We start from the raw sequence: 55406 nt of genomic DNA on the forward strand, positions 1-55406 counted from the left end.
CTCCTGGACGTCGGTTGGACACCGCTGACCCTCTATGTCGCTACTGGTGCAATGTTCGCGGCAGCGGGACTGCTTCTGTTCGCGATGCGCGCGCGGCAGCCGGCTGAGAGACACACGGTCGCTGCAGGGCCCAAATCTTCTGCCCTTTGAGTTCACGAGGACCTGTCCACACCCGTCGGCCGCCCGCCTGTGCCGACGTCTGCGGCTGACTGCAGCCCCGGCCCCGGCTGCTTGGCTGCTGGCAGCCGCACCGTGCCCGGTGGGGCCTGCTCCGCGCTGGAGGAGCAGGACTCCACCGAGGGCACGGCGGGCTGCGGCGCTGTGATCTCCGGCCACGTGGTTGAGCGTCATGCGGCGAGGTCGAGGTTGAGGATCTTGGCGGCCTTGCTGATGGAGCCGGGCATGAGGTGGCGGTAGATCTTGAAGGTGATCTCGATGGTCTTGTGACCCATCCACTCTGCGACGTCGGTGATGGGGATGTTGTGGGTGAGGCAGTTGGAGGCGAAGAAGTGGCGCAGGCCGTAGACGACCATCCCGTCGGGGATGTCGATCTCGCCGGCCTTCTTGATCCGCTGCCACTGATTGGCGATGTGGTAGTGCGGGAACGTGCGGGACGGGTCGCTCGGGTGACGCAGCAGGTAGCCGTCGACGGTGCCGTGCTTGCCGGCGTACCACTCGATCGTCTGCCGCACCCGGGCGGGCAGAGGCACGTCCCGGTACTCGCCCGGCTTGCGGTGCTTGAGGCGTTCGTACTGGCAGGTGGTGCGGTTGACCTGCTCGGTGATGCGGTAGACGTCGTCGGCGACGATGTTGTTGAGGTTGACCGCGAACGCCTCACCGTTGCGCATGCCGCAGCCGCTCATCAGGTCGGCGACCAGCAGGAAGCTGTCGTCCCCGGCGGTGCGTATCTGGTGCAGCTGCGCGGGCGAGGGGATCACCACCCGCCTGGGGTCGTACTGCGGCGGCTTGATGCCGGCGACCGGGTTGTCGTCGAACGGTCCCAGCCGGTTGGCGTCCAGCAGGATCGCCTTGAGCTTGTCGAACGCATTCGCCTGCGCGGCCAGGCCCACCCCGTTGCGTTCCATGGACCGGATGAAGCCCTCGACCACCTTGTGGTCGAAGGTGTTCATGTGGGACCCCTTCGGCTGTTACGAGACAACCAGCAGACGAAGAAGCGACGGGTAGCCCCGGCACAGCGTCGCCCTCCAAGTGGCTGCGCGCCAAGAGAGCTCACCGCTTCGACCGTGCATCTGTCAGATTCCGACAGGACGACAGGGGGGAGCACCGAGTTTGGCTATCCGGGTGGGTTCAGTCACCCATCAAGCCCGTGCTCGCCCGGTGGCTGTCCAATGTGCATCGCCCTCCGTCCCACCGGCCGCCTCGACACGAACCCCTGCCAACTATCTGAGCACGCGTCAGTAGAGTGACCAAAGGGTTAGCAAGTGTCCTGCCACAGCCACCCACACACTGACACATCGTGGAAAGGCGCAGCGCAGCGCAGCGGGCTAGCAGCATGCCAAGCTTCCTTCGCAGACGCGGTGGGACACAAGGAGCCGGCGCACAACGACGGGGCGTCCACCGTCATCCACCCAACCACCATTTGTGGAGGTCAACGCGCCCTTCCCCGCAGCTTCAGCGGAGTCGCCGGTAGCTCGGGAGCAGGCAGAGGATCCCCGTTGTACCCCCTCACCTCTCCGAATCGTGACCCTTCCGTCCAGTCCCGCCGCGCCTGCGCGATCTCCTCCTGCGACCGGCCGATCCAGTTCCAGAACATGATCAGTTCCTCCTCGAACGGCTCGCCGCCCAGCAGCATCAGGCCGGCGTCCGACTCGGCGCGCAGCGGGAGTTCGGTGCGGCCGCAGCCGAGGTAGAGCATGGAGCCGGGGAGGACGGGGACGCCGTCGACGTGGGCCTCGCCGGACATGGAGAGGACCGCGTACTCGAAGTCCGGCTCCAGCGGCAGGCGTACGTCCGTGCCGCGGGTGAGGGTGAGGTCGGCGCCGACGATCGGGGTGTACGCGGTGCCGGGCGAGGTCGCGCCGTCGAGGTCGCCGAGGATCAGGGTGGCCGTCAGGCCGGGTGCCGTGACCACCGGAAGGTCCGCGTGGTGTTCGAAGTGCGGGTCCGTGTGGCGGTGGGCGTCCGGGAGGGCGACCCAGAGCTGGGCTCCGTGCAGGAAGCGGGCGTGTGAGCGGGGGCTCTCCTCGGAGTGGCTGATGGCGCGGCCGGAGGTCATCAGGCCCAGTTCGCGCGGCCGGATCGTCTGCAGGCTGCCGGTCGAGTCGCGGTGCAGGACCTCGCCCTGGTGCAGCCAGCTGACGGTCTGCAGCCCCATGTGCGGGTGGGGCGGCACCTGCATGCCGGGCTCGTCGGCGATGTCGTCGGGTCCGTAGTGATCGACGAAGCACCACGCGCCGACCATCCGGCGGCCCAGGTTGGGCAGCAGCCGGCGGACCTCGGTCGACTCGCCGAGCCGGACGCGGCGCGGGCTGAGGAGTTCGCGTACGGGTTCCGCCACCACGAATCCGCGGCCGCCGCAGACGGCGGGGACGGCTTCCCGATCGAGATTGCTCATGGCGGACAAACTAGCCCTGCGGGCGTCGTCCCGGCAGTCCCTTGTCCCTCCTGTCAGCCCCTCGTGCGCGGCCGGGGTGCCCGTGCACCCAGTCCGGCACCCAGTCCAGAAAATAGTAGCCATGACTATAGTCGCCATGTACTGTATTCGTCATGAGTACGGCATCCGAGGGCCCCACGCCCGGTTTCCTGGTCTGGCGGCTGTCCATGAAGTGGCGCGTGGCGGTCGACCGCGCGGTGGCGCCGCTGGGGCTGACACACGCGCAGTACTCGCTGGTGGCCTCGCTGCACGGCATGCAGCGCGCCGGCGAGCGCCCCAGTCAGCGCCGGCTGGCCGACCGCACCGGACTGGAACCGCTCTACGTCTCGAAGCTGGCGCGCGCCCTGGAGTCCGCCGGACTCATCGAACGCACCCGGGACCCGCGCGACCCGCGTGCCGTGCAACTGGCGCTCACCGACGAAGGGCGGGACGTCACCCGCAAGGCGATCGACGTCGTCCAGGGGCTGCTGCGTCAGCTGCTGGAACCCCTCGGCGGCATCGACAGCGCACGCGCCCGGGAGTTCACCCGCGATCTCACCACCCTGCTCGACGCACCGCTTGATCCATCCACCGACCACGCCGAGAACAAGCAGGAGCAGTCATGACCACCACCGCAGCACCCCTCGCCGACAGCCGCTCCCTCGCCCTGGCGCACTACGCCGCCCGCGCGGTCCTGGAAACCGTCCTGGCCAGGCACGACCTCGACTTCCAGGAGTCGGTGACACTGCGGGCGGTCGCCGTCGCCGACGGCTTGGTCGACCGCGAGACCGTCGTCGGCTACGTCACCGGAAGCCTGAAGGCCGACCCGGCGGACGCCGAGCGCACCCTGGACGGGCTGGCCGCGAAGGCACTGGTCGAGCCCGAGGGGTCCGCCGTGCGCGTCACGGAGGCCGGTCGCGCGCTGTACGCCACGGTCTCCGCCGAGACCGGGGAGATCTCCGCCCGGGTCTACGCCGGCATCCCCACGGAGGACCTGGCCGCCGCCGGGCGGGTGCTCAGCCTGATCACGGAGCGGGCGAACACGGAACTGGCCCGGATGAAGTAGTGGAATGTTTAACCATCTGGCGTGGTTGTAGCGCGCGAAGGAGGTCACCAGTGGAGACCACGTACTACGACCACGGAACGCAGGCGGAGCGCTGGGAGCGCGCGCGAATGTTCTTCGACGCCAAGGACTACGCCGCCGCCGCGCGCGTCCTGGACGGGCTCGTCGAGGAGGAGCCGGAGCAGACCGCTCCGCGTCTGCTGCTGGCCCGCGCCTACTACCACTCGGCCCAGCTGCGCCGCGCCGAGGCCGAGCTGCGGGTCATCGTGGAGCGCGACCCTGTCGAGCACTACGCCCGGCTGATGCTGGGCCGCACCCTCCAGCGCCAGGGGCGTCAGGAGGAGGCCGAGCCGCATCTGCGGATCGCCTCCGCGCTGGCGGGTGACTTCGACCAGATCTGAGCACCCCCGAAGTTGCGCGTACGGGCCCGGCTCCCCCCTGCGGAGCCGGGCCCGTCCTTCTCACTGGGGTACCGCGCGGCTACTTCGCCGCGTACGTCCGCCGTCCCCGCCGGTGCGCCACCTCCCCCAGGACGATGTCCACGGCCAGGAACGCGGCCAGCGGGATGCCGAGGAGCGGGACGAAGTAGCCGACGACGGCGACGACGGCCAGCAGCGGGACGAGGATCTGCGGGGGCACCTGCGCCCAGGCGCCGCGCGGGATGGGGCGGCCGAAGGCGGAGCCGCGGCCGCGCTGCCACCACATGCGGTAACCCCACAGGATCAGGACGATCAGGGACAGCGCGAGCAGCATCAGGGCGATCTGGTTGACCAGTCCGAACAGGGAGCCGGAGTGCAGGTCGATCCCCCAGCGGGTCAGCTTGGCCAGGACCGGATAGTCGGCGAAGCGCAGCACGTCCAGGACCTCCCCGGTGGCCGGGTCGATCGCCACGGAGTCCTGCTTCGTGGGCCAGCCGCGCTGCACCTGCTTGACGACGTACGCGGACGAGGCGTCGGCGGGCGGCTGGATCTCCACGGGGTCGGTCAGCCCCTTGGAACGCGCAGCGGCGAGCACCTTGTCGAGCCCGACGCCGGCCGCGGCCGGGTCGGTGCCGGAGGAGGCCGCGCCGCCGTGCTCACCGTGGTCGCCGCCGGCCGCCGCCGAGACGGACGGGGTGGCGCCGCCGAGCGAGGTGCGCAGTTCGTCGATGTTGGCCCCGGCGTACGCCGACCAGGTCAGGCCGGTCGCGGAGAGGAAGATGAAGCCGGCCGCGGCCCAGGCGCCGACGGTGCCGTGCAGTCCGAGGGTGCGGCGGCGCCCGCTGGTGCCGCGCAGCTTGCGCTGGGTGCGGCGGCGGGAGAACCAGAGTGCCAGGCCGCCGGCCGCGATCACCCACAGCCAGCTCGCGGCCAGTTCGCTGTAGAGGCGGCCGGTCTCGCCGAGGTGCAGATCGCGGTGGAGTTCGTCGATCCACGTGCGCAGCGGGAGCGCGCCGGTCGAGCCGTACTGTTCGAGCGCGCCCTCCACCTTCGCGGTGTACGGGTCGACGAAGACGGCCAGCGTGTGGTCGGGGTCGACGCCGGGGACGTCGGAGAGCAGCACCCTGGTGGTGGCGTCGTCCTCCAGGGAGGGCCGTACGGCGGTGACCGTGCCCTCGGGGTGGGCCTCGCGGGCGGCGGCGACCTGCTCGGAGATCGGCAGCTTGGCGTCGCCGACGGGGACGGTCAGCTCGTCGGCGTACACGATCTTCTCGGCCTGGAAGGACCCGGCGTACAGCAGCCCGGTGACGGCGGCGACGAGCAGGAACGGGGCGACGAGCAGGCCGGCGTAGAAGTGCAGGCGCAGGATCAGCGGGCGCAGCGGCGCCCAGCCTCTGGACGGCGCGGCCGGCGGGGCCGACCGGGACGCCTCGTCCTTGGGGGGCGAGGGAGCGGTGGTCATCGGTGGTGTTCTCCGAAGGGTGGTGTTTCGGCCGTGGTGGTCCAGTAGTCGGTGGGCGACGGCCTCGAGTTCCCCGGCAGTCGAGTGACCTGGGTCACAGTGTCGGTGGGGCGTGGCATGCTGGCGGGATGTCTACTCCCGCTCATCGCCCGCCGCTTGCCGAGCAGGTCGAGGAACTTCTGGCCACGGACGGCCCGTTGCCCATCGTCGCGGCCGGGGATCCGGTGCTGCGCCGGCCGGCCGAGCCGTTCGACGGGCAGCTGGATCCCGCGCTGCTGGCCCGTTTCGTGGCGGCGTTGCGCCGCACCATGCACGCGGCGCCGGGTGTCGGGCTCGCCGCGCCGCAGGTCGGGGTGGCGCTGCGGATCGCGGTCGTCGAGGATCCGGCGCCGGTGCCGGAGGAGGTGCGGCGGGCGCGGGAGCGGACGCCGCAGCCGTTCCGGGTGCTGGTGAACCCCGGGTACGAGCCGGTCGGCGAGGCGCGGGCCGCGTTCTTCGAGGGCTGTCTGAGCGTGCCAGGCTGGCAGGCGGTGGTGGCGCGGCCCGCGCGGGTGCGGCTGACGGGTTCCGACGAGCACGGCCGCGCGGTGGACGAGGTGTTCTCGGGCTGGCCCGCGCGGATCGTGCAGCACGAGACCGACCACCTCGACGGCGTGCTCTACGTCGACCGCGCCGAGCCGCGCTCCCTGGCGTCGAACCAGGCGGTGGTCGAGCGCTGGAACCAGCCGACGCCCGAGGAGGCCGCGCGGGCGCTGGGATTCCGCTTGCCGAAGTAAGTCCCCGGTCGTAGAAGCCAGATGACGGCTGATCAGCTGTCCCGGTACGCCTCCAGCAGGCGCAGCCACACCTCGCTGACCGTCGGATACGACGGGACCGCGTGCCACAGCCGGCTGACCGGGACCTGGCCGGCGACGGCGATCGTGGCCGAGTGGATCAGTTCGCCGACGCCGGGGCCGACGAAGGTGACCCCGCGCAGGATCTCGTCCTCCACGTCGACGACCATGCGGGCCCGGCCGCGGTAGCCGTCGGCGTACAGTCCGGCTCCGGCGACCGAGGAGAGGTCGACGTCGACCGCGCGGACGCGGTGTCCGGCCTGTTCCGCCTCGGCGAGGGAGAGCCCGACGGCGGCGGCCTCCGGGTCGGTGAAGACGACCTGGGGGACGGCGGCGTGGTCAGCGGTGGCGGCGTGCGCGCCCCACGCGTCGGATTCCAGCGGGGAGGCTCCGGAGGCGCGCGCGGCGATGGCGGCGCCCGCGATCCGGGCCTGGTACTTGCCCTGGTGGGTGAGGAGCGCGCGGTGGTTGACGTCGCCGACGGCGTACAGCCAGTCCGTGCCGGTGACGCGCAGGCTGTCGTCGACGGGCAGCCAGGAGCCGGGCTCCAGGCCGACCGTGTCGAGGCCGAGGTCGTCGGTGCGCGGGGCGCGGCCGGTGGCGAACAGGATCTCGTCGGCCTCGATCCGGTCGCCGCCGTCGGTCACCGCCACCACGGTGCCGTTCTCGCGGCTCACCGACTCCACCGAGGTGCCGGTGCGCACGTCGGTGCCGGCCTCGGCCAGCGCCTCGGCGACCAGTTCCCCGGCGAACGGCTCCATGCGGGAGAGCAGGCCCTTGCCGCGCACCAGCATGGTCACCCGGGAGCCGAGGGCCTGCCAGGCGGTGGCCATCTCGGTGGCGACCACGCCGCCGCCCACCACGATCAGCCGTCCGGGAACGGCCTTCGCGCTGGTGGCCTCGCGGCTGGTCCAGGGCCGTACGTCGGCGAGCCCGGGGAGTCCGGGCAGCTGGGCGCGGCTGCCGGTGCAGACGGCGACGGCGTGCCGGGCGGTCAGGGTGTGCCGGGTGCCGTCGGGTCCGGTGACCGTCACCGTGCGGGGTCCGGCGAGCCGGCCGTGGCCGCGGTAGAGGTCGGCGCCGATGCCGTCCAGCCAGCCGACCTGGCCGTCGTCCTGCCAGTGGGAGGTGTAGTAGTCGCGGTGGGCGAGGACCGCGGGCGCGTCGAGGGGGCCCTGCACCAGCTGGCGCAGACCGGGGACGCGGCGGGCGTCCGCGCGGGCGATGACCGGCCGCAGCAGGGCCTTGCTGGGCATGCACGCCCAGTAGGAACACTCGCCGCCGACCAGCTCGCTCTCCACGACCGCGGTGGTGAGGCCGGCCGCGCGGGTGCGGTCGGCGACGTTCTCCCCCACGGGCCCGGCACCGAGGACCACGACGTCGTACGCGATGGAATCCGTTTCCGTCATGGGGTCAGTCTGGTGGCTGGTGTGCGGCGGGGCCACAGGGGTACGCGCGCGGATACGTGACTGTGCGCGCACGGAATACCTGTCTGTCCGGCGGTGTTGTGCGAACGGCTCGCCCCTGCACCAGGATCGCCCCCCATACCAGGAAGAGGGATACGCCATGAGCGGCACTGTGGAGCTGACCAAGGACAACTTCGACCAGACGGTCACGGACAACGAGTTCGTCCTGATCGACTTCTGGGCGGCCTGGTGCGGTCCGTGCCGGCAGTTCGCGCCGGTCTACGAGAAGGCGGCTCAGGAGAACCCGGACCTGGTGTTCGGCAAGGTGGACACCGAGGCGCAGCCGGAGCTGGCCGCGGCCTTCGGCATCCAGTCGATTCCCACGCTGATGATCGTCCGCGACCAGGTGGCCGTGTTCGCCCAGCCCGGCGCGCTGCCCGAGGCGGCCCTGGCGGATGTCATCGGGCAGGCCCGCAAGCTCGACATGGACGCGGTCCGCAAGGCGGTCGCCGAGCAGCAGGCCCGGTCGGAGCAGGACGGGCAGTGACGCCCCGCCCTGCGCCCGGCTCTTCTCAACCGATCCCGATCCCGGTCCCGGTCCCGGTCCCGATCGCGTTTCCGATATCGATGTGACGCCTGATCAGCTGGAGTCGCGGTGCACCACCGCGGCTCCCAGCACCTCCCGGCTCTCCAGTTCCGCACCCGGGTCGCGTACCGCGCGGTCGACCAGTTCCGCGAGGTCGCGGCCCGAGGGCAGTTCGATGTGGACGGTGCTGAGCCGGGGCCGCAGCAACCGCCCGATCATCAGGTCGTCGGCGCCGATCACGGCCGTGTCGTCCGGGAGCGCGACACCCTCGTCCTGAAGCGCGCGCATGAGCAGCATGGCGTACTCGTCGTTGTACGCGAACACCCCGTCGAGGCCGAGGTCCCGCCAGCGTGCGGCGAGCCGGGCCGCGGCCTCCTCCTCGTAGGCGAGGGGCAGCTCGGTCACGGTCGCGTCGGTGCCGCGAACGGACTGGCGTACGCCGTCGAGCCGGGGCCGGGAGAAGACCTCCAGGCCGGATTCCCCGGGGACGACGACCCCGATCCGGCGCCGGCCGCGCGCGTACAGATGGGCGCCGGCCGCCCGGCCGACCGCCGCGTGGTCCATGAGCAGGGCGTGGGCGCCCTCGACGGCCTCCGCCCCCAGCGTCACCACGGCGCGGGCGCCGGAGCGCTTGAGCAGGTCCACGCCCTGGGCGCCCAGCTCGGAGCCCGGTACGAGGACGGCGACCGGCCGCAGCTCGGCCCAGGCGCGGGCGGCCTCGTCACCCGTCAGGCCGAGGCTGCCGTACTGCACGACCGTGTAGTCGAGGCGGCCGAGGGCCCACTGCAGTTCGTTGACGAACTGGCTGTAGAGCGGTCCGACCGGGAAGGCCGGTGCGGGCATCAGGACCATCCGGCTGTGCCCGGCCCGCAGGCTGCGCGCCGCCGCGTGCGGTACGTACCCGAGTTCCTTCGCGGCCGCGTGCACCCGCCGCCGGGTGGGCTCGCTGATCCGTACGGCGCTGGTGTTGTTCAGGACATAGGAGACGGTCGCCCGGGAGACGCCGGCCAGCCGGGCCACATCGGCGCTCGTGGGCGCGGGGCGCCGCACGGGCGCGGGCGTTTTCGGTATCTGCACCATGACGACGGCATCTTGGCAGAAGCCCGGCGCGGCGGGAGCGGCACCCCCGCGGGGGTGCCGCGGGGGTGCCGCTCCCGCCGAGCACGCCCCGCGCACGCCCCGCGCTTCGTGCGTGCGTCAGTGGCCGTCGGTCGCGGCCGGCTCGACGCCCGTGACCCGGACTAGCAGGTCGGTCCAGCCGTCCTCCAGGCGCTTCAGGGGCATCCCGCACTGCTTGGTGAGGTGGTGGACCGCGACCGGGTCGAGATAGCCCATCAGCGTCAGTGCGAGCAGTTCGCAGTCCGCGTGGGGGACGATCTGCCGCAGCAGCATCTGGACGTGCCCGCGCAGCAGGCGCCGCGCGGGGGCGGTGAAGCGGCGGTCATGGGCGGGCTCGGCCGCGAGCTGGAGTTCGAGTGCCTCGACCGAGCGGCGCAGCGTCGCGTGGCCGAACGCGTTCAGGCGGTCGATGGGCGGGGCGCCGGGGCCGAGCGGCGGGGGGCCGCTGAGGAAGGCGGCCTGGAACTTGCGCTCGGAGTGGTCGAGCAGCGCGGTCAGCAGGCCGACGCGGTCGCCGAAGCGCCGGAAGACGGTCCCCTTGCCCACCTGTGCGGCCGCGGCCACCGCCTCCATGGTGACGCCGGCCGCGCCGTGCTCCGCGATCAGCCGGCCCGCGGCCTCCAGCAGCCGGGCCCGGTTGCGCGCGGCGTCGGCGCGCAGGCAGGGGTCCTGCCCGGGACCGCCGAGTTCCAGCAACTCGGGCGCTGCGACGGGCTCCTGGGGCGGCGGGAAGGGCGGCAGGGAGGCGGACATGAAGACAGCGTAAAGCATCGGGAATGAAACTGGACCACGGTCCGGTTAACTGCTACAAAATAAACGGACCCCGGTCCGGATGGACCCCGGCCCGCCCGCCCAACCGCTTTTCACTGAGTCATCGGGAGTACCCCATGTCCGTTCGCATCCTCGCGCTCGTCGGCAGCCTCCGCGCCGGTTCGCACAACCGCCAGCTCGCCGAGGCGGCCGTGAAGCACGCTCCCGAGGGCGCCGACGTCCAGATCTTCGAGGGCCTGGCCGAGATCCCGTTCTACAACGAGGACATCGACGTCGAGGGCTCGGTGCCGGCCGCCGCGGTGGCACTGCGGGAGGCCGTGGCCGCCGCCGACGCGCTGCTGCTCGTCACCCCCGAGTACAACGGCACCATGCCGGCCGTGCTGAAGAACGCCATCGACTGGCTGTCCCGCCCGTACGGCGCCGGGGCGATCGTCGGCAAGGCCGTCGCCGTGGCCGGTACCGCGCTCGGCCAGTACGGCGGTGTCTGGGCGCACGACGACACCCGCAAGTCCGTGGGCGTCGCGGGCGGCACGGTGCTGGAGGACGTCAAGCTCTCCATCCCCGGCTCCGCGCAGCGCTTCGCCGACACCCACCCGGCCGACGACGCCGAGGTCGCCGCGCAGCTCACCGAGGTCGTCGCCCGGCTGCACGGCCACACGACCGCCGCTGCCTGACGGCCCACGGCGCCACACCGAGGGGGCCGGAGCGTTCGCTCCGGCCCCCTCGGCCGTACCCGCGACCGGCCACAGCCGCGATCGCCCGGTACCCGCAATCGTTGAAAATCGTTCAATCCGGGGACGTGTTCGCGCCATCTCTGCGAGGGTGGCCCAATGCAGACCCTCTACAGAAGACTGCTCACCCTGCTGCCCCGGCTCGGTCTGAAGGTGATCGACCTCGGCCCCGGGACCGCGGTGGTCTCCCGGCGCGGCGGGCGCACCCGGATCCCCCTGCGACCGGGGGCGGACCTGGTGGCCCGGGACAACGGCCAGTACGCGGTGACGGACGCCGGCAAGGACACCTGGGTCGTCGTGCGGGACCGCTCCGCGCCGGCGGACCGGCAGGCCCGGAAGTGGACCGGCGTGCGGCTCGGCGACACCGGCGCACGGCTGCTGCTGGACCGGCGGGCGATGGCGGACGAACGCCGGGTGCAGCTGGCCGCCGCCGAGTACCTGTGCACCCAGCACGTGGCCGCGATGCTCGATCTGTACCGGGTGAACTGCGTCTTCGACGTCGGCGCCAACGCCGGACAGTACGCCCGGCGGCTGCGCCGGCTCGGCTACACCGGCCGGATCGTCTCCTTCGAACCCACCGCCGACGCCTTCGCCCGGCTGAAGGACGCCGCCCGCGACGACCCCAACTGGCACGTCCACCACTGCGGACTCGGCCGCGAGGACACGGTCAGCACCATCCACACCGGCTGGAACACCATGAACTCGCTGCTGCCGCCCAGCGACTACGGCCGCGACCGCTACCGCCGGTTCGCCACGACCCGCACCGAGCAGATCGAGATCCGGCGGCTGGACGGGGTGATGGAGAAGGCGCTCGACGGCATCGAGGAGCCGCGCCCCTATCTGAAGATGGACACCCAGGGCTACGACCTGGAGGTGTTCGCCGGCGCCGGGGAGCGCGTCGCGGACTTCGTGGGGCTCCAGTCGGAGGTCGCCGTGCTGCGGCTGTACGAGGGCAGCCCGCGGATGAGCGAGGCGATCGCCGTCTACGAGGCCGGCGGCTTCGAGGTGACCGGCATGTACCCGGTGACCCGGGAGGCGGCCACGGGCCGGGTGGTCGAGTTCGACTGCGTGATGATGCGCGCCCAGGCGGCCCCCGAACCGCCCGCTACCTGACCTGGCCGTCCTTCCCCTCCGCCTCCTGCCGTCTGGTCGCGCGCAGGCTGGTGACGGTCGTGACCGCGAGCACGAGCACGATGAAGCCCAGGGAGAAGGGGATGCCGATCTCGGGGACGTGGAACCCGGACTCGTGCAGGGCGTGCAGCACCAGTTTGACGCCGATGAAGCCGAGGATGACCGACAGGCCGTACGTCAGGTGGACCAGCTTCTTCAGCAGGCCGCCGATGAGGAAGTACAGCTGCCGCAGCCCCATGAGGGCGAAGGCGTTGGCGGTGAACACGATGTACGAGTCCTGGGTGAGACCGTAGATCGCCGGGATCGAGTCCAGGGCGAACAGCACGTCGGTGGAGCCGATGGCGAGCATCACGACCAGCATCGGCGTCATGACGCGCTTGCCGTCCTGCCGGATCCACAGCTTGGTGCCGTGGTACCGGTCGGCCACGCCGAAGCGCCGCTCGGCGAACTTGAGCAGCTTGTTCTCCTGGTACTCCTCCTCGTGCTCCTCCTTTCGGGCGTCCTGGATCAGCTTCCAGGCGGTCCAGATCAGGAAGGCGCCGAAGAGGTAGAACACCCACGAGAAGGCGGAGATGAGCGCGGCGCCGACGGCGATGAAGACGGCCCGCAGCACCAGCGCCACCAGTACGCCGACCATCAGCACCCGCTGCTGGTACTGCGGCGGCACCGCGAACTTCGCCATGATCAGGACGAAGACGAAGAGGTTGTCGACACTGAGCGCCTTCTCGGTGACGTAGCCGGCGAAGAACTCCCCCGCCGGTTGCGCGCCGCCGAAGACGCCCAGCCCGATCCCGAAGGCACAGGCCAGCACGACCCACACCACCGTCCAGGTGCCGGCCTCCCGCAGCGACACCTCATGGGGCTTGCGGCCGATGAAGAAGTCGACGGCGATGAGGACGCAGAGGGCCGCGACGGTCAGCAGCCAGACGGTGAGGGAGACGTTCACGGTGGCGCTCCTGGTGCTTGTGGGGCCTGCGTGTGCGGCCTCACAGCATCGTCACAGAGGCCCCGTCCTCCCGCGAGAAACGGGCCGCCCACTCGGATGTCGCCCGCAGCCCGCCGAACGTGTAGAAGTGCACCTTCAGGTCACCGTGGACCGCCGGGTCGTAGCCCTCGCCGAGGGCGCGCAGAAAGCGGTCAGGGCCCGCCGTGCCCATCAGGTTGGTCAGGGAGAACCCGTACTTGCGGGCGATGGAGGCGCTGGTCCCGACGCCGAAGCGGGTGGCGTACGACATCAGCCGCCGGACTCCGGCCGGGCCGGGCACCCCGACCCGGATCGGCAGGTCCACCCCGCGGGCGCGGGTCTCGGCCACCCAGGCGAGCACCGGGTCGGCGTCGAAGCCGAACTGGGTGATCACATGGCCGCCCAGCCGCCGTTCCGCGAGCGCGGCGTGCTTGTCGGTCAGGGCCGACCACAGCACGCCGTCGGCGATGGCGGGGTGGCCCTCGGGGTAGCCGCTGACGCCGACGTGGCGGACGCCGTAGCGCTCCAGCAGTCCGGTGCGGATCACGGAGAGCGCGTCCTCGTACGGGCCCTCCGGGCGGGCCGGGTCACCCCCCACGACGAACAGGTGCTCCCCGACACCGTCCGCCCGCAGTGCCTCCAGGAACTCCTCGAGCGCCGCCCGGGACGGGATACGGCGGGCCGACAGATGCGGGACGGGCAGGAAGCCGAGCCGCTTCACGGCGCGCGCGGCGTCCAGCCGCATCCCCAGGTCCTCGTTGCCGAGGAACGTGACGTTGATCCGGGTGCCCCGCGGGATGAGGTGCCGGGCCTCCTCCAGATGCGGCACGTCCTTGCCGGTCATCTCCAGGGAGAAGTCCTCCAGCAGCGTGGTGCGCACGGCGCGGGCGGCGGTGGGGCCGGGGTTCATCGAGCTCCTTCGGCGTCGGGTACGACGGCTCGCCGCGCCGGGCGTCGCCTTGTGGGCGGTGCTCGGGCCGTGCGGCGCTCCAGGGTACGTCCCGCCCCTTCCGCCACGGCGAGCCGGTGTCGGTGCCCCGCGCTACTCTGCGCCTGTCCGGTCATTCACCCCATACCGGGAGGATTCATGCCCTCGCGTCTCAACCCGTACATCAGCTTCGGCGGCGACGCCCGGCAGGCCATGGAGTTCTACAAGGAGGTGTTCGGCGGCGACCTCAAACTCAACACCTACGGCGACTTCGGCCGCCCGGACGCCCCGGAGGCCGACAAGATCATGCACGCCATGCTGGAGACCCCCAGCGGCTTCACCCTGATGGGCGCCGACGCCCCGCCCGGCACGGAGCACTCGACCGGCAACAACTTCGCGGTGAGCCTGAGCGGCGACGACGAGGACGAGCTGCGCGGCTACTGGGAGAAGCTGTCCGCCGACGGCACCGTGTCCGTGCCGATGGAGAAGCAGATGTGGGGCGACGTGTTCGGCATGTGCACGGACCGGTTCGGCGTCATGTGGATGGTCGACATCACCGGGCCGGCGGCGAACGGCTGACCCGGAGATCTTCAGGTCGCCGACCGGTGGGCGCCGCCGACCGCCGAGGACACCTGCCTGGACGGACTCCGGGCCCTGGTCGACGGCCTCCCCGCCCACCGCTGAAGCGGCTCGCCGCGGGCGCCGGACGGGGTTCGCCTTCGCGTGGCCTTCTGGTGCGGTGGACGGGAAAACCGCCCCGGTCGGGTCATCGATGGTTTGCGCTCGGCCGCGGACGCCTACCAGAACATTCATGACCTTCGGCGAACCACCCCGCCCGGCACGGACGTTCCCAGCGGGGCCGCCAGAGGTTACCGTTCGGTAGACAACGCGCTCCCGGAGGTGCCCCGCATGACGCACGCCCCTTCCGCAGGACTGGCCGAGACCGCCCGCGCCCTCGCCGCCGGCGAGGTGACCTCGCGGGCTCTCGTCACCGAGGCCCTGGCCCGGATCGAGGCGACCCAGGGCTCCCTCAACGCCTTCCGGATCGTCCGCGCCGAGGCGGCGCTCGCCGAGGCCGACGCGGCGGACCGGGAGCTGGCGGCCGGGGTCCGCCGGCCGCTGCTCGGGGTGCCCGTGGCCGTCAAGGACGACATGGACGTGGCGGGCGAGCCGACCGCGTTCGGCTGCCAGGGCGTCTTCCCGCCGGTCGCCGAGGACGGCGAGGCGGTACGGCGGCTGCGCGCGGCCGGCGCCGTGATCGTCGGCAAGACCAACACCTGCGAGCTGGGCCAGTGGCCGTTCACCGAGGGGCCCGCGTTCGGTGCCACCCGCAACCCGTGGCACCCCGACCACACGCCGGGCGGCTCCTCCGGCGGCAGCGCGGCCGCGGTCGCGGCGGGCCTGGTGCCGGCCGCGCTCGGCTCCGACGGGGCCGGATCGGTCCGCATCCCCGCGTCCTGGACCCATCTGATCGGCATCAAACCGCAGCGCGGACGCATCTCGACCTGGCCGCGCGGCGAGTCCTTCCAGGGCATCACCGTCAACGGCACACTGGCCCGCACGGTCGCCGACGCGGCCCTGCTGCTGGACACGGCGAGCGGCAACCACGACCGGGATCCACACCGGCCGCCGACGCTGAAGACGTTCGAGGCGGCCGGCCGCGACCCCGGCCGGCTGCGTATCGCCCTGTCCCTGAAGCCGCCGTTCACCGCGCTGCCGGCCCGGCTGGACCCCGAGATCCGCGCCCGGGTCACCGAACTCGCCGAGCGGCTGGCCGGGCTGGGGCATGTCGTCGAGGAGGCCGACCCGCCCTACGGGCAGATCGGGCTGACCTTCGTGCCCCGGGCCACCGCCGGGATCGCCGAGTGGGCGCGCGACGCCCCCGACCCCGCGCTGCTCGACCCGCGTACCCGGGGCGCCGCCCGGCTGGGCCGGCTGCTCGGCGGGGCACCGCTGAAGGCGGCACGGCGGGCGGAGGCGGTCCTGCACCGCCGTATCGGCGGGTTCTTCACGTCGTACGACGTGGTCCTCGCGCCCACGACGGCCACTCCCCCGCCCCGGATCGGCGCCCTGCTCGGGCTCGGCCCGCTGGCCACCGACCGGGCGATGATCGCCGCGTGCCCGTACGCCTGGCCGTGGAACGTGCTGGGGTGGCCCGGCGTCAACGTGCCCGCCGGGTTCGTCGGCGGCCTGCCCGTCGGCGCGCAACTGCTCGGCCCCGCGCACAGCGAACCCCTGCTGGTGTCGCTGGCCGCCCAGTTGGAGGCGGAGCTGCGCTGGCACGGGCAGCGGCCGCCGCTCAAGGCGCCTGCGGAGTCTCCTGCGGCGTAAGGGCGTTCGTAGCCGGTCGCATCCGGTCGCATCCGGTCGCCGTCGGTTCGCACCCGTTCGCAACTCCCCTGCGCGCTTCCCGCTACCGTGACCCCGTGACCGCGCTGACCGATGACACCACGCCCGGCCGCCGAGGCCCGTTCGCGACCACCGAGGCCGACCCGCGTGAGGTCGGCCGGGTGCGGACCGAGTACTCGCCCGCGTGCGACGGCGACCCCGATCCCGGGGAGATCGTGTGGACGTGGGTGCCGTTCGAGGAGAACGACGGGCGGGGCAAGGACCGTCCGGTGCTGGTGGTGGCCAGGGAGGCGGCGGGCACGTTCCTCGCCGTGCAGTTGTCCAGCAGACGGCACGACGGCGACCGGGAGTGGGTGCCGATCGGGCACGGTCCGTGGGACCGGTCGGGGCGGGACTCGTGGGTGGACGTGGACCGGGTGCTGCGGCTCCACGAGCGGGGCATGCGGCGGGAGGCCTGCGCGCTGGACCGCATGCGGTTCAACCTGGTGCGGCACCGGCTGAGTCAGCGTTACGGCTGGAGCTGACGCGAGGGGCGGTCTCACCGGGCAGGGTTGACCGTGCCCTGCCAGGGCGCTACTTTCCCCTCGCCGTAAGGAAACTTTCCTGACAGTCCGGCCGCCCCCACCGGAGGACGTCATGCGCAGACCCCTGTCGACTCTCCTCACCGGGACCGCCATCGCCGGTCTCGGCCTGTTCCACAGCCCGGTCCAGGCAGCCCCCGGCCCCACGGTCCCCTCCGTATCCGCATCCGCCTCGGCCTCCGCCTCCGCTCCCGCGAACACCCCCGCCGCGATCAACGGCCGGCTGAAGGTGTGCGGCGTCAAGCTCTGCAACCAGTACGGCAAACCCGTACAGCTGCGCGGCATGAGCAGTCACGGCCTGCAGTGGTACAGCCAGTGCCTGACCGACGGCTCCCTGGACGCGCTCGCCGGCGACTGGAAGGCCGACGTACTGCGCATCTCGCTCTACGTCCAGGAGGGCGGCTACGAGACGAACCCGCGCAAGTTCACCGACCGGGTGCACCAGCTCATCGAGATGGCCACGGCCCGCGGCATGTACGCCCTCGTCGACTGGCACCAGCTCACCCCGGGCGACCCGAACCACAACCTGCAGCGGGCCAAGACGTTCTTCACCGAGATCGCCCAGCGCCACCGCGGGAAGACCAACCTGCTGTACGACATCGCCAACGAGCCCAACGGGGTGAGCTGGTCACGGATCAAGTCCTACGCGGAGCAGCTCATCCCCGTGATCCGCGCCCAGGACCCGCACACGCCGATCCTTATCGGCACCCACGGCTGGTCCTCCCTCGGCGTCTCGGACGGCCGCGACGAGACGGACGTCGTCGGCGATCCGGTCCGGGCGAGCAACATCATGTACACGTTCCACTTCTACGCCGCCTCGCACGGCCGGGAGTATCTGGACGCGCTCGACCGGGCCTCGGACCGGATCCCGGTCTTCGTCACCGAGTTCGGCACCCAGGAGGCCAGCGGCGACGGACCGAACGACTTCGGCCGCACCCAGCAGTACCTCGATCTGATGGCCCGCAAGAAGATCAGCTGGGTCAACTGGAACTTCTCCGACGACCACCGCTCGGGAGCGGTGTTCGAGCCGGGCACCTGCGACCCCGGCGGCCCCTGGACGGGCACCGCCTCCCTGAAGCCGGCCGGGGCCTGGATCCGTGACCGGATCCGGACTCCCGACGCCTTCCCTACGAGCTGAGCCGACGCTCCGGGAAGGTCCGTGCGAACGCCGCCCGGACCACCGCGCCGGGCGTGCGGTCCAGCACTCCGAACACCACGTGCTCGAAGACGCCCGCGAACCGGCCGCCGGGACGCAGCAGGCCCTGGAAGGCGCCCGCCACCTGGGCCGGGTCGTTCTGGAAGACGCCGCAGCCCCAGGCGCCGAGCACCAGGCGCCGGTGGCCGTGGAAGGCGGCCGTCTCCAGGACGCGTTCGGCGCGGGTGGCGAGGGTGCGGGGCAGTTCGACGGCGCGGTGCGGGGCGGTGCGGCGGACGACGCCCGCGTTGGGGGCGGCCGCCGTCAGGAAGCCGACCGTGAACGGCTCGTCGAGCAGCCCGCCCCGGTCGTCACGGAAGACGGGGACGTCCGGGGTGTGGATGACGCGGTCCGTGTAGAACGGGTCGCGGTGGGCGCGGTGGTGGTCGTAGAACTCCGGGGCCCGCAGCAGGCAGGTGTACAGCGCCGAGGCGCGGCACAGGGCCTCCTCCTGGGCCTGGGCGCCGTTCAGATAGCCGCCTCCCGGGTTGCGGGCCGAGGCGAAGTTCAGCACCGCCGTACCGGCGCCGAGGCGGCGGGCGGCCTCCAGGCTGCTCTCCCCGGTGACCTCCACCAGGGTGTCCGCCGTCGGCGTGTCCGCTGTCGGCGCGGGCACCGCCGGCAGCGCCACCGGCTCCGGGCCGTGCATCCGGGTTCCGGCCCGGGCCGCCTCGATGGCCTCCACGAGGGGCACCGCGCGGCCGTCCGGCGCTCGGTAGGCCCCCGCGGCCACGATCTGTTCCGTCTCGCGTGCGATGCCGCGCAGGCGCGCGCTCACGGCGCCACCCCCGTAGCCGCCGTGGCCGCGCGCCGCGCGGCCTCCCCCGTCGTGCTCATGAACGAATCCTGAGCGATCCTGGTCGTGCGGTGCAACAGAGTTTCGCGGCCCCGCGCGGACCCGGCATGCCGTCCGGAAGGCCTCGATTTGCACCCTTGTCCGAACGGGCGAGAGGGTCTTGGGTGGGACGAGTGTGCCGGTCCGGAGCTCCCGGGCCCCGGGCCGGTGGCATGGAGGAACCTCAGAAGGGACCCGACATGTCCGATGCCGTGAGCGACTGTACGGATGCCCGCACCGCCGTCACCGAGGCCGAGGTGGAGGCGCTGGTGCGGGGCATCTGCTTCAAGACCGGACCACCCCGTTCCCTCGGCGTCGAGGTGGAATGGCTGGTCCACGAGCTGCGCGGGCCGCAGCTCCCCGTGACACCCGAACGGCTCGAAGCGGCCTACGCCGCCCTGCGCGCCACGCCCCTGGCGTCCGCGCTCACCGTGGAACCCGGCGGCCAGCTGGAGCTGAGCTCGCCGCCCGCCGCCTCCCTGATGGAGTGCGTGCGCACCGTCTCCGCCGACCTGGACGCCGTCCGCGCGGTCCTGCGTGAGCGGAGCCTGGCTCTCGTCGGCGTCGGCCACGACCCGTGGCACGCGCCGCGCCGGTTCCTGCGCCAGCCGCGCTACGACGCCATGGAGACCTGCCTCGACCGCACCGGCCCGGCCGGCCGCGCCATGATGTGCGCCTCGGCCTCGGTGCAGGTGTGTCTCGACGCCGGGTACGAGGAGCCCGGCCCGCTGGGGCATGTGCGGCGCTGGTGGCTGGCGCATCAGCTGGGGGCGGTCCTGGTGGCCGCGTTCGCCAACTCCCCGCTGGCGGGGCGTACGCCGACGGGCTGGGTGTCCACCCGGCAGCTGCGGTGGGCGCAGATCGGCGCGGGCCGGGCGGGCGCGCCGGCGCTGGACGCCGATCCGCGCGGTGCCTGGGCCCGGCGGGTGCTGGACGCGCCGGTGATGTGCGTGCGGCGGGACGGCGGCCCGTGGGAGGTGCCCGACGGGCTGACCTTCCGTGAGTGGACCCGGTCGCGGACACCGCGCCCGCCGACCTCCGACGACCTCGACTACCACCTGACCACCCTGTTCCCGCCGGTCCGGCCTCGGGGCCACCTGGAGCTGCGGATGATCGACGCGCAGCCCGGCGACGACGGCTGGATCGTGCCGCTCGCCGTGGTCGCGGCGCTCTTCGACGATCCGGAGGCCGCCGAGACCGCCTACCGCGCGGTGAAGCCGCTGGCCGAGCGTTCCCTCGGGCTGCCCGCGCCGCACAATCCGCTGTGGTTCGACGCGGCCCGTGACGGGCTCGCCGATCCGGAGCTGTGCGAGGTGGCCCGGGTCTGCTTCGCGGCGGCGCTGGACGCGCTGCCCCGGCTGGGTGCCACGACCGAGGTGACGGACGCCGTCGCCGCGTACCGCGACCGCCATGTCGTCCGCGGCCGCTGCCCCGCCGACGACCTGCTCGACCGGCTGCTCGGGGCGGACCGCCGCCCGCCGCACGGGAAGGACCTCAGTTCATGACCGAAACCGCTCCTGAAACCGCTGCCGACACCCCCGCCGGCACCGCTCCCGGCATCGCCCCCGAGACCGTCCGGGACCTCGACGCCGAGGCCTTCCGCGCCCGCGCCCTGGCCTCGCTGAACACCGCCCGCGACCGCACCACGCTGCTCACGACGTGTGTCGACGAGCCCGATCTCACCGCCCAGCACTCGCCGCTGATGTCGCCGCTGGTGTGGGACCTGGCGCACATCGGCAACCAGGAGGAGCAGTGGCTGCTGCGGGCGGTCGCCGGGCAGGAGGCGATCCGGCCTGAGATCGACAGCCTGTACGACGCCTTCGAGCATCCGCGCGCGGAGCGGCCGTCACTGCCGCTGCTGCCGCCCGCCGAGGCCCGCACGTACGCCGCCGACGTGCGCGGCCGGGTGCTGGACGTGCTGGAGGGCGCCGCCTTCCACGGCACCCGGCTCACCGAGGCGGGGTTCGCCTTCGGGATGATCGCGCAGCACGAACAGCAGCACGACGAGACCATGCTGATCACCCATCAGCTGCGCAAGGGGCCGCAGGCGCTCACCGCGCCGGACCCCGAGCCGGTCCCCCTGTTCACCGGACCGGCCGAAGTCCTCGTGCCCGGCGGCCCGTTCACCATGGGCACGTCCGCCGAGCCGTGGGCGCTGGACAACGAGCGCCCCGCGCACCGCCGTGACATACCGCCCTTCCACATCGACACCACGCCGGTGACGAACGCCGCCTACCAGGCGTTCATCGAGGACGGCGGGTACACCGAGCCCCGCTGGTGGACGGCCGAGGGCTGGGCGCACATCCGGCGCCACTCCATCAGCGCCCCGCTGTTCTGGCGCCGGGACGGCGGGCAGTGGCTGCGGCGCCGGTTCGGGGTGACCGAGGTGGTGCCACCGGACGAGCCGGTGCTGCACGTGTGCTGGTACGAGGCGGACGCGTACGCCCGCTGGGCCGGGCGGCGGCTGCCCACCGAGGCCGAGTGGGAGAAGGCGGCCCGCCACGACCCGGCGACCGGCCGCTCGAGGCGCTACCCGTGGGGCGACGCCGACCCCGGGCCCGAGCACGCCAATCTCGGCCAGCGGCATCTGCGGCCCGCCCCCGCCGGGAGCTACCCGGCCGGTGAGTCCCCGCTGGGCGTACGGCAGTTGATCGGCGACGTGTGGGAGTGGACGGCGAGCGACTTCCTGCCGTACCCGGGATTCCAGGCGTTCCCGTACAAGGAGTACTCGGAGGTGTTCTTCGGCCCCGACCACAAGGTGCTGCGCGGCGGTTCCTTCGCGGTGGACCCGGTGGCCTGCCGGGGCACGTTCCGCAACTGGGACTATCCGATCCGGCGGCAGATCTTCGCCGGCTTCCGCACGGCCCGCTCGCGGGACGTCTGATGTGCCGTCATATCGCCTACGTGGGGCCGGAGCAGCCGCTGGGCGCGCTGCTGGCCGAGCCTCCGCACGCGCTGTACCGGCAGTCGTGGGCGCCCCGGCGGCAGCGGTACGGGACGGTCAACGCCGACGGGTTCGGGGTGGGCTGGTACGCCGACGAGGACCCGGTGCCGGCCCGTTACCGGCGCGCCGGGCCCATCTGGGCGGACCAGTCCTTCGCCGATCTGGCGCGGGTCGTCCGCACCCGGGCACTGCTGGCGGCCGTCAGGGACGCGACCCTCGCCGGCGCGGACGCCGAGGCCGCGGCGGCGCCGTACGCCTCGGGCCGGTGGCTGTTCAGCCACAACGGCGCGGTGAAGGGCTGGCCGGGATCGCTGGCCGCGCTGTCCCGGAGCCTGCCGCCCGAGGATCTGCTGTCCCTGGAGGCCCGCAACGACTCCGCGCTGGTCTGGGCGCTGGTCCTGGCCCGGCTGCGGGCCGGGGACGATCCGGGGCGGGCGCTCGCCGACACCGTGCCGGAGGTCGCCGCGGCGGCCCCCGGCTCCCGGCTCAACCTGCTGCTGAGCGACGGCGCCGCCGTCACCGCCACCACCTGGGGCGACACCCTGTGGTACCTGGTCCGGCCGGGTGGCGGCACGGTCGTGGCGTCCGAGCCCTACGACGACGACCCCCGCTGGACCGAGGTGCCGGACCGCACGCTGGTCACGGCGAGCCCCACCGAAGTGCGCCTCGCCCCGCTCAAGGAGCCGAGCCAGGCCCCCGCACCACCGAAGGAGCCCCATACGTGAGCCCGTTCCTCGTCACCCGCACCCTGCCCGAGGACGCGACGAGCGCGGCCCTGCGCGCGGACGTCCTGCACGGCCTCACCGGCAACCCCAAGACGCTGCCGCCGAAGTGGTTCTACGACGCCCGCGGCAGCGAGCTGTTCGAGCGCATCACCGAACTGACCGAGTACTACCCGACGCGCGCCGAGCGGGAGATCCTGATCGAACGCGCCGCCGAAATCGCCTCCGCGACCGGCGCCCGCACCCTGGTCGAGCTGGGTTCCGGCTCCTCCGAGAAGACCCGGCATCTGATCGACGCGTTCCCCGGGCTGCGGGTCTACGTGCCGGTCGACGTCAGCGAGAGCGCGCTCACCCAGGCCGGGCAGGCGCTCGTCGCGGAGCGGCCCGGCCTCGCCGTGCACGCGCTGATCGCCGACTTCACCGCCCGGCTGGAGCTGCCGGACACGCCGGGGCCGCGGCTGGTGGCGTTCCTCGGCGGCACGATCGGCAATCTGCTGCCCGCCGAGCGGGCGGAGTTCCTGGCCTCGGTGCGGGCGCTGCTCTCGCCGGGCGACGCCCTGCTGCTGGGCACCGACCTGGTCAAGGACGAGGGGGTGCTGGTCCGGGCGTACGACGACGCGGCCGGGGTGACGGCCGCGTTCAACCGGAACGTGCTGTCCGTCGTCAACCGTGAGCTGGGCGCCGACTTCGAGCCCGACGCCTTCGACCACGTGGCGTTGTGGGACGCCGAGCGGGAGTGGATCGAGATGCGGCTGCGCTCCCGCGACGCGCAGACCGTGAAGATCCCGGCGCTCGACCTCGCCGTGGAGTTCACGGCGGGCGAGGAACTGCGCACCGAGGTGTCGGCGAAGTTCCGCCAGGACGGCGTACGCGGTGAACTGGCCGCCGCCGGACTGGAGCTGACGCATTGGTGGACCGACAGCGGGGGCCGCTTCGCGCTGTCGCTGAGCGTGGTGCCATAGCCCGGGAGCCCGGCCGGCCCGGTCCCGTACGGGGGCCGGGCCGGGAGGTCAGCCGGCGGGGGCCGTCAGCGCCTCGGTGATGCGGCGCGAGGCGCGGCGGGCCTCCGTCGCCGGGTCGGCGCCGGTGAGCACCTTCGTCATGTACTCCTTGATCGGGTTGTCGGCCTCGACCTTCGCCCAGTCGGGCGTGCTGGGCGTCGCCCGCCCCTGTGCCGCGCCGGCGGCCATGGCGGCGACGCCCTCCTCGCCCGCCACCTTGCCGGCCAGGGTGGTCTTGTTGGGGACGTAGTTCATGGTGCGGGCCAGGTCGGTGTTCCACTCGGCGCCGGCCAGCGCCTCGACGACGGCGATCGCGCCGTCGCGCACGTCGGTGTTCTCCGGTACGACGAGATCGGAGCCGCCGGTGAAGACGGCGCCGGGCTTGTCGGCGGTCTTGCCGGGGACCGGGAAGAAGCCCAGCTTGCCCTCCAGGTCGGGGTTCTGCTGCACCACGGCCCGGGCGAGTCCCGGTACCGCGACGATCTGCGCCACCCGGCCCTGGGCGAACACCCCGGCCTGGGGCGGGTGTTCCTCGTCGGCGTCGACGGGGCCGTCACCGAGGGCCTGGAGGCGCCGGTAGAAGTCCATGCCGCGCAGGGCGGCCGGGGTGTCCAGGCTGCCCCGCCAGCTGCCGCCGTTCTCCTCGGCGAGGTCGCCGCCCTCGTCCCAGACGAACCCGGCGAGGGTGTACCAGTCCTGTCCGGCGAGGTAGATGCCCTGGTCGCCGCCGGAGTCGAGTTTCGCGGTGATCTCAAGCCACTCCTCGCGGGTCTTCGGCGGGGCGGTGACACCGGCCTGTTCGAAGAGGTCCGTGCGGTAGATGACGACGCGGTTGGCGGCGTACCAGGGGATGCCGTACTGGGCGGACATCTGCTGGCCGGGCTCGGCGAGGCCGGGCAGCCAGTCGTCCATGCCCCAGTCCCGCATGGACTCCAGGGTCAGGTCGAGCAGTCCGCCGCCCTCGATGTACTGCGGGACCTGGGTGTTGCCGACCTCGATGACGTCGGGCGCGTCCGCGTCCTCCGAGTCCAGCGCGGCCTGCACCTTCTCGCCGATGCCGGTCCATTCCTGGATGCGGATGTCGAGGTCGAGGTCGCCGTGGGTGCGCTCGAACTGCTCGGTGAAGCGGTCCAGGAACTCCCGGGAGGCGCTGTCCTTCATCAGCCAGACGACGACGGTGCGCCGTTCGGGGGCGGTGTTGCCGGGCACCAGACCGCAGCCGGTGACGAGGGATGCGGTGAGGGCGCAGGTGACGGCGAGCAGACGGCGACGTCTCACGAGGGGTCCTGTTCTGTCTGTGGACAGGGGTGCGGAAGCCCGACGTGGGGGGTGAGCGGAAAACTCGTACGGGTGTGCTCGGATTTTGGTATGGACCAATGCGGAGGTCAAGCGATTCCGGCCGACGGCTCGGCGCCGGCCCGACGCCTCGCGGTCCGACGCGGCTTGGGGCACGGTGGAGTGACGCGTGACACAGCCGTCACGGCGGAGAGGAGCACCCCATGTCGAACCACACCTACCGGGTCACCGAGATCGTCGGCACCTCCCCCGAGGGCGTCGACCAGGCCGTCCGCAACGGCATCTCCCGCGCCTCGCAGACCCTGCGCTACCTGGACTGGTTCGAGGTCACCCAGGTGCGCGGCCAGATCGAGAACGGGCAGATCGCCCACTGGCAGGTGGGCCTGAAGGTGGGCTTCCGGCTGGAGGACGCGGACTGAGCCCGTCAGGTCCGGCCCTCGCGCTCCTGCGCGACCTTCAGGTCTGCCGACGGGGTGGCCCAGCGCGCCCGTACGACGGTGAAGCCGGCCCGCTCGGCGTCCTCGCACACCAGTTCGTCGTCGTCCACGAGGACGTGGATCTCCCGGGTCCGGGCGAGCCGGCGCAGGATGGCCAGCTTGGTGTGCCGGGCGGGCCTGCGGTCGTCGTTGCGCCGCATGTAGACGCGTCCCTCGGGCAGCCCGTGCGCGGCCAGCCAGTCCAGCGTGTCGCGCCGGCATCGCTCGGGCCGCCCGGTCAGGTAGACCACCTCGCACTCCTCGGCGCTCTCCCGCGCCAGCGCGACCCCCTCCGGGAGCGGCGGGTCCTGCGGCGCGGCCGCGAAGAACGCGTCCCAGTCCCGCGGCCTGCGCTCCAGGTACTTCTGCCGGTGCGCGGTGTCGGAGAGGGTGTTGTCCAGGTCGAACACGGCCAGCGGCGGCTTCGCGGTGTCGGTCACACCGCCCACCCTAGGGGGTGTCTCGTCGATCAGGCCGGATCAGGGAGCGACGTCTGGTGCCGTGCATCGCAAGGCGGAGGAGGGAGCCGATGCGGCGCATCGGCGAGTGACGACAACGCGGCGAGGCGCGGCACCAGGCGCCGCGAGCCCGGCATGATCGGCGAGACGCCCCCTAGGGGGTGCGGAGAGAAGTGTGCGGCGCCCGAGGTCAGTGTGGTTACGCGCTGCCCCCAGAAGGGCGGCAGGCCCAGGGGTGGGCCTGTATGGAGTCGAACCACGAAGAACGCGTGACCGGCGCACCGGGCGCCTGGACTCACCGTAGATCGCCTCGACGCGCACCCGCCAGCGGATTACGGCCGTGCCCGGCGGCGGGAATGCCGGCCGGTCGCAGGTGTTGAACCCGGTGTGAGTTCCGTGATCGCCGCGACCCGATTCTCCGTGCTCGACCGTTCCCGCACCCGTGAGGGGCGCCCGGTCGGTGAGGCGCTGCGCGACACCGTGCGCTTCGCGCGGGACGTGGAGCGCCTCGGCTACCACCGCCTCTGGGTGTCGGAGCACCACGGCGTGCCCGGCGTCGCCGGTTCCGCGCCGACCGTGCTGGCGGCCGCGGTGGCCGCCGCGACCCGCACGATCCGGGTGGGCACCGGCGGCGTGATGCTGCCGAACCACCAACCGCTGGTCGTGGCCGAGCAGTTCGGGGTGCTGGAGTCGCTGTTCCCGGGCCGGATCGACATGGGGCTGGGCCGTTCGGTCGGCTTCACCGACGGGGTGCGCAGGGCGCTGGGCCGGGACAAGGGCGACGCCGAGGACTTCGCGGCCCAGCTGGAGGAGTTGCTGGGCTGGTTCCGGGGCACCTCGCCGACGGGGGTGCGCGCCCGGCCGTCCGAGGGTCTGACCGTGCCGCCGTTCGTGCTGGCCATGGGTGAGGGCGCGACGATCGCGGCCCGCGCGGGCCTGCCGATGGTCATCGGCGACCTGCGCGACCGGGAGAAGATGCTGCGCGGCGTCGACCTCTACCGCGAACGCTTCCGTCCGTCCCCGTGGGCGAGCGAGCCGTACGTGGTGATCTCCGGCACGATCGCGGTCGCCGCGACGCCCGAGGAGGCCCGCCGGCTGCTGATCCCGGAGGCCTGGTCCATGGCGTACTCCCGCACCCGCGGCACGTTCCCGCCGCTGCCGCCCGCCGAGCGGGTGGAGGCGTCGGCGATGACCGCGAAGGAGCGGGGCCTGTACGAGTCGGGGCTCGCCGGGCAGCTCGCGGGCACCGAGGAGGAGGTCGCCCACGGGCTGGAGACCGTGCTGAAGGAGACGGGCGCGCAGGAGGTGCTGGTCACCACCAGTACGTACGACCGTGCGGCGCTGCTGGACTCCTACCGGCGGCTCGCGCGGATCGCCGGGCTGTCCCCGGCGTAGAATCGCGGGGTTTGTCCCGCCTGCCCCCGGTTCGGAGTTCCCCCGCATGACCAGCCCGCACGACCCGAACGACCCGTACGTCCGCGTCCGCGGTGCCCGCGAGCACAACCTGAAGGGCGTCGACGTCGACATCCCACGGGACGTGGTGGCGGTGTTCACGGGCGTGTCGGGGTCCGGGAAGTCGTCGCTGGCGTTCGGCACGATCTACGCCGAGGCGCAGCGCCGCTACTTCGAGTCGGTCGCCCCGTACGCCCGTCGGCTGATCCACCAGGTCGGCGCGCCGAAGGTCGGTGAGATCACCGGCCTGCCGCCGGCCGTGTCGCTGGAGCAGCGCCGCTCGGCGCCGACGTCCCGCTCCTCGGTCGGCACGGTCACCAACCTCTCCAACTCGCTGCGGATGCTGTTCTCCCGGGCGGGCGAGTACCCGCCGGGCGCCGAACGGCTCGACTCCGACGCCTTCTCCCCCAACACGGCCGCCGGGGCGTGCCCGGAGTGCCACGGACTGGGCCGGGTGCACCGTACGACGGAGGAGCTGCTGGTCCCCGACCCCTCGCTGTCGATCCGGGAGGGCGCGATCGCCGCCTGGCCGGGCGCCTGGCAGGGCAAGAACCTGCGGGACATCCTCGACACCCTCGGCCACGACGTGGACCGGCCGTGGCGCGAGCTGCCCGCCGAGCAGCGGGAGTGGATCCTGTTCACCGACGAGCAGCCGGTGGTCACGGTGCACCCGGTGCGGGACGCGGACCGCATCCAACGGCCGTACCAGGGGACGTACATGAGCGCCCGCCGGTACGTCATGAAGACCTTCGCCGACTCCAAGAGCCCCACGCTGCGGGCCAAGGCGGAGCGGTTCCTGACCAGTGCGCCCTGCCCCGGGTGCGGGGGCAGCCGGCTGCGGCCGGAGGCGCTGGCGGTGACGTTCGGCGGCCGCACCATCGCCGAGCTGGCCGCGCTGCCGCTGGGCGAGCTGGCGGGCCTGCCGGAGGGCAGCTCGGAGACGGCGCGGGTGCTCACCGCCGACCTCAGGTCACGGATCGCGCCCGTCGTCGAACTGGGCCTCGGCTACCTGAGCCTGGACCGGGCCACCCCCACCCTCTCGGCGGGCGAACTCCAGCGGCTGCGGCTCGCCACCCAGCTGCGTTCGGGGCTGTTCGGCGTGGTGTACGTCCTCGACGAGCCGTCCGCGGGACTGCACCCGGCGGACACGGAGGCCCTGCTCACGGTGCTGGAGCGGCTGAAGGCGGCGGGCAACTCGGTGTTCGTGGTCGAGCACCACCTGGACGTGGTGCGGGACGCCGACTGGATCGTGGACGTGGGCCCGCGGGCGGGCGAGCACGGCGGGCGGGTGCTGTACAGCGGCCCGGTGGACGGGCTGGCGTCGGTCACCGGGTCGGCGACGGCCCGCTTCCTGTTCGACGGCTCCCCCGCCCCGGCACGCCGGGTGCGGGAGCCCCGCGGCGAGGTGCGGCTGGGCCCCGTCACCCGGCACAACCTGCGCGGGGTGACGGCGGCGTTCCCGCTGGGCGTGCTGACGGCCGTCACCGGGGTGTCCGGGTCCGGGAAGTCCACTCTGATCGGGGAGATCACCGAGGAGCTGCCGGGTGTGGGACGGCTGGTGTCGGTCGACCAGAAGCCGATCGGCCGCACCCCGCGCTCCAATCTGGCCACCTACACAGGGCTGTTCGACGTGGTGCGCAAGGTGTTCGCGGCGACGGACGCGGCGCGCGAGCGGGGGTACGGCGTCGGGCGGTTCTCCTTCAACGTGGCCGGCGGGCGCTGCGAGACCTGCCAGGGCGAGGGGTTCGTCAGCGTCGAGCTGCTGTTCCTGCCGAGCACGTACGCGCCGTGCCCCGACTGCGGCGGGGCCCGCTACAACGCCGGGACGCTGGAGGTGACGTACCGGGGCCGGAACATCGCGGAAGTGCTGGACCTGACCGTCGAGTCGGCGGCGGAGTTCTTCGCCGACACCCCGGCCGTGGCCCGCAGCCTCGGCACCCTGCTCGACGTCGGGCTCGGCTATCTCCGGCTCGGCCAGCCCGCGACCGAGCTGTCCGGCGGGGAGGCGCAGCGCATCAAACTGGCGAGCGAGCTGCAGCGCGGCCGCCGCGGCCACACCCTGTACCTCCTCGACGAGCCGACGACCGGTCTGCACCCGGCCGACGTCGAGGTCCTGATGCGGCAGCTGCACGGCCTGGTGGACGCCGGGCACACCGTGATCGTCGTCGAGCACGACATGTCCGTCGTCGCGGGCGCGGACCGGGTGATCGACCTGGGTCCGGGCGGCGGGGCGGAGGGCGGCCGGATCGTGGCGGCGGGGTCTCCGGCGGAGGTGGCCGCGGCGAGCGGCAGCGCCACGGCGCCGTATCTGGCGAGGGCGCTGCGGACCGGGCGGTAGCCGGTCGCGGCAGCCGGTCTCCCCCGCAGGGGGGAGAGACCTCCCTCGCGTGCGTGATCCTCCCCGGCGGCGGGACGGCTGTACTGGAGCCGCAACGTTCCGTGAGAGGGGAGTCGGGGATGAGTACGTGGACCAGGCGGCGGCTGCTCGGTGCGACGGTGGCTTCGGCGACGGCTTCGGCGGCGGGCCTCGCGGTGGCCGCTCCCGCGCACGCGGCGGCGGGTCGGCGGAGCCCTTCCGGTGACGACGGCCTCGTGGCCGCCCTGGGGGCCCTGCCCGGACTGAGGGTGATCGAGGAGCGGCCCGCCGCCGACCCCGGCTACCGCTTCCTCGTCCTCGGTCTGCGCCAGCCCGTCGACCACCGGAACCCCGCGGCCGGCACGTTCGAGCAGCGCCTCACCCTGCTGCACACCGGCGCCGACCGGCCCACCGTGCTCTTCAGCACCGGGTACGCGGCGATGTCGGCCCCGCGGCGCGCCGAACCGACGGTGCTGCTGGAGGCCAACCAGGTCCAGGTCGAGCACCGCTGGTTCGGCACCTCCCGGCCGGACACGTCCGACTACTCACTCCTGACCATCCGCCAGGCGGCGGACGACTACCACCGCGTGGTCCGGCTGCTGCGCGGCCTGTACCCCGGCGCGTGGATCTCCACCGGCAGCAGCAAGGGCGGCATGGCCGCCGTCTACCACCGCCGCTTCCACCCGCACGACGTGGCCGGCACGGTGGCCTACTCGGCTCCGAACAACGTGGACGACCGCGACAACTCCGCCTACGTCCGCTTCCTGGAGCGGGTGGGCACCCGCGAGTCCCGCGACGCCCTGAAGGCCGTGCAGCGGGAGCTGCTGCTGCGCCGCGCGGACCTGGTCGCCCGGTACGCGGCGGAGACGGCGGCCGCCGGCACGGGCTTCGAGATCGCCGGCAGCGCCGAGAAGGCCTTCGAGGCCGCCGTGCTGCGGGTGCCGTTCATGTTCTGGCAGCGCTCCACGGCGGCCGACGCCGCCGCGATCCCCGCGCCGCACGCGACCACGGACGCCCTGTACACGTGGCTGGACGGCATCGCGGGCCTGAACCTGTACGCCGACGCCGTCGCCCGGCAGTTCGTGCCGTACTTCTACCAACTGGGCACCCAGCTGGGCTACGTGTCCTCGCCCGTCGGCCACTTGGCCGGCCTGCTGCGCCACCCGGACGCGATGGCGCCCCGGACGTTCGTCCCCCGGGACGTCCCGATGCCCTTCGACCGGGCCGCCATGCCCGACGTCGACCGCTGGGTCCGCCGCCACGGCTCCCGCATGCTGTTCGTCAACGGCACCCGGGACCCGTCGGTCGCCGAGGCCTTCCACCCCGGGGGCCGCGACTCCCACGTCCTGTGGGTGGAGGGCGGCAACCACGGCGTCGACCTCGCCGACCTGGCCCCGGCCGACCGTGCGCAGGCCGCGGCAGCGCTGCGGCGCTGGGCCGGCGTCAGGTCATAGCGGCCCGCCCTGAGGCGTCGGCACCGGCCAGGGCCCTGCGGGGCGGCGGGAGCGGTACGGCATGGGCGTGACCGCACGCGTCCGGCGGACCCGGCTGGGCCGCCCGGGCCAGGGAACGGCGGTCCGGGTGGCTGCCCGGCGCCAGCAGCGGCCGTACGTCGGCCTCGGCGACCAGCCCGCGCGCCGTCACCACCCGCCACACCGACGCCATCAGCGAGTCGTCGCCGACGAAGGCCACCGTGGTGCTGGCGGTGCCGTCGGCGAGGCGGTAGCGGATGCGGACCGGCTGGACGGGGACGCGGGCGTCCAGCGCGGCCTGGAAGACGGCCCGCCGGAACTCCCCCTGGGCGCGCCCGCACCAGGTGCTGCCCTCGGGGAACACGCCGACCGCCGCCCCGGCCCGCAGGGCCCCGGCGATCCGCGCCACCGTCCGGGGCAGCGCCCGCAGCCGGTCCCGCTCGATGAACAGCGCCCCGCCGCGCGCGGCCAGCGGCCCGGCGACCGGCCACCGCCGGATCTCGGTCTTGGCGAGCATCCGGGCCGGGCGGACGGCGGCGAGCAGCGGTATGTCCAGCCAGGAGATGTGGTTGGCGACCAGCAGCACCCCGCCGTCGGGCGGCGCGGCCCCGGTGATCCGGACCCGCACCCCGGCCGCCCGGACGATCGCCCGGCACCACCGGCGTACCAGGTGGGCGGGGATCCGGGCGCCGAGCGGTGACAGCGCGATCCCGGCGAGCAGCAGGGCCGTGACCGCCGTCAGCCGCAGCACGGCCCGCGGTACCGCCCCGGCGCGGCCCGCCGCCCGCACGCAGGCCCCCGGGGTGCAGGGCGCGCTCGGCAGCCAGACGCTCATCAGGCCGGGACGAGCGAGAGGAAGTGCCGCAGATAGCGCGGGTTGACCCGGCGCATCGACAGCAGCACGTACAGGTCGGCGACGCCGAAGGCCGCGTCGTGCGCGGGCTCCCCGCACACCCAGGCGCCGAGCCGGACGTAGCCGCGCAGCAACGGCGGCAGTTCGGTACGGCCGGCGGGGCGGGCCACGCCCTCGGCCGACCAGGGCAGCAGCGGGCGTACGCGGTACTCCTCGGGGGCGAGGTTGCGCTCCCGCACCCGGTCCCAGGTGGCCGCCGCGAGGGCGCCGCCGTCGGCCAGCGGGATGGAGCAGCAGCCCGCCAGCCACTCGTGGCCGCGGTCGGTCATGTAGCGGGCGATGCCGGCCCAGATCAGGCCGATGACGGCGCCGTCGCGGTGGTCGGGGTGCACGCAGGAGCGGCCGACCTCGACCAGGCCGGGCCGGATCGCGTCCAGCGGGGCGAGGTCGAACTCGCCTTCCGAGTACAGCCGGCCGGCCACCGCGGCCCGCTCGGGCGGCAGCAGCCGGTAGGTGCCGACGACCTGGTCGGTCAGGGTGTCGCGGACCAGCAGGTGGTCGCAGTAGGCGTCGAAGGCGTCGATGTCGTGACCCGGCTGCGGGCTGGTCAGCAGGGCGCCCATCTCCCCCGCGAAGACGTCGTGCCGCAGCCGCTGGGCGGCGCGCACGTCGTCCTCGTCGCGGGCGAGGGAGACGGTGTAGCGGGTGGGCGCCGCGGGCTGCGGGGGGCGGTCGAGGGTGGACACGCCGGTCATGGCTCACTCCTGGTACGGCCGGAAAAGGGGGACGGAGGCGGTACCCCCCGTTTCTTCCGATGCCGTCTGGCCGTCGCGTGACGCGTGACGGGAGCCGGGATGTGGGGTTGTTGAACGGAACGGGCCGGGCCGCCGTCGCCGGTGGACGGCGGCGGCCCGGATCTGCGTCACTTGGGCGGTGTGCAGCCCGCCAGCCAGGCGCCGGTCTCCGCGGCGTCGAGGACCCGTTCCAGGACGAGGTCTCCGGTCATGCCGGGGAAGTACCGTCCGGCGGGCCAGCTGCGCTCGTAGGGCGGCGGGTCGAGGACCAGCAGCCGTACGCCGTCGACCACGGGGATGTCGGAGGGCGTGCCCTCGTTCCACACCCACTCCCCGCCGGGTGTCACGAGGTTGAACGAACCGGTGGTCAGCACCTGGCCGGGCGCGTCCCGGCACACGGCGGCCTCCTGCGCGGACGGGGCCCGGCCGGGCACGTGGCCGCCGCCGACGAGGACGTCCGCGAGCAGGGTGTGCAGCTGGAAGTTGTCGCCGATGCCGCTCATCCGCATCGCGTAGCCGGTGCCGGTCGGGCGGTGCAGCACGACCAGCGGCTCGTCGTCCAGGACGAGCAGGGCGTACGCCAGGCCCTTGACGTCGTACTCGGTGGTCTCCTGCACGGCCCGCAGCGCCCGCAGCAGCCGGGCGCGCAGGGAGCCGTGCAGCGCGGTCCGCACACCGGGGTGGTTGAGCAGGGCGTGGCACGCCATCTCCCACTGGGGCAGCGACAGCCAGGCGAGGGCCGCCTCGGGTCCCACCCGGTCGAAGAGCGCCGGACCGGGCTCGCCCTCCCGCGGGTCGGGGTACTCCCCGCCGCCGGTCTCCTCCCAGCGCTCGCAGAACTCCCCGACCGCGGCCAGCGTCTCGGCCAGCTCCACGAACACGTACGGCGCGCAGGGCAGCGGGTCGGCGCCGCGCTCCACGCAGGCGCCGACGATCACGGCGACGATGCCGCGCGGTCCGGGCGGCACCTCGGGCAGCAGCGCGGCGAGCCGCGGGGCGGCCTGCGCGACCTCGTGCGGGCCCGCGTCCCCGAGGGTGCGGTGCATCTCCTGGAACGCGCGTTCCGCACCGTCCGGGTCCTGTCCGCGCACCGCGGTCTCGAAGGCCGTGACGGCGTCGACGAACCGTCCGCTCCCCTGACTTCCGAAGATCATGCGGTCAGACTATCGAGCCGGGAGACGCGAGACGGGGCCGGGGAGCACCACTCCCGGCCCCGCCCGTCCGCGCGTCACGGCGAACGTTCACGAAGGCGACGACACCCCTGGGGTGTTACCGCTTCACCTTCCGAGTGGCCCGCAGCCACTCCTTGTTCATGCTGGTGATGGACATCAGCGGAATGCCCTTGGGGCACGCGGTGGCGCACTCGCCGGCCAGCGTGCACCCGCCGAAGCCCTCCTCGTCCATCTGCGCCACCATGTCCAGCACCCGGGTCTCCCGCTCGGGCGCGCCCTGCGGCAGCACGTTCAGGTGGTTGATCTTCGCGGAGGTGAACAGCATCGCCGCGCCGTTCGGGCAGGCCGCCACGCACGCCCCGCAGCCGATGCACTCGGCGTGCTCGAAGGCGAAGTCGGCGTCCGGCTTGGGCACCGGCGTGGCGTGCGCCTCGGGCGCGGAGCCGGTCGGCGCGGTGATGTAGCCGCCGGCCTGGATGATCCGGTCGAAGGCCGAGCGGTCCACGACCAGGTCCTTGACGACCGGGAAGGCGGACGCCCGCCACGGCTCGACGTCGATCGTGTCGCCGTCCTCGAAGGACCGCATGTGCAGCTGGCAGGTGGTGGTGCGCTCGGGTCCGTGCGCGTCACCGTTGATCACCAGCGAGCACGCGCCGCAGATGCCCTCGCGGCAGTCGTGGTCGAAGGCGACCGGGTCCTCGCCCTTGAGGATGAGTTCCTCGTTGAGGGTGTCGAGCATCTCCAGGAAGGACATGTCGGGTGAGATGCCGTCCACCTCGTACGTGGACATGGCGCCGTCGGCGTCGGCGTTCTTCTGCCGCCAGACGCGCAGGGTGAGCTTCATGCGTAGCTCCGCTGGGTGGGGTGGACGTACTCGAAGACCAGGTCTTCCTTGTGCAGGACGGGCGCCTCGCCGGTGCCGGTGAACTCCCAGGCGGCCGCGTAGGAGAACTCCTCGTCCTTGCGGGCGGCCTCGCCGTCGGGGGTCTGGGACTCCTCGCGGAAGTGGCCGCCGCAGGACTCGGCGCGGTGCAGCGCGTCGAGGCACATCAGCTCGGCGAGTTCCAGGTAGTCGACGATCCGGTTGGCCTTCTCCAGCGACTGGTTGAACTCCTCGCCGGTGCCGGGCACCTTGATCCGCCGCCAGAACTCCTCGCGGATCTGCGGGATGCGCTCCAGTGCCTTGCGCAGGCCGGCGTCGGTGCGGGCCATGCCGCAGAACTCCCACATGAGTTCGCCGACCTCGCGGTGGAAGGAGTCCGGGGTGCGGTCGCCGTCGACGGCCAGGAGCCGCTCCAGGCGGTCCTGGGTCTCCGTCAGCACCTCGCGCACCTCGGGGGTGTCGTCGGTCAGCGGCTCCTGGTGCGGGTTGCGGGCCAGGTAGTCGTTGAGGGTGGCCGGCAGCACGAAGTAGCCGTCGGCGAGGCCCTGCATCAGCGCGGAGGCGCCCAGCCGGTTGGCGCCGTGGTCGGAGAAGTTGGCCTCGCCGACCGCGAACAGGCCGGGGATGCTGGTCTGGAGGTCGTAGTCGACCCACAGGCCGCCCATCGTGTAGTGCACGGCGGGGTAGATCCGCATCGGCACCTCGTACGGATCCTCGTCGGTGATCCGCTGGTACATGTCGAAGAGGTTGCCGTACTTGGCCTCGACGGCCTTGCGGCCCATGCGCTTGATGGCGTCCGCGAAGTCGAGGTAGACGCCCTGCCCGCCGGGGCCGACGCCGCGGCCCTCGTCGCAGACGTTCTTCGCGGCGCGGGAGGCGATGTCGCGCGGGACCAGGTTGCCGAAGGACGGGTAGATGCGCTCCAGGTAGTAGTCGCGCTCGTCCTCGGGGATCTGGTTCGCCGGGCGGGTGTCGCCCTTGGCCTTGGGCACCCAGATGCGGCCGTCGTTGCGCAGCGACTCGCTCATCAGCGTCAGCTTGGACTGGTGGTCGCCGGTGCGCGGGATGCAGGTGGGGTGGATCTGGGTGAAGCAGGGGTTGGCGAAGTAGGCGCCGCGCCGGTGCGCCCGCCAGATCGCGGTCGCGTTGGAGTTCATGGCGTTCGTCGACAGGTAGAAGACGTTGCCGTAGCCGCCGGAGGCGAGCACGACGGCGTCCGCGAAGTACGTGTCGATCTTCCCGGTGATCAGGTCGCGGGCGACGATGCCGCGGGCCCGCCCGTCGACGACGATCAGGTCGAGCATCTCGGTGCGGGCGTGCATCTCGATGTTGCCCGCTGCGATCTGCCGGCTGAGCGCCTGGTAGGCGCCGAGGAGGAGCTGCTGGCCCGTCTGGCCGCGGGCGTAGAAGGTGCGGGAGACCTGGACGCCGCCGAAGGAGCGGGTGTCGAGCAGGCCGCCGTACTCGCGGGCGAAGGGGACGCCCTGCGCCACGCACTGGTCGATGATCTCGACGGAGATCTGGGCGAGCCGGTGCACGTTGGACTCGCGGGCGCGGAAGTCGCCGCCCTTGACGGTGTCGTAGAACAGGCGGTGGATGGAGTCGCCGTCGTTGCGGTAGTTCTTCGCCGCGTTGATGCCGCCCTGCGCGGCGATCGAGTGGGCGCGGCGCGGGGAGTCCTGGTAGCAGAACTGGACGACGTGGTAGCCCTGTTCGGCGAGGGTGGCGCCGGCGGAGCCGCCGGCCAGGCCGGTGCCGACCACGATCACCGTGTGCTTGCGCCGGTTGGCGGGGTTGACCAGCTTGGCCTCGAAGCGGCGCTTGTCCCAGCGCTCGTTGACGGGCCCGGAGGGGGCCTTGGTGTCGACGACCGGCTCGCCGGTCCTGTAGTCCGCGTAGGTAGTCATCTTCAGCTCACCACTCCGGTCATGACGCCCACGGGTACGGCGATGAAGCCGGCCGTGAGCAGCAGCGCGAGGACGTTGGCGACGGTCTTGAGGGCGCGGTCGCGGGTGCGGCTGCCGACGCCGAGGGTCTGGGCCGCGCTCCAGAAGCCGTGCCGGATGTGCATCCCGACGGCGAGCATCGCGACGATGTAGATGACGTTGCCGTACCAGGTGGAGAAGGTGTCGACGACGTTCTCGTAGGGGTGGCCCTCCTGGAAGCCGCCCGCGTGGACGTGGCCGGTGGTCAGGTCCAGCACGTGCCAGACGATGAACAGGCCCATGATGATCCCGCCCCAGCGCATGGTGCGCGTGGCGTAGGAGGCCCGCGGCTTCTTGTGCACGTACTTGCTGGGGCGCGCCTTGATGTCGCGGCGGCTGAGCTGGTACGCGGAGACGGCGTGGGCGACGACCGCGACGATCAGGACGATCCGGACCAGCCAGAGCGTCCACTCGTAGTGCATGAACGGTTCGCCGACCGTGCGCAGCCAGTGCCCGTAGTGGTTGAACTCCTCCGGGCCGAAGAAGATCTTCAGATTGCCGATCACGTGGGCGACCAGGTACAGCAGCATGATCACGCCGCTGACGGCCATCACTGTCTTCTTGCCGACGGAGCTGTCCCACATCGTGCGTGCCATGGACGGCCGTCGGTCCGTCCGCGTTGCCAGAGCCATGGAACAGCACGCTAGGGGCGGCCACCCTCATCGGTCCAAGACATGGTCTGCCTGGTTTCGATAGGCCACGGCTATCGGTCCCGCCTATCATGCGAGCGTGCAGTTCCAGCAGCTCCAGTACTTCGTGGCCGTCGCCGAGACCCGGCACTTCACCCGGGCCGCCGATCTCGTGCATGTCGCCCAGCCCTCGCTGTCGCAGCAGATCAAGGCGCTGGAGCGGGAACTGGGCGCCGATCTGTTCCTGCGGGCGCGCGGCAACATCACGCTGACCGACGCCGGGGAGGCGCTGCTGCCGCTGGCCCGGCGCATCCTCGCGGACGCGGACACCGCGCGGCACGAGGTGCAGGAGCTGGTGCAGCTGCGGCGCGGCCGGGTCCGGCTGGGCGCCACCCCGAGCCTGTGCACGGGTCTGCTGCCGGACGTGCTGCGCGCCTTCCACGACCGCTACCCCGGCATTCAGCTGCTGATCGAGGAGGGCGGCTCGCACGATCTCGTACGCCACCTCGCGCGCGGCGCCCTGGACCTGGCGCTGGTCGTGCTGCCGCTGCCGACGCCGTCGCCGGCGCTGACCACGGTCGAGCTGCTGCGGGAGGACCTGGTCGTGGTGTCCTCACCCGAGGCGCCGAAGCCCGGCGGCGGGCGGCGCGCCGTCGACATCGCCGACCTGGAGGGCGAACGCCTGGTGATGTTCCGGCACGGCTACGACCTGCGCGAACTGACCGTCGCCGCGTGCCGCTCCGCCGGGTTCGAGCCGTCTTTCGCGGTGGAGGGCGGGGAGATGGACGCGGTGCTGGGCTTCGTCCGGGCCGGACTGGGCGTCGCCGTCGTCCCCCGCATGGTGGCGGCCCGGTCCGGGCGCGGGCTGCGGGTCACACCGCTGGCCCGGCCCGGACTGCATCGCACCATCGCGCTGGCGCACCGCAGTGACGTGGCGCCGCCTCGGGCCGCGCGGGAGCTGCAGCGGATGCTGTTGCAGCGGTGAGGGCCGTTCAAGTTCCGGTCGCGCCGGAACGGGCTCTCACCCCGCCGCGTCCGCCAGCGCCAGCTCGTGGAGGCGCTCCGGGGGGCCGGGGCGGGCGTAGTACCAGCCCTGGGCCGTGTCGCAGCCGAGTATGCGGAGCTGGTCGGCCTGGGCGCCCGTCTCCACGCCCTCGACCGTGACCGTGAGGTCCAGGCTGTGGGCGAGGGAGACGATCCCCTCGACGATCTTCAGGTCGACGGGGTCGGCCGGGAACTGCTGCATGCCCTGGGTGAACGAGCGGTCCAGCTTGAGGATGCTCACCGGCAGGCGGCGCAGGTTGGCGAGATTGGAGTAGCCGGTGCCGAAGTCGTCCAGGGCGATGTCCACGCCCATCTCGGCGAGCCGGCGCAGCGGCTTGAGGAGATCGTCGTCGGCGCCGATCAGGGCGGACTCGGTGACCTCCAGGCACAGGGCGTCGGGGGCGACGCCCGCCGCCTCCAGGATGTCGACGGTGTCCTGGACCAGACCGGGATGGGTGAGCTGGCAGGGCGAGAGGTTGACGTTGATGCGCAGGGGCGCCGTCGAGGTGGCGGCGTAGCGTTCGCGCCACTCCTTGGCCTGCCGTACCGACTGCTCCAGCACCCAGCGGCCGAGCGGGACGATCAGGCCGGTGTGCTCGGCGAGCGGGATGAACCGGTCGGGGCCGAGCACACCGTGCTGCGGGTGCAGCCAGCGCACCAGCGCCTCGGCGCCGCGCACGCTGCCGTCGCCGAGGTGGACCAGCGGCTGGTACTCGATGAAGAACTCGCCGCGCTCCAGCGCGGTGGGCAGCGCGGTGGTGAGGCCGTGCCGGGTGATGGCGCGGGCGTCGGCCTCGGCGTCGGCCAGCTCGGAGCGGTTGCCGCCCGCCGACTTCGCCCGGTACATGGTGATGTCGGCGCTGCGCAGCACCTCCGCCGCGCTGCGCTCCCCCGCCGGGCCCTCGACGATGCCGATGCTGCCGCGCACGGTGAGCTCACGGCCGTCGACACTGACGGGCGCCACCAGCGCGTTCATGATCCGGGCGGCCAGTTCGTCGACCTCGCGCTCGGTGTCGGGGCCGGTGGTCAGCGCCACGAACTCGTCGCCGCCGAGCCGGGCGACCATCTCGCCGGGCGCGGCGGTGCAGGCCTGCAGCCGGTCGGCGACCTCGACGAGCAGCCGGTCGCCGGCCGCGTGACCGAGGCTGTCGTTGATGGTCTTGAACCCGTCGAGGTCGAGGTAGCAGAGCCCGAAGCGCTGGCCGGGGCCCGCGTTCAGGGCCTTCTCCAGGCGCTCGAAGAACAGCGTGCGGTTGGGCAGGCCGGTGAGGGCGTCGTGGGTGGCCTCGTAGCGCAGCCGCAGATTGAGCAGCCGGCGCTCGGTGGTGTCCTCCATGAGGGCGAGCTGGTACTGCGGGCGGCCGTCGGGGTCACGCAGCAGGGAGACCGTGAGGTTGGTCCACAGGACCGTTCCGTCGGGGCGGTAGAAGGCCTTCTCCACGTGGTAGTGCTCGCGCTCGCCGCGCACCAGCTCCTCGTAGAGCCGCCACACCTGGGGGGCGTCCTCGGCGTGCGTCCACTCGCGGACGTTGCGCCCGCGCACGTTCTGCTCGCCGCCGCCGAACATCCGCAGCAGGGCACCGTTGACCTCCAGGACGTTGCCGTCCAGGTCGGCGATGCCGATCCCTATCGCCGCGCCTTCGAACACCGCGCGGAAACGGGCCTCGCTGGCGTGCAGCGCCTGGGCGACGACGCCCTGGGCGCGCAGCGCGGCCTGCGCGATCGACTCCTGCTCGGCGAGGGTGCGTTCGCGCAGCGCCTGGGCGAACCCGGCGGCCATGGCGTGCTGGAGCCGCGCCGACCGGGCCCGCAGGTCCTCCTGGTCGCCGCCCTCGCCGCAGTAGAGCACCAGATAGGCGTCCACGCAGTCCAGGGTGCGGCTCAGCGACTCGGGGTCGGTGCAGTGCGCGCCGACCAGACCGGCGCCGACGGCCCGGCCCTCCGCCGCGTCGAAGGTCCTGGCCCGCAGCGCCCGGCTCAACCGCCGGGCCAGCGGCAGCAGTTGCTCCTCGAACTCCGGCCGGGTCAGGGACGTCACGGTCACCGGGAACACCGCCCGGCTCCAGATCGTGGCGAACCGGCGCAGTCTGTCCTCCGGCGCGTCCGGCTCCGCGCTCACGCCGTACGCCCCACGCCCGCGAAACCGGAGAAGGCATACGGATCCTCGTCCTCCGGTGCGGTGTCCGGCCGCCAGTGCGGCATCGGCACCAGTCCGGGTTCCACCATGTCGTACCCCTCGAAGAACCGCGCGATCTCGTCGCGCGAGCGCATGATCAGCGGGTTGCGAATGTCCTTGTATACGTCCACCGCACCCCCGGCCCGCTCCGGTGGCAGCGGGATTCCCTCGTACGAGGCATGCGTGAGCACCAGCATGCTGCCGGGCGCCAGCGCGTCGCTCAACTGCGCCACCGCCGTGTACGGGTCGTCCGCGTCCTCCACGAAGTGCAGTATGGCAACGAGGAGCAGGGCCACCGGACGGTTCAGGTCCAGCAGCCGTTCCACCTGGGGGCTCGTCAGGATGTCCTGCGGCTTGAGCAGGTCCGCGGCGACCACGTCCGCGTCCTCGTTGCCCTCCAGCACCGCCTGGCTGTGCGCGACGGCCACCGGGTCGTGGTCGACGTAGACGACCCGGGCGCCGGGGGCGGCCGCCTGGGCGACCTCGTGGACGTTGCCGAAGGTCGGGATGCCGGAGCCCACGTCCAGGAACTGGGTGACGCCCTGGTCCACGGCGTAGCGGACCGCGCGGCGCATGAACGCCCGGTTCGCCTGCATGATCTTGGGGAGGCCCGGCATGAACTCCATGGCCCTGCGGGCCGCTTCCCGGTCGACCTCGAAGTTGTGCGAACCGCCCAGGTAGTAGTCGTAGATTCGCGAAACGCTCGGCACCGAGATGTCGATGCTCCGTGGGGCCCAGGCGGGACGCTCCATCTATCTCTCCAAGGCATAGGCGGTCCGGTGTTCGAGCTGAGGCTACTGATCGCCCGCCAAACGGGCGAGCCGAAACGGAAATTGACCATCCGTTCCCGGTCACTGCCTGCGGCACGTGCCGAATTGACGCCCGCAATCCTCTACGCGAGGTATCGAGGGCATTCCGGAGAGTTCCGATGCGTGGAGGGAAGAGGAGAGAAGGGCAGGGAAGAGCGGAAGAAGGCGGGTAGAAGGAGAGGAATGCCGAAGAGTCCCGGCGAATGACGGCAAACCGGCCACCGGGAACGGGTCCGCCCCCTGCCAGGGGAGCGGCAGGGGGCGGAGACGGGACACGCGGGTCGCTGTGCGGGGCGGCTACTCCTTCTCGGGCGCGCCGATCGGCTTTCCGTCGGGCGCCACGGCGTACCAGGTGCCGCCCACGCCCTGTCCGTTGGTGTCACCCGGTGCGTTGTCACCGCTGAAGGTGTAGATGGGCCAGCAGTTGACCGTCTGCTGCTTGGTCCCGTCCGGGCGGGTGAAGCTCATCAGTCCCTTCTTCTGCACCCCCTTCGTGTCGTCGGCGGCGACCGGCGCGACGACCGGCCAGTTCTCCAGGCAGGCGCCCGTGCAGTTGGAGACCGGCTCGGGCCAGGCCTCGTCCTTCATGAAGCGGTAGACCGTCATGCCGTTCTTGTCGACGACGATCTCCCCGAGCTTGGGGTCCTTGCGGGTGGACAGCCCCGGCAGGTCGGCGAGAGCGGCCTTCTTGCCGTCGGGGGCGAGCGCGTACCAGGTGCCGCCGACGCCCTGCCCCTTGGTGTCGCCCGCGTTGACGTCCTTGGCGTAGCGGTACGCCGGCCAGCCGTCGACCGTAAGCTGCTTGGTGCCGTCGGCGCGGGTGACCTCGCCGAGCAGCTTCTTGTCGATGCCGGCGCCGGCCGAGGCGTCGTCCGCGGGGACCGGGGGCCAGGCGGTGGCGCAGTCGCCGTCGCAGTTGGACTTGGCGGGGTCCGCGGTGTCCTTGTCGAAGCGGTACAGGGTGCGGCCGTCGGCGTCGGTGAGGACGTTGCCGAGTTCCGCGTTCACGGAGACGCCGAGCTTGCCGGCGGGAGCCGACTCGGCGGCGGCGTTCTGCTCGTCCTTCGCGCCGGTGCCGGCGCCGGCGTCGGCACCGGCGCCGCTGTTCCCGATGCCCGTGCCGCCGTAGCCGCCGGCCGCGGCCGTGGCGCCGACGTTCTGACTGGCCGGCTGGGTACCTCCGCCGTCCTGGCCGCACGCCGTCGTCAACGCCAGCACAGCCACGGCACCCGCCGCGAGTGAGGCGCTCCGCCAGGAGGTCTTCATCGTCAACTCCCCATGTCAACAAGCCAGTTGCCGTGACAGCGCCTTGCTGCGCCGCCGCTCGACAGGAGGTACGGGCGGAGGTGCGGGCGTGTTCAACGGGTGCCGGGATTTCTTTGCCGGGGACGTCCGGGACGACTGCGGACGTTCAAACGCGCGAGCGGTCGATTCGCTCCTTCGGGGCAATCCCCCCGGTATGCCCGCGTGTCGGCGCCGACACAGGCCTCATGATCTTCGGCGTGCATGGATCCGAACCGACCCATCTCCCCGCCGCCGCAAGGGTGTTGACGCTCACGGCGTTGACGTGGGCGCTCGTCGGCGCACCGGCCGGCGTCGCGGTCGCCGACTCCTGCGCCTGGTCCTCGACCGGGCCGGGCGGCACGGTGGCGGTGTCGGTCGCGGGAAGTCTCACGTGCCCGACACCGACGCCCACCCCGACCCCCACACCCACGCCCACGCCCACTCCGCCCCCCGAGCCTCCGCCGAAGCCGACCCCCAAGCCCTCTCCCCCACCGCCCCCGAAACCCACCCCGACCCCCACACCGAAGCCCGAGCCGCCGCCTCCGCCGCCCCCGCCACCGGCCCCCCGGCCCGCGCCTCCGCGCCCCGCCCCGCCGCCGTCCCCCGCACCTCCTCCCCCGCCCGCCCCGACCCCGGAGCCCTCGCCGACGCCCGCCCCGCGCCCCTCCGCGACCCCGGTGAGCTACCCGGAGTACCGCACGCCGCCGCGTCCGCGGCAGACCCGGCACGCTCCCTCGCCGGTCACCTACGTCCTGCTCATCACCGCGCCCGCGGTGGTCGCCGTCGCCGCGCTGCGTCCGCGCTGATCCCTGGAGGAATCCGTTGCCGGAATGGCTTGTTCTCACCCTCGCGATGCTGGCCGCCTGTGCCGTGGTCGTCGCCATCACCCTGCTGCGGCACCGCACCGCCGACGACGACGAGGACCCGAGCGAGACCCCGGACGTCATCGAGTACATGACGATGTGGATCGGTGTGGTCTACGCCATCGTTCTCGGCCTGGCCATCGCGGGTGTCTGGGAGGCGCGGGGTGTCGCCGAGGACCACGTCCGCGCCGAGGCCCAGGCGCTGCACGAGATCTCGGAGCGGGTACGGGTCTATCCGCCCGACGTCCGCGACCGCATCCGGGAGGATGTCAACACCTACGTCGGACACGTCGTCACCACCGAGTGGAAGGCGATGGCCGACCGCGGTGAGGTCACCGAGCGCGGGACCCGGCTGATGGACCGCATCCGCACGGACGTCACGGACTACCAGCCGAAGAACGACTTCGAGGCCCAGGCCTACCAGCCGCTCATGGACCAGGTCACCGCCGCCGACCAGGCCCGCAACGCCCGCGCGAGCTCGACGGGGGCGACCATGCCGGGCGTGGTGTGGTTCGGTCTGGTCATCGGAGCCGTGATCACCGTCGGGATGGTCCTCGCCCTGCAGATCCGGCGCACCCCCCGGGAACTGATCCTCGCCGGGCTGTTCTCGGCGCTGATCGCCTTCCTGCTCTTCCTCATCTGGGACTTCGACGCACCGTACAGCCGGGGCATCACGGCCACGGCGGATCCGTTCCTGGAGCTCTTCCCCGGCGTCAAGGGCTGACGGCCTCGCCGGGGAGGACGCCGGGCCGGCCCGCGCCCGGCCGCGCAGGCCTCCCGGGTCAGATCCGCTTCTCGGAACGGCGCCGCAGCCAGAACACCCCGCCGCCGATGACGGCCGCGCCGACCAGGCCGCCGCCGATGGCCATGTCGGCCGTCGTGGCACCGGAGGAGACGCTGCCGCCGACACCACCGCGGACACCGCCGAGGACGGTGAAGGCGGCCGGGCGGGTCAGGGTCTTGCCGGAGCAGTGGACCGTGATGTCGTAGGAGCCGGGGCGGGCGTTGTCGTGGATGGTGGCGGTGCCCCGGGCCGTCTCGTTGCCGCCGCGGCTCGCGCTGAGGTTGGTGGTCGGGAACGCGTTCGAGGTGGCGGTGCCGCCGCGGGGGCAGCCGTCGACGCTGATCGTGAGCTGTCCGCCGGGGGCGATCACGCTGGGCGACGCGATGATGTTGCTCGGGGAGTCGCCATGGTGGCCGTTGCCACCCTGGTTGCCGTTCCCACCCTGGTTACCGTTGCCGCCCTGGCCGTTGCCGTGCCCGTTGCCGCCCTGGCCGTTCCCGCCTTGGCCGTTCCCGTTCCCGTTCCCGCCCTGCCCGTTCCCGTTTCCGTTCCCGCCCTGCCCGTTGCCACGGCCGTTGCCGCCCTGACCGTTCCCGCCCTGGCCGTTCCCGCCCTGGCCATTGCCGTTCTGGTCGCCACGGCCTCCCTGACCGTTGCCCCCTTGCCCGTTCCCGCCTTGCCCGTTACCCCCTTGCCCATTGCCACCCTGGCCGTTGCCGTTCTGGCCATTGCCGCCTTGACCATTGCCGCCTTGACCATTGCCGCCTTGACCGTTGCCGCCTTGGCCATTGCCCCACTGCCCGTTGCCACCCTGACCGTCACCCCCCTGCCCGTTGCCACCCTGGCCATTGCCGTTCTGGCCATTGCCGCCCTGCCCGTCACCTCCCTGGCCATTGCCGCCCTGACCGTTCCCCCACTGGTTGAAGCCCTGGCCCTGGCCCTGCTCGCCATTGCCACCCTGATCGAAGCCCTGGTTGCCAATGCCATTGCCATTGCCGTTTCCGTTGCCGCCCGGGCCGTCCCAAGCGACGGCCGAGGGGGCGGAGACGACGAGGGCGGCGACCGCGGCGGCGGACACCGCCAGGGCACGTGACTTACGCATGTGATCCTCCGCAGAAGACGCCCCGGAGTCCGTCCCCGGTCGATCGGCGAGAAAGCGCCTCCGGAACGACCCTCAGTTGCGCTGCGCCCGCCCGCATTTCGGCGATGGTCCGTCCTGGTGAGGCAACACGCCGGGCGAAAACCGCACAATCGGATATTGCCGCAGGTCACGGACCGGCAGAATTTTCCTGGTCACGGCAACTCGGATGGCGCACCCGCCCTTCTCCCGGCCCACCCGTTCGCCTCCGCCCCGTCGCCGGTTTCGGAAGCGGCATTTAGCGTTCTGGTATGCGCGAATTGACGCGGCGACGGCCGCGTCGAAAGGGGATGGCGTATGTCTGCATCCGAGCTGTCCGAGCTGGCCGAAGAGGAGGAGCGGCGGAGGAGGCGCGCCCCCTGGGGCGTGATAGCGCTTGTTCTGCTGACCGGTCTCGCGCTCATTCGGAACGGTTCGGGCGAGTTCGACGTGGGCCCGCCCCAGCCCGCGTCGGCGGCCGCGGCAGACAGCTCCGCCGTCTCCGGCACCTTCGGTCAGGCCGCGCAACCGCTTCCGTTCGCGGTGCCGGACCGCGTCAGGATTCCGTCGATCCAGGTGGACGCGCCGGTGACGGCGGTCGGTCTGGACTCCGAGGGCTGGGTGGCCGCGCCGCCGGCGGAGAACCCGAATCTCGCCGGCTGGTTCACCGGCGCGGTCTCGCCCGGCGAGAAAGGCACGGCCGTGGTCGTCGGCCATGTGGACAACCAGCAGGGACCCGCCGTGTTCTACGGCCTGGGCGCATTGAAGAAGGGAAGTCACGTCGAGGTGGCGCGCCAGGACGAAAAGACGGCCGTGTTCGAGATCTACGGCGTCGAGGTGTTCGACAAGAACAATTTCCCCGGCGACCGGGTCTACGCCTCCAAGGGCGCCCCCGAACTGCGGGTCATCACCTGTGGGGGCGGTTTCTCCCAGCAGAGCGGCTACGACGGCAACGTGGTGGCCTTCGCCCGCCTGATCGAGGTCCGCTGAACGGACCCCGACCCGGCGGGCGGCGGCGCGCCGTCACACCTGGTGCCTGCGCGGCACGGTGATGTGGTAGCCGGCGTCCAGCAGCTCCGGCAGGTACGAACGCAGGGCCCGCACACTCTGCGAACGGTCGCCCCCGGCGTCGTGCGAGAGCACCACCACCCCGGGGGCGGCGCCGTTCTCCACGCGGTCGACGATGACGCGGGTGCCGGGCTCGGTCCAGTCGAGGGTGTCGACGGTCCAGGCGAGGGGTTCCATGCCCAGCTCGGCGCCGAGCCGGAAGACCGCCCGGTTCCAGGCGCCGTAGGGCGCGCGGAACCAGCGGGGCCATTCCCCGCAGGCCTCCTCGACGATCTCGCAGGTGCGTTCCATCTCGGAGCGGATGCCGGCGCGGGTGAGGTCGGTGAGCAGGGGGTGGGACCAGGTGTGGTTGCCGACGACATGCCCCTCGTCGGCCATCCGTCCGAGCAGGTCGGGGAAGGCCTCGACCATCTCGCCGCAGACGAAGAACATCGCGCGGACGTCGTAGGCGCCGAGGGTGTCCAGGATCTCCGGGGTGTAGCGGGGGTCCGGGCCGTCGTCGAAGGTCAGCACCATGGCGCGGCCGAGCCCGGACACGCTGAGCAGCGGCTCGCGCCGTACCGGGGTGCGGCCGGGCACGGCACGTGGCGGGCCGTGGCCGGTCAGCGGCTGGAGCCGGTAGGAGGAGGGCTTGAGCGGGCGGTGGGCCTGCGGTCCCGCGGCGGGGGCGGCGGAGCGGACCGTCTCCTCGCCCGAGCCGAGGGTGAGCAGTCCGGCGGTGCCGGCCGCCCCCACGGCGGCGGTACCGGCGAGCAGCACCTTCCGTCGGGTGAACAACTGATCCTTTTTCATGACTGATCAGTCACCCGCTCGGGCCCCGGCGCACCCCGGTGACACCGGTGCGGCGGCACGACTCCACCCGTGCGGGTCATGACGCGCCGGCAGCGCGGTCCGGCGGCGGTTCGCGAGCGGCCGGCGAGCGGCGACCGGCGGCCGCCACGGTGGGAATCACCGGTTCCGATAGCCTCGGGCCGTGACGGAACAGCACTCGCACCAGTTCGAACGGGGCACGGACGGGCCCAAGGTCATCCTGGTCGGCGTGGACGGCTCCGACTCCTCGCTGCGGGCCGCGGCCTACGCGGGCGGTCTGGCCCGGCGGCAGCGGGCGCTGCTCGCCGTGGTGTACGTGCAGCCGGTGATGGCGGCGGGCGCGGTGCTCGGCGCGCCGGTCGCCGACACGGCCGAGGAGATCGCCGAGGACCTGGTGGCGCAGATCAGGGACGCGGCCGAACGGGTCAAGGGGATATTCGAGGTGCGCTGGGAGTTCCACACGTTCCGCGGCGACCCGTACAACGGCCTGGTGAAGGCCGCGGACGACCTCAAGGCGGACGCGGTGGTGGTCGGCGCCTCGGAGCAGGCCGGGCACCGGATCGTCGGCTCGGTCGCGGTGCGGCTGGTGAAGGCGGGGCGTTGGCCGGTGACGGTGGTGCCGTAACCGGTCCTCTTCGTGCGTGGCGCCTTCCTTCGGGTCCTCCGCTGAGCCATCATGATCCGCCGTCAGCCGTTTGCCGATCGTGAAGAGGTGAGGCGCATGGCCAGGCTCCGGGCGGGCGAAGGGGTTCTCCGGCGCAAACCCATCGAACACATCGAGGAGACGGAAGTCGGTGAGGGCACCCGGCTCGACCGGACACTCGGGCTGACCCAGCTGACCGCGATCGGCGTCGGCGGCATCATCGGCGCGGGCATCTTCACGCTCGCGGGCACGGTGGCCAACGAGACGGCGGGACCGGCGGTCGTCATCTCCTTCCTCATCGCCGGCGTGGCGAGCGCCGCGGCGGCGATGTCGTACGCGGAGTTCGCGGGCCTGATCCCGAAGGCGGGCTCCGCGTACACGTACGGCTACGCGGTGCTGGGCGAGCTGGCGGGCTGGTTCATCGGCTGGGACCTGCTGCTGGAGTACACGGCGATCGTGGCGGTGGTCGCGATCGGCATCTCCGGCTACTTCAGCTTCCTGGTCGGGGAGACGGGCGCCGAACTGCCGGCCTGGATGCTGGGCGCGCCCGGCACCGGCGCGGGCCACCGCGTCGACCTGTTCGCGGCGGTGCTGTGTCTGCTGATCGCGTATCTGCTGAACCTCGGCATCAAGAACGCGGCACGCTTCGAGACGGTGGTCGTCGTGCTGAAGGTGCTGGTGGTGCTGCTGGTCATCGGGGTCGGCGTGTTCCACATCAACACCGACAACTACGAGCCGTTCTTCCCGTACGGGATCAGCGGGGCGTTCACCGGCGCGGCGACCGTGTTCTTCGCGGTGTTCGGGTACGACGCGATGTCGACCGCGGCCGAGGAGTCGAAGGACGCCCAGCGGCACATGCCGAAGGCGATCATCTACTCGCTGGTGATCTCGATGGTGCTGTACGTGGCGGCCTGTCTGGTGCTGACCGGTATGCAGAACTACACCGAGATCGACCCGGAGAGCGGCTTCTCCACCGCGTTCAAGTCGGTGGGGCTGACCGGGCTGGCGGACGTGATCGCGGTGGGCGCCATCATCGGCATCCTCACCGTGATGTTCACGTTCATGCTGGGTGTGACCCGGGTCTGGTTCGCCATGTCGCGCGACGGGCTGCTCCCGACGTGGTTCGCCAAGACGCACCCGACGCGGCACGTCCCGACCCGGGTGACGTGGATCGTCGGCGTGGCGTCGGCCGCCATCGCCGGGTTCCTGCCGATCGGTGAGGCGGCCGAGCTGACCAACATCGGGATCCTGCTGGCCTTCGTGGTGGTGTGCGTGGCGGTGATCGTGCTGCGCTACCGGCAGCCGGACCTGCCGCGCACCTTCCGGACGCCGTGGATGCCGTTCGTGCCGGCCGTGGGCGTCGTCTTCTCGATCTGGCTGATCACGTTCCTGCGGTGGCAGACGTGGCTGCGGTTCGCCGTGTGGTTCGCGGTGGGCCTGGTGGTCTACTTCGCCTACTCGTACCGCCATTCGAAGCTGGCGCGGCGTTAGACCGTCCGCAGGAACTCCGAGACGAGCGCGTTGTAGACGGCCGGGCGTTCCATGCCGGGGTAGTGCGCCGCCCCGTCGACCGTGACCGCGCGGGCGCCGGGGACGCTGCGCACCAGGCGGTCCGCCATGCGGAGGTGGTCGTCGGAGTCGAGACCGCCGTGCACGGCGAGCACCGGGACGCCGATCTTCGCGACGCGGGCCCAGGTGTCCTGGACCGGCACGCGGTGGTCCGGTTCGCCGGCGGTGTGCTTGGTGATCGTCGCCAGCGCCATCTCGCGCTGGCGGCGTACGACCTCGGGGTCGACGTCCGCCATCCGCCGGTGCGGTCCGGGGACGAACCGCAGGAAGGCCGCCAGCCAGCCCTCGACGTCCCCGGCGGCGAGCGCCCGCTCCCAGTCGGCGAGGACGGCCGTGGTCCACGGGTCCCGGAAGTCGGGCTCGCTGGTGCCCGCGCCGGTGACGACCAGGGCACGGACCAGGTCCGGGTGTTCGAGGGCGGTGTCCACGGCGATGCCCGCGCCCATGGAGACCCCGACGAGGACCGCGGGCCCGGTGTCGAGGTGGCGCAGGAGGGCGGCGAGGTCGTCGGTCTGCCGGAACGGGCGGGTGGCGTTGGCGGAGGCGCCGTGGCCGCGGGTGTCGGGGGCGATGACGCGATGGGACGCCGCGAACGCCGGTACCTGGTCGTCCCACATCCGGTGGTCGAGGAAGCCGCCGTGCAGCAGGACGAGCGGCGGGCCGGTGCCCGCCTCGCGGTGGACGAGGTTGCCGTCGTCGGTCGGGAAGTGATGGAGCTCCGGGGCAGCAAACATGACAACCAAGGTGTCATAGTCACCGCAGCTTGACAACCGAGGTGTCATGATGGGGGCGTGACCGAAACAGATCAGCCACTCGGCCCCGACGAACTCGCCGACCGGCTCACCGAGGTGTTCGCCCTCGTCGGCCCGCTCTACCGGCGGGTGCAGCGCAAGGTGGAGCAGGCCGAGCCCTACGAGGGGCTGTCCGTCGGCGTCCGGGCCGTCCTGGACCTGCTGCGCGGGCACGGCCCGATGACGGTGCCGCAGATGGGCCGCGCCCAGGCGCTCAGCCGGCAGTTCGTGCAGCGCATGGTCAACCAGGCGGCGGAGCACGGGCTGGTGGAGAGCGTGCCGAACCCCGCGCACCAGCGGTCGCCGCTGATCCGGCTGACGGAGGAGGGCCGCGCGCGCATCACCGCCGCCGTCGCCCGGGAGCGGGCCGTGCTGCGCGAGGTCGGCGGCGGTCTGACGGACGCGGAGGTGACGGCCTGCCTGCGGGTGCTCGGGGAGATGGTGCGCACCTTCGACCACGTGGACGTCGACTGACGCGGTCCGCGGTCACGCCCTACTCCCCCATCACCAGCCCGTCCTCGGCCGCGCCCCGGCTCAGCACCACCTGGCGGATCCGGTCCAGCACCCCGCGCATGTCCGCCCCGTGGGCGATCGCCCGGTTGAGGTCGACCGTGCGGCCCGCGTCGATGTCGAACAGCTGGGGGACGAACTCGGCCTTGGTCACCCGCCACCGCTCGCCGGGCCGGGCGGGCGGCGCGAAGGTGAAGCGGCCCAGCGTCGACCGGTTGCCGCGCGGGTCGGCGACGCCGGAGCGGTTCTTCGGCTGTCCGGGAATCTGGTCGCCCAGGCCGTAGACCACCCAGGTGCCGTTGACCTTCTCGTAGGCCTGCGGGACATGCGCGTGGGTGCCGAGGATCAGGTCGATGTCGGGGCGGCCGCGGGTGGCCGCGGCGGTGAGCTTCTCGGCCAGGGCGAGCTGCCGCCGGTCGGGCTCGTCCTGCCATTCGGTGCCCCAGTGCAGGGAGACGACGACCACGTCGGCGCCGGCCTGCCGGGCGGCCCGCGCGTCGGCGAGGACACGCTTCTCGTCGATCAGGTTGACCGCCCACGGCTGTCCGGGCGGCGTCGAGCGGCCGTCGGTCCCCTGGGTGTAGGCGAGATGGGCGACCTTCGCCGCGCCCGCCTGGAGGAGGTCGACGGCCCGCGCCTCGGCCTCGGCGCGGGCCGTGCCCGTGTGCCGTACGCCAGCGCGGTCGAGGGCGTCCAGGGTGCGCGTGATGCCCAGGGCGCCGTCGTCGAGGCTGTGGTTCGAGGCGGTCGAGCAGCCGTCGTAGCCGGTGGCGGCGAGGGCCTGGGCGACCTGGGGCGGGGACCTGAAGGCGGGGTGGCCGGAGTAGTCGCCGTCCGCGCCGAACACGGTCTCCATGTGGCACAGGGCCAGATCGGCGCCGGCGACGACGGGGCGGATGCCGGAGAGCATCGGCGTGAAGTCGTACCCCCAGCCGCCCGCGTCGAAGCGCGCCCGGTCGACGATCCTGCCGTGCGGCAGGACGTCACCGGAGGCGACGAGGGTGAAGGCGCGGGAGTCGGCGGCGGACGGCGCGAGAGAGCCCGGCCGGGCGTCCTGTCCGTGGTACTGGGCCTGGCAGGCGGCGGCTGCGGCGAGAAGGGCCGTCAGGGCGAGGGCCACCTGCCGTCGGCGTGCGATGCGTACGATCATCAGCTTCCCCAGTGCAGTCGTATCCACCCACAAATAGGTACGAAGCTGTACACGACGGCAAACAGCCCCAGGGGCCCCATTAACCCGTCCGGTGTGCGCGGCCGGACGCCTCGGACCGTTCGTCGAACCGTTCGTCGACGGGTTCGACCGTCCGCCGCAGATCCGTGTGCGTGCCCTGTCCCGCGGCGGCGCCCTGCGATGCCATACGGCCATGACGGCCGGAACCACCCTCACCCACGGGACGACGACCGCCGAGCACGAGCTCGCCGCGCTCCAGCGCGAGCACGGCCGGCCCCTCTTCGCGCTGCTGCTCCGGCTCTGCGACGGCGACCGGCAGCGCGCCGAGGACCTGGTCCAGGAGACGCTCGTACGCGCCTGGCAGCATCCCGAGGCGCTGCGCGCCGACGACTTCGACTCCGTACGGCCCTGGCTGCTCACGGTGGCCAGGCGGCTCGCGATCGACGCGCGGCGGGCCCGGCAGGCGCGGCCCGCCGAGGTCGGGGACGCGGTGCTGGAGAACGCGCGGGTGATCTCCGACCACGCCGAGCGGGCCGCCGCGATGCTCGATGTCCGCGAGGCTGTGAAGACACTCACTCCGGAGCACCGTGAAGTCCTGGTGCTCGTGTACTTCCAGGGGGCGAGTGTGGCGGAAGCCGCGGAAACACTGGGGATCCCGCCCGGTACCGTGAAGTCCCGCGCGTACTACGCGCTGCGCGCCCTGCGTCGGGTGCTACCGGGATACGCGCCCGACCTGCGGTGAAACCGAAGGCCGGGTCAAACCTCCGTAAAGCGCCTTGCCGACGACCCCCGTTGAGTAATCGGCTGTCCTCATCCGTGTTCCGGACGGGGACGATCCCCCGGGCCCGGGGTCGGGCGACGCGCACGCACCGGAGGAAGGCAGGAAGGGATGCTCCACAGAGGTCATCAGGGCACGGACGGCACCGACGGCGGAGAACTCACCGTCCCCATGGCCTGGTTGTACGCCGAGTACATCGCCGACGAACTGCTGCGGACCGGCGATCTCATGCCGCCGACGTCCTTCGAGTTCCGGGCGGGGCGGGACGCCCTGGCGCTCACCGTCTTCCTGTCCGACACCGGGGGCGAACTGCCCGGCATCCGGGTCATCTCCCAGCTGGACACCTGGCTGTCCCTGACCGCCTACGACCAGCCCTGGCAGGACTGGGTGCGCGAGCGGATGGCGCAGCTCGCCGCGGAGGCCGTCGAGGCGGGCGGCGACGCGCCGGACCTGGAGCTGGCCTCGGCGGCCTGGCGGTGGCTGGAGGAGACCGAACTGCTCGCCCCCGACCTGAACGCGGTACCGGGCGGCGGAGCGATGGCGGGCGAGGACGACGGGCCGCAGGTCTGGACGCCGGCGTGGCAGCTGGGGCTGCCGCTGGGGCATCTCGCCATCCATCTCTTCTAGGCTCTGTCGTTTGGATCAGCCCGGCTGTGAGGGACGGTGCGTCCCGGCCGAGTCGAGCGGGGTCTGGTGCGTGCAGCTGCAAGGCGGAGGAGGGAGCCGACGCGGCGCGTCGGCGACTGACGACAACGCGGCAGATGTGCGTGCCAGACCCCGCGACGCCGGGATGATCCAAACGACAGGGCCTAGGCGCCTCCGGGCGACTTTTTTTCCGATCGGACCAATCCCCGCGCCCGGCCGCTCCGAATCCCTGGGGCGATCGGGCCCGCGCCTTGAGTGATTCGGCCGCCGCGTGCGTACCGATGGGTGCACGCAGTAACCCCACCCCCACCCAACGGCACGAGGATGCGGCATGAGGTCCCTGGAAAGGCATCGCGACGTCGGCGCGTACGCGCTCGGCGTGCTGGACGAGGCGGAGGCGTTCCGCTTCGAGGACCACCTCATGGAGTGCCCTCGCTGCACGGCACACGTCACCGAGTTCGGGCCCACCACCCGGCAGTTGATGCTCTACCGGCGGGCCACCCCGCACTCGGTGCATCCGGCGGCCGGGCCAGGACCGCGCCTGCTGGACCGGCTGCTCGGCGAGGTCCGGGTCCGCGACCGGGCGCGACGCCGGCGGTTTGTGTACGCGGTCGCCGCGTCGGTGGTGGCCGCGGTGGCCGGGCCCTGGATGGCGCTCGTGGCGCAGGGCGGGAACGGGGACGGGGACAGGGCGCTGCGGATCGCGGCCACGGACGCCCGTTCCGGGGTGTGGGCGCAGGTCACCGCCGAGGACTCGGCGTCCGGCAGCCTGGTGGAGCTGAGGGTCGGGGACGGCGCGGGCCCCCGTACCTGCCGGCTCGTCGCCGTCGGCATGGACGGCGCGGAGGAGACCCTCGCGACCTGGAGCGTCGCCGCGCACGACGCCCGCCGCCACACCGTGCAGGCGTCGGCGGCCCGCCACCCCGACCAGATCGACCGCTACGAGGTCCGCACGGCGGCCGGGGACCGCCTGGTGGTGCTCGATCCGCCCTGACCGGTCCGGGCCACCACCGGATCGCGTTCCTCCGGGTGCAGGGTCGCCCGCAGCACCTCCTCCCGCACCCGGTCCCGCTCCGGCCCGTCCGGCAGCGTGACGAGCCGCAGGAAGCCGATGTCCCCATATCGCCGGAACCTCATATCGCCGGACCTCTCACCCGTACGGCGGCACCGCCCGTCCCGCCGCCCCGGTCGCCGGGCGGGCCGCAGCGCGCGGTGTGAGACTGCTGGGAACGCGACCCGACCGTGCCCGCGGTCCCGACGAGGGGAGAGACGGTGGCGACGGGAGAGACCGGTGACGGTCTGCTGGAGGAATTCCTCGCCGACCCCGAGACCCCGGCGCTGGACCTGACCACCGCACTGGCCCGCTGCTCCAAGGCGCTCGGCCTGCAGCACTCCGTGGTCTACCTGGCGGACCTCCAGCAGCGTCGGCTCATCCCGCTCACCGACGTCGCCTCCGCCCTGCCCATCGACGAGTCGCTGGCCGGCTGGACCTACCGCACCCAGTCGCTGCGCGTGGAGGAGTCCGAGACCGGCGGGATGACGGCATGGCTGCCGCTCGTGGACGGCGCGGAGCGGCTAGGCGTCCTCGCGGTGAACCAGCCCGCCCTGACCCCGCAGTCCCTGCGCCGCAGCCGCTCCCTCGCCACCCTGCTGGCGATGATGGTCACCTCCAAACGGGCCTACAAGGAGACCTTCGTACGGCGGACCAGGACCGAGCCGATGCGGCTGCCCGCGGAGATGCTGCGCGCCTTCCTGCCGCCGCGCACCATCGGCACCGCGCACGTGGTGTCGACGGCCGTCCTGGAACCCGCGTACGAACTCGGCGGCGACGCGTTCGACCACTCGCTCACCGAGACCACCCTGCACGCGTCCGTCCTCGACGCCATGG

At 72.6% G+C, this 55406-nt stretch carries 56 protein-coding genes and 2 pseudogenes (2 of these 58 only partly in view); 33 read left to right on the forward strand and 25 right to left on the reverse strand.

Annotated elements, in window-relative coordinates; all coding sequences use genetic code 11:
- Positions 1-150, forward strand: the final stretch of a protein-coding gene (locus AMK31_RS10025) for an MFS transporter (protein WP_198948452.1). Its footprint begins 1158 nt before the window's first position; 150 of the gene's 1308 nt are visible here — the last part of the coding sequence; the start codon falls outside the window, past its left edge; the stop codon is at positions 148-150.
- Between the two features lie 197 nt (positions 151-347).
- Here AMK31_RS10025 and AMK31_RS10030 read toward each other — a convergent pair whose 3' ends face one another.
- On the reverse strand, positions 348-1130 hold the full coding sequence (locus tag AMK31_RS10030; protein WP_241842602.1) for a tyrosine-type recombinase/integrase: 783 nt from the start codon (positions 1128-1130) through the stop codon (positions 348-350).
- Between the two features lie 479 nt (positions 1131-1609).
- On the reverse strand, positions 1610-2575 hold the full coding sequence (locus tag AMK31_RS10035) for a pirin family protein (protein ID WP_073940038.1): 966 nt from the start codon (positions 2573-2575) through the stop codon (positions 1610-1612).
- A gap of 152 nt (positions 2576-2727) precedes the next feature.
- On the opposite strand from AMK31_RS10035, the gene AMK31_RS10040 reads away from it, so the two are divergent.
- The 3 genes from AMK31_RS10040 to AMK31_RS10050 are packed head-to-tail and all read left to right on the forward strand — an operon-like array spanning position 2728 to position 4057.
- Complete coding sequence (locus AMK31_RS10040; protein WP_073940039.1) at positions 2728-3219, forward strand: MarR family winged helix-turn-helix transcriptional regulator; 492 nt, start codon at positions 2728-2730, stop codon at positions 3217-3219.
- On the forward strand, positions 3216-3659 hold the full coding sequence (locus AMK31_RS10045) for a MarR family transcriptional regulator (RefSeq protein ID WP_073940040.1): 444 nt from the start codon (positions 3216-3218) through the stop codon (positions 3657-3659). Before AMK31_RS10040 ends, AMK31_RS10045 begins: the two co-directional genes overlap by 4 nt.
- Positions 3660-3709: 50 nt before the next feature.
- Positions 3710-4057, forward strand: coding sequence for a tetratricopeptide repeat protein (locus AMK31_RS10050; protein ID WP_073940041.1), 348 nt, complete (start codon positions 3710-3712; stop codon positions 4055-4057).
- A 79-nt stretch (positions 4058-4136) separates the two neighbouring features.
- Here the strand turns inward: AMK31_RS10050 and AMK31_RS10055 are convergent, their stop codons facing one another.
- Positions 4137-5537 (reverse strand): PepSY-associated TM helix domain-containing protein, encoded by a 1401-nt coding sequence (locus tag AMK31_RS10055; protein WP_073940042.1) that lies wholly within the window; start codon positions 5535-5537, stop codon positions 4137-4139.
- Between the two features lie 128 nt (positions 5538-5665).
- Here AMK31_RS10055 and AMK31_RS10060 point away from each other — a divergent pair, with 128 nt between their 5' ends.
- Complete coding sequence (locus tag AMK31_RS10060; RefSeq protein WP_073940043.1) at positions 5666-6313, forward strand: peptide deformylase; 648 nt, start codon at positions 5666-5668, stop codon at positions 6311-6313.
- Positions 6314-6345: 32 nt separating this feature from the next.
- Here AMK31_RS10060 and AMK31_RS10065 read toward each other — a convergent pair whose 3' ends face one another.
- Positions 6346-7779 (reverse strand): dihydrolipoyl dehydrogenase family protein, encoded by a 1434-nt coding sequence (locus tag AMK31_RS10065; RefSeq protein ID WP_073940044.1) that lies wholly within the window; start codon positions 7777-7779, stop codon positions 6346-6348.
- A gap of 157 nt (positions 7780-7936) precedes the next feature.
- On the opposite strand from AMK31_RS10065, the gene trxA reads away from it, so the two are divergent.
- A complete protein-coding gene (gene trxA / locus AMK31_RS10070; protein ID WP_073940045.1) occupies positions 7937-8323 on the forward strand; it encodes a thioredoxin in 387 nt (128 codons plus the stop codon).
- A gap of 93 nt (positions 8324-8416) precedes the next feature.
- Here trxA and AMK31_RS10075 read toward each other — a convergent pair whose 3' ends face one another.
- Positions 8417-9442 (reverse strand): LacI family DNA-binding transcriptional regulator, encoded by a 1026-nt coding sequence (locus tag AMK31_RS10075; RefSeq protein ID WP_073940046.1) that lies wholly within the window; start codon positions 9440-9442, stop codon positions 8417-8419.
- A gap of 117 nt (positions 9443-9559) precedes the next feature.
- Positions 9560-10252 (reverse strand): TetR/AcrR family transcriptional regulator, encoded by a 693-nt coding sequence (locus AMK31_RS10080; protein WP_073940047.1) that lies wholly within the window; start codon positions 10250-10252, stop codon positions 9560-9562.
- 116 nt (positions 10253-10368) lie between these two features.
- Between AMK31_RS10080 and AMK31_RS10085 the strand changes: the two genes are divergently transcribed.
- Positions 10369-10926, forward strand: a complete 558-nt coding sequence (locus tag AMK31_RS10085) for an NAD(P)H-dependent oxidoreductase (protein WP_073940048.1) — start codon at positions 10369-10371, stop codon at positions 10924-10926.
- 156 nt (positions 10927-11082) lie between these two features.
- Positions 11083-12096 carry an FkbM family methyltransferase gene (locus tag AMK31_RS10090; RefSeq protein ID WP_073940049.1) on the forward strand — a complete coding sequence of 338 codons (1014 nt, stop codon included), beginning with the start codon at positions 11083-11085 and terminating at the stop codon, positions 12094-12096.
- Here the strand turns inward: AMK31_RS10090 and AMK31_RS10095 are convergent.
- Positions 12089-13060, reverse strand: coding sequence for a TerC family protein (locus AMK31_RS10095; RefSeq protein WP_073940050.1), 972 nt, complete (start codon positions 13058-13060; stop codon positions 12089-12091). The genes AMK31_RS10090 and AMK31_RS10095 overlap by 8 nt on opposite strands.
- A 40-nt stretch (positions 13061-13100) precedes the next feature.
- A complete protein-coding gene (locus AMK31_RS10100) occupies positions 13101-13988 on the reverse strand; it encodes a methylenetetrahydrofolate reductase (protein WP_073940051.1) in 888 nt (295 codons plus the stop codon).
- Positions 13989-14165: 177 nt separating this feature from the next.
- Between AMK31_RS10100 and AMK31_RS10105 the strand changes: the two genes are divergently transcribed.
- From AMK31_RS10105 to AMK31_RS10120, 5 genes and pseudogenes are all read left to right on the forward strand, one after another.
- Positions 14166-14585, forward strand: a complete 420-nt coding sequence (locus AMK31_RS10105) for a VOC family protein (RefSeq protein WP_073940052.1) — start codon at positions 14166-14168, stop codon at positions 14583-14585.
- Between the two features lie 12 nt (positions 14586-14597).
- Positions 14598-14690: pseudogene (locus tag AMK31_RS41445) on the forward strand (TetR/AcrR family transcriptional regulator); the annotation flags it as partial.
- Between the two features lie 225 nt (positions 14691-14915).
- Positions 14916-16337: an amidase gene (locus AMK31_RS10110; protein ID WP_073940053.1), complete on the forward strand. Its 1422-nt coding sequence runs from the start codon at positions 14916-14918 to the stop codon at positions 16335-16337.
- Between the two features lie 95 nt (positions 16338-16432).
- On the forward strand, positions 16433-16879 hold the full coding sequence (locus tag AMK31_RS10115; protein WP_073940054.1) for a type II toxin-antitoxin system PemK/MazF family toxin: 447 nt from the start codon (positions 16433-16435) through the stop codon (positions 16877-16879).
- A 112-nt stretch (positions 16880-16991) separates the two neighbouring features.
- Positions 16992-18074, forward strand: a complete 1083-nt coding sequence (locus tag AMK31_RS10120) for a glycoside hydrolase family 5 protein (protein WP_073940055.1) — start codon at positions 16992-16994, stop codon at positions 18072-18074.
- Here AMK31_RS10120 and AMK31_RS10125 read toward each other — a convergent pair.
- The gene (locus AMK31_RS10125; RefSeq protein WP_073940056.1) at positions 18064-18909 is read right to left on the reverse strand and encodes a TIGR02452 family protein; all 846 of its coding nucleotides are present in this window, start codon (positions 18907-18909) and stop codon (positions 18064-18066) included. The genes AMK31_RS10120 and AMK31_RS10125 overlap by 11 nt on opposite strands.
- 257 nt (positions 18910-19166) lie before the next feature.
- Between AMK31_RS10125 and egtA the strand changes: the two genes are divergently transcribed.
- From egtA to egtD, 4 genes are read left to right on the forward strand one after another with little or no spacing between them, the layout of a single operon-like run.
- Complete coding sequence (gene egtA / locus AMK31_RS10130; protein ID WP_073940147.1) at positions 19167-20471, forward strand: ergothioneine biosynthesis glutamate--cysteine ligase EgtA; 1305 nt, start codon at positions 19167-19169, stop codon at positions 20469-20471.
- On the forward strand, positions 20468-21850 hold the full coding sequence (egtB, locus tag AMK31_RS10135; protein ID WP_073940057.1) for an ergothioneine biosynthesis protein EgtB: 1383 nt from the start codon (positions 20468-20470) through the stop codon (positions 21848-21850). The genes egtA and egtB overlap by 4 nt, the downstream gene beginning before the upstream one ends.
- Complete coding sequence (gene egtC / locus AMK31_RS10140) at positions 21850-22635, forward strand: ergothioneine biosynthesis protein EgtC (protein WP_073940058.1); 786 nt, start codon at positions 21850-21852, stop codon at positions 22633-22635. Before egtB ends, egtC begins: the two co-directional genes overlap by 1 nt.
- Positions 22632-23594 (forward strand): L-histidine N(alpha)-methyltransferase, encoded by a 963-nt coding sequence (gene egtD / locus AMK31_RS10145; protein WP_073940059.1) that lies wholly within the window; start codon positions 22632-22634, stop codon positions 23592-23594. The genes egtC and egtD overlap by 4 nt, the downstream gene beginning before the upstream one ends.
- A gap of 48 nt (positions 23595-23642) precedes the next feature.
- On the opposite strand, the gene AMK31_RS10150 is transcribed toward egtD, so the two are convergent.
- The gene (locus AMK31_RS10150) at positions 23643-24911 is read right to left on the reverse strand and encodes an extracellular solute-binding protein (RefSeq protein WP_073940060.1); all 1269 of its coding nucleotides are present in this window, start codon (positions 24909-24911) and stop codon (positions 23643-23645) included.
- Positions 24912-25132: 221 nt separating this feature from the next.
- Between AMK31_RS10150 and AMK31_RS10155 the strand changes: the two genes are divergently transcribed.
- A complete protein-coding gene (locus tag AMK31_RS10155) occupies positions 25133-25348 on the forward strand; it encodes a dodecin (protein ID WP_073940061.1) in 216 nt (71 codons plus the stop codon).
- Between the two features lie 5 nt (positions 25349-25353).
- Here the strand turns inward: AMK31_RS10155 and AMK31_RS10160 are convergent, their stop codons facing one another.
- A complete protein-coding gene (locus AMK31_RS10160) occupies positions 25354-25845 on the reverse strand; it encodes a phosphatase domain-containing protein (RefSeq protein ID WP_073940148.1) in 492 nt (163 codons plus the stop codon).
- A 405-nt stretch (positions 25846-26250) separates the two neighbouring features.
- Between AMK31_RS10160 and AMK31_RS10165 the strand changes: the two genes are divergently transcribed.
- The 3 genes from AMK31_RS10165 (at position 26251) to AMK31_RS10175 (ending at position 31125) form a co-directional block, all read left to right on the forward strand.
- A complete protein-coding gene (locus AMK31_RS10165; RefSeq protein ID WP_073940062.1) occupies positions 26251-27258 on the forward strand; it encodes an LLM class flavin-dependent oxidoreductase in 1008 nt (335 codons plus the stop codon).
- 46 nt (positions 27259-27304) lie between these two features.
- The gene (locus AMK31_RS10170; protein ID WP_073940063.1) at positions 27305-29653 is read left to right on the forward strand and encodes an ATP-binding cassette domain-containing protein; all 2349 of its coding nucleotides are present in this window, start codon (positions 27305-27307) and stop codon (positions 29651-29653) included.
- A 119-nt stretch (positions 29654-29772) separates the two neighbouring features.
- Positions 29773-31125: a S28 family serine protease gene (locus tag AMK31_RS10175; protein ID WP_073940064.1), complete on the forward strand. Its 1353-nt coding sequence runs from the start codon at positions 29773-29775 to the stop codon at positions 31123-31125.
- Here the strand turns inward: AMK31_RS10175 and AMK31_RS10180 are convergent.
- From AMK31_RS10180 to AMK31_RS10205, 6 genes are all read right to left on the reverse strand, one after another.
- Positions 31115-31978 (reverse strand): lysophospholipid acyltransferase family protein, encoded by an 864-nt coding sequence (locus AMK31_RS10180; protein WP_079186787.1) that lies wholly within the window; start codon positions 31976-31978, stop codon positions 31115-31117. The two genes, AMK31_RS10175 and AMK31_RS10180, sit on opposite strands and share 11 nt — an antisense overlap.
- Positions 31978-32751, reverse strand: coding sequence for a GNAT family N-acyltransferase (locus tag AMK31_RS10185; RefSeq protein ID WP_073940065.1), 774 nt, complete (start codon positions 32749-32751; stop codon positions 31978-31980). Before AMK31_RS10185 ends, AMK31_RS10180 begins: the two co-directional genes overlap by 1 nt.
- 167 nt (positions 32752-32918) lie before the next feature.
- Positions 32919-33944, reverse strand: coding sequence for a hypothetical protein (locus tag AMK31_RS10190; protein WP_073940066.1), 1026 nt, complete (start codon positions 33942-33944; stop codon positions 32919-32921).
- Between the two features lie 115 nt (positions 33945-34059).
- Positions 34060-34806, reverse strand: a complete 747-nt coding sequence (locus AMK31_RS10195; RefSeq protein ID WP_073940067.1) for a succinate dehydrogenase/fumarate reductase iron-sulfur subunit — start codon at positions 34804-34806, stop codon at positions 34060-34062.
- The gene (locus AMK31_RS10200; RefSeq protein ID WP_073940068.1) at positions 34803-36752 is read right to left on the reverse strand and encodes a fumarate reductase/succinate dehydrogenase flavoprotein subunit; all 1950 of its coding nucleotides are present in this window, start codon (positions 36750-36752) and stop codon (positions 34803-34805) included. The genes AMK31_RS10195 and AMK31_RS10200 overlap by 4 nt, the downstream gene beginning before the upstream one ends.
- Before the next feature lie 2 nt (positions 36753-36754).
- Positions 36755-37426: a succinate dehydrogenase gene (locus AMK31_RS10205; RefSeq protein WP_073940069.1), complete on the reverse strand. Its 672-nt coding sequence runs from the start codon at positions 37424-37426 to the stop codon at positions 36755-36757.
- Positions 37427-37559: 133 nt separating this feature from the next.
- Between AMK31_RS10205 and AMK31_RS10210 the strand changes: the two genes are divergently transcribed.
- Positions 37560-38444, forward strand: a complete 885-nt coding sequence (locus AMK31_RS10210) for a LysR family transcriptional regulator (protein WP_073940070.1) — start codon at positions 37560-37562, stop codon at positions 38442-38444.
- Between the two features lie 36 nt (positions 38445-38480).
- Here AMK31_RS10210 and AMK31_RS10215 read toward each other — a convergent pair whose 3' ends face one another.
- The 3 genes from AMK31_RS10215 to AMK31_RS10225 form a co-directional block, all read right to left on the reverse strand.
- Entirely contained in the window at positions 38481-40622 is a 2142-nt protein-coding gene (locus AMK31_RS10215; protein WP_073940071.1) for a putative bifunctional diguanylate cyclase/phosphodiesterase, read from the reverse strand.
- Complete coding sequence (locus AMK31_RS10220) at positions 40619-41431, reverse strand: SAM-dependent methyltransferase (protein ID WP_073940072.1); 813 nt, start codon at positions 41429-41431, stop codon at positions 40619-40621. The genes AMK31_RS10215 and AMK31_RS10220 overlap by 4 nt, the downstream gene beginning before the upstream one ends.
- 354 nt (positions 41432-41785) lie before the next feature.
- Positions 41786-42754: an SCO0930 family lipoprotein gene (locus AMK31_RS10225; RefSeq protein WP_073940073.1), complete on the reverse strand. Its 969-nt coding sequence runs from the start codon at positions 42752-42754 to the stop codon at positions 41786-41788.
- A 695-nt stretch (positions 42755-43449) separates the two neighbouring features.
- Here AMK31_RS10225 and AMK31_RS42075 point away from each other — a divergent pair.
- Both AMK31_RS42075 and AMK31_RS10235 read left to right on the forward strand, forming a co-directional pair.
- Positions 43450-43578 carry a hypothetical protein gene (locus AMK31_RS42075; RefSeq protein ID WP_274535960.1) on the forward strand — a complete coding sequence of 43 codons (129 nt, stop codon included), beginning with the start codon at positions 43450-43452 and terminating at the stop codon, positions 43576-43578.
- 16 nt (positions 43579-43594) lie between these two features.
- Positions 43595-44359, forward strand: coding sequence for a bestrophin-like domain (locus AMK31_RS10235; RefSeq protein ID WP_107468559.1), 765 nt, complete (start codon positions 43595-43597; stop codon positions 44357-44359).
- A gap of 58 nt (positions 44360-44417) precedes the next feature.
- Here the strand turns inward: AMK31_RS10235 and AMK31_RS40640 are convergent.
- Positions 44418-44822: pseudogene (locus AMK31_RS40640) on the reverse strand (hypothetical protein); the annotation flags it as partial.
- 3 nt (positions 44823-44825) lie between these two features.
- Here AMK31_RS40640 and AMK31_RS42080 point away from each other — a divergent pair.
- The gene (locus tag AMK31_RS42080; RefSeq protein ID WP_158074532.1) at positions 44826-45512 is read left to right on the forward strand and encodes a hypothetical protein; all 687 of its coding nucleotides are present in this window, start codon (positions 44826-44828) and stop codon (positions 45510-45512) included.
- Between the two features lie 342 nt (positions 45513-45854).
- Positions 45855-46526 carry a class F sortase gene (locus AMK31_RS10255; RefSeq protein ID WP_073940078.1) on the forward strand — a complete coding sequence of 224 codons (672 nt, stop codon included), beginning with the start codon at positions 45855-45857 and terminating at the stop codon, positions 46524-46526.
- A gap of 33 nt (positions 46527-46559) precedes the next feature.
- Here the strand turns inward: AMK31_RS10255 and AMK31_RS10260 are convergent, their stop codons facing one another.
- A complete protein-coding gene (locus AMK31_RS10260; protein WP_073940079.1) occupies positions 46560-47396 on the reverse strand; it encodes a polysaccharide deacetylase family protein in 837 nt (278 codons plus the stop codon).
- 181 nt (positions 47397-47577) lie between these two features.
- Here AMK31_RS10260 and AMK31_RS10265 point away from each other — a divergent pair, with 181 nt between their 5' ends.
- Both AMK31_RS10265 and AMK31_RS10270 read left to right on the forward strand, forming a co-directional pair.
- Positions 47578-48039, forward strand: coding sequence for a universal stress protein (locus AMK31_RS10265; protein WP_073940080.1), 462 nt, complete (start codon positions 47578-47580; stop codon positions 48037-48039).
- Between the two features lie 96 nt (positions 48040-48135).
- A complete protein-coding gene (locus AMK31_RS10270; RefSeq protein ID WP_073940081.1) occupies positions 48136-49548 on the forward strand; it encodes an amino acid permease in 1413 nt (470 codons plus the stop codon).
- Here the strand turns inward: AMK31_RS10270 and AMK31_RS10275 are convergent.
- Complete coding sequence (locus tag AMK31_RS10275) at positions 49545-50360, reverse strand: alpha/beta fold hydrolase (RefSeq protein WP_073940082.1); 816 nt, start codon at positions 50358-50360, stop codon at positions 49545-49547. The genes AMK31_RS10270 and AMK31_RS10275 overlap by 4 nt on opposite strands.
- A 57-nt stretch (positions 50361-50417) precedes the next feature.
- Between AMK31_RS10275 and AMK31_RS10280 the strand changes: the two genes are divergently transcribed.
- Positions 50418-50891 carry a MarR family winged helix-turn-helix transcriptional regulator gene (locus AMK31_RS10280; RefSeq protein ID WP_073940083.1) on the forward strand — a complete coding sequence of 158 codons (474 nt, stop codon included), beginning with the start codon at positions 50418-50420 and terminating at the stop codon, positions 50889-50891.
- A gap of 19 nt (positions 50892-50910) precedes the next feature.
- On the opposite strand, the gene AMK31_RS10285 is transcribed toward AMK31_RS10280, so the two are convergent.
- Complete coding sequence (locus AMK31_RS10285) at positions 50911-52077, reverse strand: CapA family protein (protein ID WP_073940084.1); 1167 nt, start codon at positions 52075-52077, stop codon at positions 50911-50913.
- A 211-nt stretch (positions 52078-52288) separates the two neighbouring features.
- Between AMK31_RS10285 and AMK31_RS10290 the strand changes: the two genes are divergently transcribed.
- The 3 genes from AMK31_RS10290 to AMK31_RS10305 all read left to right on the forward strand — a co-directional run bounded on the left by AMK31_RS10290 (position 52289) and on the right by AMK31_RS10305 (position 54512).
- Entirely contained in the window at positions 52289-52837 is a 549-nt protein-coding gene (locus AMK31_RS10290; RefSeq protein WP_073940150.1) for a sigma-70 family RNA polymerase sigma factor, read from the forward strand.
- A 147-nt stretch (positions 52838-52984) separates the two neighbouring features.
- Entirely contained in the window at positions 52985-53500 is a 516-nt protein-coding gene (locus tag AMK31_RS10295) for a hypothetical protein (RefSeq protein ID WP_073940085.1), read from the forward strand.
- A gap of 349 nt (positions 53501-53849) precedes the next feature.
- Entirely contained in the window at positions 53850-54512 is a 663-nt protein-coding gene (locus tag AMK31_RS10305; RefSeq protein WP_073940087.1) for a zf-HC2 domain-containing protein, read from the forward strand.
- On the opposite strand, the gene AMK31_RS40370 is transcribed toward AMK31_RS10305, so the two are convergent.
- Positions 54458-54655, reverse strand: coding sequence for a hypothetical protein (locus AMK31_RS40370; RefSeq protein WP_143204227.1), 198 nt, complete (start codon positions 54653-54655; stop codon positions 54458-54460). The genes AMK31_RS10305 and AMK31_RS40370 overlap by 55 nt on opposite strands.
- 135 nt (positions 54656-54790) lie before the next feature.
- Between AMK31_RS40370 and AMK31_RS10310 the strand changes: the two genes are divergently transcribed.
- On the forward strand, positions 54791-55406 hold the 5' portion of the coding sequence (locus AMK31_RS10310; protein WP_073940088.1) for a PP2C family protein-serine/threonine phosphatase. It continues 566 nt past the right edge of the window; the window shows 616 of its 1182 coding nt (coding positions 1-616); it begins with the start codon at positions 54791-54793; the stop codon falls past the right edge of the window.

The sequence above is a fragment of the Streptomyces sp. TSRI0107 genome (genome assembly GCF_001905845.1).
Classification (GTDB): domain Bacteria; phylum Actinomycetota; class Actinomycetes; order Streptomycetales; family Streptomycetaceae; genus Streptomyces.

Coding starts and splice junctions, on each gene's coding strand:
- AMK31_RS10030 (WP_241842602.1), bottom strand. CDS start 1,130: ATGAACACCTTCGACCACAAGGTGGTCGAGGGCTTCATCCGGTCCATG.
- AMK31_RS10035 (WP_073940038.1), bottom strand. CDS start 2,575: ATGAGCAATCTCGATCGGGAAGCCGTCCCCGCCGTCTGCGGCGGCCGC.
- AMK31_RS10040 (WP_073940039.1), top strand. CDS start 2,728: ATGAGTACGGCATCCGAGGGCCCCACGCCCGGTTTCCTGGTCTGGCGG.
- AMK31_RS10045 (WP_073940040.1), top strand. CDS start 3,216: ATGACCACCACCGCAGCACCCCTCGCCGACAGCCGCTCCCTCGCCCTG.
- AMK31_RS10055 (WP_073940042.1), bottom strand. CDS start 5,537: ATGACCACCGCTCCCTCGCCCCCCAAGGACGAGGCGTCCCGGTCGGCC.
- AMK31_RS10060 (WP_073940043.1), top strand. CDS start 5,666: ATGTCTACTCCCGCTCATCGCCCGCCGCTTGCCGAGCAGGTCGAGGAA.
- AMK31_RS10065 (WP_073940044.1), bottom strand. CDS start 7,779: ATGACGGAAACGGATTCCATCGCGTACGACGTCGTGGTCCTCGGTGCC.
- trxA (WP_073940045.1), top strand. CDS start 7,937: ATGAGCGGCACTGTGGAGCTGACCAAGGACAACTTCGACCAGACGGTC.
- AMK31_RS10075 (WP_073940046.1), bottom strand. CDS start 9,442: ATGGTGCAGATACCGAAAACGCCCGCGCCCGTGCGGCGCCCCGCGCCC.
- AMK31_RS10080 (WP_073940047.1), bottom strand. CDS start 10,252: ATGCTTTACGCTGTCTTCATGTCCGCCTCCCTGCCGCCCTTCCCGCCG.
- AMK31_RS10085 (WP_073940048.1), top strand. CDS start 10,369: ATGTCCGTTCGCATCCTCGCGCTCGTCGGCAGCCTCCGCGCCGGTTCG.
- AMK31_RS10090 (WP_073940049.1), top strand. CDS start 11,083: ATGCAGACCCTCTACAGAAGACTGCTCACCCTGCTGCCCCGGCTCGGT.
- AMK31_RS10100 (WP_073940051.1), bottom strand. CDS start 13,988: ATGAACCCCGGCCCCACCGCCGCCCGCGCCGTGCGCACCACGCTGCTG.
- AMK31_RS10105 (WP_073940052.1), top strand. CDS start 14,166: ATGCCCTCGCGTCTCAACCCGTACATCAGCTTCGGCGGCGACGCCCGG.
- AMK31_RS10110 (WP_073940053.1), top strand. CDS start 14,916: ATGACGCACGCCCCTTCCGCAGGACTGGCCGAGACCGCCCGCGCCCTC.
- AMK31_RS10120 (WP_073940055.1), top strand. CDS start 16,992: ATGCGCAGACCCCTGTCGACTCTCCTCACCGGGACCGCCATCGCCGGT.
- egtA (WP_073940147.1), top strand. CDS start 19,167: ATGTCCGATGCCGTGAGCGACTGTACGGATGCCCGCACCGCCGTCACC.
- egtB (WP_073940057.1), top strand. CDS start 20,468: ATGACCGAAACCGCTCCTGAAACCGCTGCCGACACCCCCGCCGGCACC.
- egtC (WP_073940058.1), top strand. CDS start 21,850: ATGTGCCGTCATATCGCCTACGTGGGGCCGGAGCAGCCGCTGGGCGCG.
- AMK31_RS10155 (WP_073940061.1), top strand. CDS start 25,133: ATGTCGAACCACACCTACCGGGTCACCGAGATCGTCGGCACCTCCCCC.
- AMK31_RS10170 (WP_073940063.1), top strand. CDS start 27,305: ATGACCAGCCCGCACGACCCGAACGACCCGTACGTCCGCGTCCGCGGT.
- AMK31_RS10175 (WP_073940064.1), top strand. CDS start 29,773: ATGAGTACGTGGACCAGGCGGCGGCTGCTCGGTGCGACGGTGGCTTCG.
- AMK31_RS10180 (WP_079186787.1), bottom strand. CDS start 31,978: ATGAGCGTCTGGCTGCCGAGCGCGCCCTGCACCCCGGGGGCCTGCGTG.
- AMK31_RS10185 (WP_073940065.1), bottom strand. CDS start 32,751: ATGACCGGCGTGTCCACCCTCGACCGCCCCCCGCAGCCCGCGGCGCCC.
- AMK31_RS10190 (WP_073940066.1), bottom strand. CDS start 33,944: ATGATCTTCGGAAGTCAGGGGAGCGGACGGTTCGTCGACGCCGTCACG.
- AMK31_RS10195 (WP_073940067.1), bottom strand. CDS start 34,806: ATGAAGCTCACCCTGCGCGTCTGGCGGCAGAAGAACGCCGACGCCGAC.
- AMK31_RS10200 (WP_073940068.1), bottom strand. CDS start 36,752: ATGACTACCTACGCGGACTACAGGACCGGCGAGCCGGTCGTCGACACC.
- AMK31_RS10205 (WP_073940069.1), bottom strand. CDS start 37,426: ATGGCACGCACGATGTGGGACAGCTCCGTCGGCAAGAAGACAGTGATG.
- AMK31_RS10220 (WP_073940072.1), bottom strand. CDS start 41,431: ATGGAGCGTCCCGCCTGGGCCCCACGGAGCATCGACATCTCGGTGCCG.
- AMK31_RS10225 (WP_073940073.1), bottom strand. CDS start 42,754: ATGAAGACCTCCTGGCGGAGCGCCTCACTCGCGGCGGGTGCCGTGGCT.
- AMK31_RS42080 (WP_158074532.1), top strand. CDS start 44,826: ATGGTGGCCGTTGCCACCCTGGTTGCCGTTCCCACCCTGGTTACCGTT.
- AMK31_RS10255 (WP_073940078.1), top strand. CDS start 45,855: ATGTCTGCATCCGAGCTGTCCGAGCTGGCCGAAGAGGAGGAGCGGCGG.
- AMK31_RS10260 (WP_073940079.1), bottom strand. CDS start 47,396: ATGAAAAAGGATCAGTTGTTCACCCGACGGAAGGTGCTGCTCGCCGGT.
- AMK31_RS10270 (WP_073940081.1), top strand. CDS start 48,136: ATGGCCAGGCTCCGGGCGGGCGAAGGGGTTCTCCGGCGCAAACCCATC.
- AMK31_RS10275 (WP_073940082.1), bottom strand. CDS start 50,360: ATGTTTGCTGCCCCGGAGCTCCATCACTTCCCGACCGACGACGGCAAC.
- AMK31_RS10285 (WP_073940084.1), bottom strand. CDS start 52,077: ATGATCGTACGCATCGCACGCCGACGGCAGGTGGCCCTCGCCCTGACG.
- AMK31_RS10290 (WP_073940150.1), top strand. CDS start 52,289: ATGACGGCCGGAACCACCCTCACCCACGGGACGACGACCGCCGAGCAC.
- AMK31_RS10295 (WP_073940085.1), top strand. CDS start 52,985: ATGCTCCACAGAGGTCATCAGGGCACGGACGGCACCGACGGCGGAGAA.
- AMK31_RS10305 (WP_073940087.1), top strand. CDS start 53,850: ATGAGGTCCCTGGAAAGGCATCGCGACGTCGGCGCGTACGCGCTCGGC.
- AMK31_RS40370 (WP_143204227.1), bottom strand. CDS start 54,655: ATGAGGTTCCGGCGATATGGGGACATCGGCTTCCTGCGGCTCGTCACG.